The 45994-nt window shown below is 54.7% G+C and carries 38 protein-coding genes and 4 pseudogenes; 13 read left to right on the top strand and 29 right to left on the bottom strand.

Annotated features, from left to right (window positions below; genetic code table 11):
* Positions 1 to 185: 185 nt before the first annotated feature.
* From DW082_RS11910 to DW082_RS11870, 9 genes and pseudogenes are all read right to left on the bottom strand, one after another.
* On the bottom strand, positions 186 to 407 hold the full coding sequence (locus DW082_RS11910) for a hypothetical protein (protein ID WP_004356138.1): 222 nt from the start codon (positions 405 to 407) through the stop codon (positions 186 to 188).
* 122 nt (positions 408 to 529) lie between these two features.
* Positions 530 to 838, bottom strand: a complete 309-nt coding sequence (locus tag DW082_RS11905; protein ID WP_002560966.1) for a hypothetical protein — start codon at positions 836 to 838, stop codon at positions 530 to 532.
* 53 nt (positions 839 to 891) lie between these two features.
* A pseudogene (locus DW082_RS11900) lies at positions 892 to 1136 on the bottom strand (DUF6956 domain-containing protein).
* Complete coding sequence (locus DW082_RS11895) at positions 1133 to 1363, bottom strand: DUF3873 domain-containing protein (RefSeq protein WP_002560964.1); 231 nt, start codon at positions 1361 to 1363, stop codon at positions 1133 to 1135. The pseudogene DW082_RS11900 and the gene DW082_RS11895 overlap by 4 nt, the downstream one beginning before the upstream one ends.
* Positions 1364 to 1382: 19 nt before the next feature.
* Positions 1383 to 1640 carry a hypothetical protein gene (locus DW082_RS11890; RefSeq protein ID WP_002560963.1) on the bottom strand — a complete coding sequence of 86 codons (258 nt, stop codon included), beginning with the start codon at positions 1638 to 1640 and terminating at the stop codon, positions 1383 to 1385.
* Positions 1641 to 1664: 24 nt separating this feature from the next.
* A complete protein-coding gene (locus tag DW082_RS11885; RefSeq protein ID WP_002560962.1) occupies positions 1665 to 2996 on the bottom strand; it encodes a PcfJ domain-containing protein in 1332 nt (443 codons plus the stop codon).
* Positions 2993 to 3409, bottom strand: a complete 417-nt coding sequence (locus tag DW082_RS11880) for a PcfK-like family protein (RefSeq protein ID WP_002560961.1) — start codon at positions 3407 to 3409, stop codon at positions 2993 to 2995. The genes DW082_RS11885 and DW082_RS11880 overlap by 4 nt, the downstream gene beginning before the upstream one ends.
* Before the next feature lie 13 nt (positions 3410 to 3422).
* Positions 3423 to 3644 (bottom strand): hypothetical protein, encoded by a 222-nt coding sequence (locus tag DW082_RS11875; protein ID WP_002560960.1) that lies wholly within the window; start codon positions 3642 to 3644, stop codon positions 3423 to 3425.
* A gap of 11 nt (positions 3645 to 3655) precedes the next feature.
* On the bottom strand, positions 3656 to 3871 hold the full coding sequence (locus DW082_RS11870; protein ID WP_002560959.1) for a hypothetical protein: 216 nt from the start codon (positions 3869 to 3871) through the stop codon (positions 3656 to 3658).
* A gap of 665 nt (positions 3872 to 4536) precedes the next feature.
* Between DW082_RS11870 and DW082_RS15535 the strand changes: the two are divergent.
* From DW082_RS15535 to DW082_RS11840, 4 genes and pseudogenes are all read left to right on the top strand, one after another.
* Positions 4537 to 4726: pseudogene (locus tag DW082_RS15535) on the top strand (hypothetical protein).
* 238 nt (positions 4727 to 4964) lie between these two features.
* A complete protein-coding gene (locus DW082_RS11850; protein ID WP_147387030.1) occupies positions 4965 to 5408 on the top strand; it encodes a hypothetical protein in 444 nt (147 codons plus the stop codon).
* 2 nt (positions 5409 to 5410) lie between these two features.
* On the top strand, positions 5411 to 5989 hold the full coding sequence (locus tag DW082_RS11845; protein ID WP_259335621.1) for a PepSY-associated TM helix domain-containing protein: 579 nt from the start codon (positions 5411 to 5413) through the stop codon (positions 5987 to 5989).
* Between the two features lie 54 nt (positions 5990 to 6043).
* Complete coding sequence (locus tag DW082_RS11840) at positions 6044 to 6250, top strand: hypothetical protein (protein WP_101573814.1); 207 nt, start codon at positions 6044 to 6046, stop codon at positions 6248 to 6250.
* 220 nt (positions 6251 to 6470) lie between these two features.
* On the opposite strand, the gene DW082_RS11835 is transcribed toward DW082_RS11840, so the two are convergent.
* From DW082_RS11835 to DW082_RS11795, 9 genes and pseudogenes are all read right to left on the bottom strand, one after another.
* On the bottom strand, positions 6471 to 7100 hold the full coding sequence (locus DW082_RS11835; RefSeq protein WP_101573812.1) for a TetR/AcrR family transcriptional regulator: 630 nt from the start codon (positions 7098 to 7100) through the stop codon (positions 6471 to 6473).
* A gap of 7 nt (positions 7101 to 7107) precedes the next feature.
* Positions 7108 to 11309 (bottom strand): annotated as a pseudogene (locus tag DW082_RS11830) (acyl-CoA dehydratase activase-related protein).
* Between the two features lie 240 nt (positions 11310 to 11549).
* Positions 11550 to 12971: an OmpA family protein gene (locus DW082_RS11825; protein ID WP_118458819.1), complete on the bottom strand. Its 1422-nt coding sequence runs from the start codon at positions 12969 to 12971 to the stop codon at positions 11550 to 11552.
* A 17-nt stretch (positions 12972 to 12988) separates the two neighbouring features.
* Complete coding sequence (locus tag DW082_RS11820) at positions 12989 to 13555, bottom strand: DUF3575 domain-containing protein (protein WP_055203614.1); 567 nt, start codon at positions 13553 to 13555, stop codon at positions 12989 to 12991.
* Positions 13556 to 13640: 85 nt separating this feature from the next.
* Entirely contained in the window at positions 13641 to 15905 is a 2265-nt protein-coding gene (locus DW082_RS11815) for a hypothetical protein (protein WP_118458817.1), read from the bottom strand.
* A gap of 37 nt (positions 15906 to 15942) precedes the next feature.
* Positions 15943 to 17916, bottom strand: coding sequence for a fimbrial protein (locus DW082_RS11810; RefSeq protein WP_101573802.1), 1974 nt, complete (start codon positions 17914 to 17916; stop codon positions 15943 to 15945).
* Positions 17917 to 17923: 7 nt separating this feature from the next.
* Positions 17924 to 19333 (bottom strand): fimbrial protein, encoded by a 1410-nt coding sequence (locus DW082_RS11805; RefSeq protein WP_118458815.1) that lies wholly within the window; start codon positions 19331 to 19333, stop codon positions 17924 to 17926.
* A 6-nt stretch (positions 19334 to 19339) separates the two neighbouring features.
* Positions 19340 to 20236: a FimB/Mfa2 family fimbrial subunit gene (locus tag DW082_RS11800; protein ID WP_055203374.1), complete on the bottom strand. Its 897-nt coding sequence runs from the start codon at positions 20234 to 20236 to the stop codon at positions 19340 to 19342.
* Positions 20237 to 20315: 79 nt separating this feature from the next.
* On the bottom strand, positions 20316 to 21545 hold the full coding sequence (locus tag DW082_RS11795) for a hypothetical protein (protein ID WP_118458814.1): 1230 nt from the start codon (positions 21543 to 21545) through the stop codon (positions 20316 to 20318).
* Positions 21546 to 22068: 523 nt separating this feature from the next.
* Between DW082_RS11795 and DW082_RS11790 the strand changes: the two genes are divergently transcribed.
* Both DW082_RS11790 and DW082_RS11780 read left to right on the top strand, forming a co-directional pair.
* Positions 22069 to 22671 carry an RNA polymerase sigma-70 factor gene (locus DW082_RS11790; RefSeq protein WP_118458812.1) on the top strand — a complete coding sequence of 201 codons (603 nt, stop codon included), beginning with the start codon at positions 22069 to 22071 and terminating at the stop codon, positions 22669 to 22671.
* 217 nt (positions 22672 to 22888) lie between these two features.
* Entirely contained in the window at positions 22889 to 23926 is a 1038-nt protein-coding gene (locus tag DW082_RS11780; protein ID WP_118458810.1) for a FecR family protein, read from the top strand.
* Positions 23927 to 24010: 84 nt separating this feature from the next.
* On the opposite strand, the gene DW082_RS11775 is transcribed toward DW082_RS11780, so the two are convergent.
* The gene (locus tag DW082_RS11775) at positions 24011 to 25927 is read right to left on the bottom strand and encodes a discoidin domain-containing protein (RefSeq protein ID WP_118458808.1); all 1917 of its coding nucleotides are present in this window, start codon (positions 25925 to 25927) and stop codon (positions 24011 to 24013) included.
* Between the two features lie 795 nt (positions 25928 to 26722).
* Here DW082_RS11775 and DW082_RS11770 point away from each other — a divergent pair.
* The 4 genes from DW082_RS11770 to DW082_RS11755 are packed head-to-tail and all read left to right on the top strand — an operon-like array spanning position 26723 to position 29844.
* Positions 26723 to 27793: a nitronate monooxygenase family protein gene (locus DW082_RS11770; RefSeq protein ID WP_118458825.1), complete on the top strand. Its 1071-nt coding sequence runs from the start codon at positions 26723 to 26725 to the stop codon at positions 27791 to 27793.
* Positions 27794 to 27836: 43 nt separating this feature from the next.
* The gene (locus DW082_RS11765; protein WP_118458806.1) at positions 27837 to 29030 is read left to right on the top strand and encodes a DEAD/DEAH box helicase; all 1194 of its coding nucleotides are present in this window, start codon (positions 27837 to 27839) and stop codon (positions 29028 to 29030) included.
* Between the two features lie 27 nt (positions 29031 to 29057).
* Positions 29058 to 29498 (top strand): cold-shock protein, encoded by a 441-nt coding sequence (locus DW082_RS11760; RefSeq protein WP_055203360.1) that lies wholly within the window; start codon positions 29058 to 29060, stop codon positions 29496 to 29498.
* 31 nt (positions 29499 to 29529) lie between these two features.
* A complete protein-coding gene (locus DW082_RS11755; protein ID WP_055203358.1) occupies positions 29530 to 29844 on the top strand; it encodes an RNA-binding protein in 315 nt (104 codons plus the stop codon).
* 150 nt (positions 29845 to 29994) lie between these two features.
* Here DW082_RS11755 and DW082_RS11750 read toward each other — a convergent pair whose 3' ends face one another.
* The 6 genes from DW082_RS11750 to DW082_RS11725 all read right to left on the bottom strand — a co-directional run bounded on the left by DW082_RS11750 (position 29995) and on the right by DW082_RS11725 (position 36515).
* Positions 29995 to 32565: an ATP-binding protein gene (locus DW082_RS11750; protein ID WP_259335620.1), complete on the bottom strand. Its 2571-nt coding sequence runs from the start codon at positions 32563 to 32565 to the stop codon at positions 29995 to 29997.
* Positions 32566 to 32830: 265 nt separating this feature from the next.
* The gene (locus tag DW082_RS11745) at positions 32831 to 33190 is read right to left on the bottom strand and encodes a hypothetical protein (RefSeq protein WP_118458802.1); all 360 of its coding nucleotides are present in this window, start codon (positions 33188 to 33190) and stop codon (positions 32831 to 32833) included.
* Positions 33177 to 34052, bottom strand: coding sequence for a sialate O-acetylesterase (locus DW082_RS11740; RefSeq protein WP_118458800.1), 876 nt, complete (start codon positions 34050 to 34052; stop codon positions 33177 to 33179). The genes DW082_RS11745 and DW082_RS11740 overlap by 14 nt, the downstream gene beginning before the upstream one ends.
* A complete protein-coding gene (locus DW082_RS11735; RefSeq protein ID WP_118458798.1) occupies positions 34052 to 34876 on the bottom strand; it encodes a hypothetical protein in 825 nt (274 codons plus the stop codon). The genes DW082_RS11740 and DW082_RS11735 overlap by 1 nt, the downstream gene beginning before the upstream one ends.
* A gap of 25 nt (positions 34877 to 34901) precedes the next feature.
* A complete protein-coding gene (locus DW082_RS11730) occupies positions 34902 to 35903 on the bottom strand; it encodes a hypothetical protein (protein ID WP_118458796.1) in 1002 nt (333 codons plus the stop codon).
* 225 nt (positions 35904 to 36128) lie between these two features.
* Positions 36129 to 36515, bottom strand: coding sequence for a hypothetical protein (locus tag DW082_RS11725; protein ID WP_101573779.1), 387 nt, complete (start codon positions 36513 to 36515; stop codon positions 36129 to 36131).
* A gap of 433 nt (positions 36516 to 36948) precedes the next feature.
* On the opposite strand from DW082_RS11725, the gene DW082_RS11720 reads away from it, so the two are divergent.
* Positions 36949 to 37602, top strand: a complete 654-nt coding sequence (locus tag DW082_RS11720; RefSeq protein WP_055203349.1) for a porin family protein — start codon at positions 36949 to 36951, stop codon at positions 37600 to 37602.
* Between the two features lie 153 nt (positions 37603 to 37755).
* On the opposite strand, the gene DW082_RS11715 is transcribed toward DW082_RS11720, so the two are convergent.
* The 3 genes from DW082_RS11715 to DW082_RS11705 form a co-directional block, all read right to left on the bottom strand.
* Positions 37756 to 38289: a GNAT family N-acetyltransferase gene (locus DW082_RS11715; RefSeq protein ID WP_101573777.1), complete on the bottom strand. Its 534-nt coding sequence runs from the start codon at positions 38287 to 38289 to the stop codon at positions 37756 to 37758.
* Position 38290: 1 nt separating this feature from the next.
* The gene (locus tag DW082_RS11710; RefSeq protein ID WP_118458794.1) at positions 38291 to 39220 is read right to left on the bottom strand and encodes a DMT family transporter; all 930 of its coding nucleotides are present in this window, start codon (positions 39218 to 39220) and stop codon (positions 38291 to 38293) included.
* Positions 39221 to 39316: 96 nt separating this feature from the next.
* Entirely contained in the window at positions 39317 to 39883 is a 567-nt protein-coding gene (locus DW082_RS11705; RefSeq protein WP_118458823.1) for a Crp/Fnr family transcriptional regulator, read from the bottom strand.
* 180 nt (positions 39884 to 40063) lie between these two features.
* On the opposite strand from DW082_RS11705, the gene DW082_RS11700 reads away from it, so the two are divergent.
* On the top strand, positions 40064 to 40879 hold the full coding sequence (locus DW082_RS11700) for a glycerophosphodiester phosphodiesterase (protein WP_118458792.1): 816 nt from the start codon (positions 40064 to 40066) through the stop codon (positions 40877 to 40879).
* Positions 40880 to 41096: 217 nt separating this feature from the next.
* Here DW082_RS11700 and carB read toward each other — a convergent pair whose 3' ends face one another.
* Positions 41097 to 44321 (bottom strand): carbamoyl-phosphate synthase (glutamine-hydrolyzing) large subunit, encoded by a 3225-nt coding sequence (carB, locus tag DW082_RS11695; protein WP_118458790.1) that lies wholly within the window; start codon positions 44319 to 44321, stop codon positions 41097 to 41099.
* Between the two features lie 304 nt (positions 44322 to 44625).
* Here carB and DW082_RS11690 point away from each other — a divergent pair.
* Positions 44626 to 45959, top strand: a pseudogene (locus tag DW082_RS11690) (sigma-54-dependent transcriptional regulator).
* The last annotated feature ends 35 nt before the right edge of the window (positions 45960 to 45994 follow it).

The raw sequence follows: 45994 nt of genomic DNA, 5'->3' as shown, positions 1-45994 counted from the left end.
AAAACTTAAAAGAACAAGGAATAGAAGAAAATGTATTTGTTCAAAAGTTTGTGAAATGATATATCGAAAGGAAGATATGTCTAAACTACTAACATTCTTACAAAAAACATTTCAAAATTAAAATACTTAATGATTATTTCGGAAAAATCCGATGAAGCCGCCAACTTCATTGGATTTTCCGCTTTTCATACATTCGGGATTGTTCCCGTGTCTATCACGCCACCGTCCCTGCAATGCTCAATGCTACCGGGCGTAAACCCCATGCTCCCAATTGCGATGTGGCTAATATAGTCCGCATACTCCTGACCTTGAAAATTCCTTCCCGTAAGGTTTCTGAAAATCATCTTTATGCTTATGCCGTCGTTGCTGTGCAAGATGATTTTTCCGTTCTGTCTGATTGCTTCCATGATTAAAACTTGTTTTTGTAAATTGTATCACAGATTGGAACTTGGGCTTTTTGCTACTTTTGTGCCGCCCACTGCTCACTGACAAAAGTAGCGGGCGGCGATTTTACCGCCCGTTCCTCTTCTTAAAAGCGTGTGTAAAGTCCCGTCACCATCGTGAACATTTCCTCCAGCATATCAAAATAGATACCCTCGTGTACGGCAATGTCCTTCGTCCTGCACTCGAATGTCTTTTTGCTGAATGTCCTGCGGTAGAAGCGCATATTGTAGAGATCTGCCCCCGCATCATAGATGATGTCAAGGCGGTTGGCACTTGTCTTGTTCCTTGCAAGGCTCATCCGTAAGCCGTTGCCCATATTGATGTAATCTCGGCTACCTGTCATGGCGGTAAAGCGTTTTCCACCTATCTGCTGTAATATCGTCTGTGCTATCATATTCGTTGTTTTTAGGGTTTTAAGTGCTGGCGGTGCGGACACCGCCAACTTGTTCAAAATTCTCGCATCTCGGCAATGGGTGTCTGCCGTTGCAGCCACTCCTTCACACACTCCATATTGTACTCGCTCGTGATGACTGCCGTATGGCTGTCGGTGGCGGTGAAACGTGTGCTTTCGTAATCATCTATCCACCTTTGAGGGTGTCCGTTCCCCACGCTTGGGCATCGTCAAAGATACCGTCCAATGCCGCGATAGGTTCGCTGAATTTGACTATCAGCGTTTGATAGGTCGTGTTCATCGGTTGCCCTCCTTTCCCTGCTTTGCGTTCAGCCACTTGTTCCTTGCGGTTCGGCACTCGTCCAATGTGGGTTTGACACAAGTGAACAGTTCTCCGTCCGTATGGCGGTAGTCGTACTGCACAAGTGTCCGCTTGCGTCTGCCGATACCCGATTGGAAACGCTCATATTTCTCCGTCCCTGCTTCCGTACAGGTGCTTACTCCGTTGATGGTCATTCGTGTTGCCATAATGTTGCTTTTTAGATGATTAAAAATGTACTGACAGAACTCTGTTCTTCATCACTATTTCGGGGTTGCTCGTGTAGCGTTGGTGCAGGTAGAAATGGTGAGAGCCGAAGCCGTAAAGGAAAAACTTGTCAAGTTCGTGCTTCTCGGCAAACTCCTTTACGCTCTTTCTTAATCCCTCCTCACTTGTTGAGAGAGTGAGGAGATTTACAAATTCAAGGAACAAGGTGGGGATTTTATCGTCCCACACACAAATCATGCTTTCGATTCTTACTTCCATATCAATGTTGTTTTAGGGTTTATGCTATGCCGCTTTCATCCGCTCACGGATAAGGTTGGCGTTCTTGTTCACAAGGTCTATGATGCGCTCGTGGTATTCGGTGTCTTGGTTGTACTTGCCGTGGCACTGCACCACCTTGAGTGTCCGCAAATCCACCTCTACGGTTTCAATTATCTCACCGCCAATCCTTGCCGAGAGTATGAGGGTGTCGGCTTTCTTGTAGTATTCACTGCCGAACACGCAGATGTTCTGTGCCTTGCCCTCGCTGTAATACTCGTCTATGCTTTCAAGTACCTTGACGATTATTTCCTCGTCAGTGATTACCAATCCGAAGAATTTGGATTTGTTGGCAATGAAATCCTCCGCATCTTTTTCCCTTTGCAGTTGCCGCTGTTGTTCACGCTCACGCCTTTCAATCTCCCAGCGGCGGCGTTGTTCGGCCCGTTCCTTCTCGTGTATGGCTTCAATCTTTCGAGTTGCGTTGTCGTGTGCCGCCATGAAATCTTCGGGGCAGATGTTCTTCGGGTTGCGGAGGTCTTGACCGAGTTTGTTGAGCATACGCAGATAGTCGCACCACATGGAGAAGTTGTCTATCCGATACTTGTGACGCTTGGCAATCAGATATGATGCCCAGCATTCATCGGCAGTACGGGCATTGAAAAGAAAGTGTTTCATGACCTCAATCTCATCGCCTTTCATAAGGGTTTCAATTCTTGGGTCTGAAAGCAAGGCTTTGAAAAGACGCACGGGGGAAATGCCGTGGAAATCGCCCTTGAAGCCGTTGCGTCTGAGTTGGGGTAATACCCTCATCTTAGGATATGCACAGCTTCTTGCCACAACATCATCGTATAGGCTGTTGTGCGGTCTTATCTCCATCGCGCTGCACAATGCCCATACATCGCAGTAATAGAATGTGAAGCCACGGAGCAACGCCATGTCCGTAACCTTACCGTCGGGTGAAATCCAACGCTGCACAACCTCGTGGCAATAGAAGTGCATCGGCTCGCCTTTCCTGCTCTCGCATCTGACCTGCGCCACACGGATTACCTGATAGCCTTTGCAGGTGGTTATCACGCTGAAATACTGCGTTTCCTTGTAGATACGTTTGCGTGTGTCCTGCACTTTGAGTTTGGCATAGCATTTGGGGCAGGTACAGCCTTCAAGGGTGTCGCACAGTACGCTGTTGCTGTACCACTCGTGACCGCAGTCGGAGCAGGTAATGTTCCCTTTCTTGGTGCGGTAGCCGATATGTTCAATACAGTGGCGGTATGCCCAATCTATTTGTGTCGCTGATATGGGGCGAAGGTTGGCTGAAAGTCTTGCCACCTTTTTCTGTATCTTGGTCTTCGGTTTCATAAGCCTAAATCAAATAATGAGGGTTGGGATTGGGTTACTTTTCTCGCTGGCGGTCTGTTGCGGTTTTGCAACTTGCGGAGTTCCTCCTCTTGGTATCTGCGAGCTGCGTTCTGACGTGCCTCCGCCTTTTCCTCTTCCGTGAGTTCCACAACATGGTTCACCACCACTTGGCAGTTCATAGGTTTGCCCACCTCTATCTCGTTTTCCTCATAGTAGTGGATGGCTTGCCCGAATATCTCTCCGTCCGTGAAGCCGCTGCAACCGCTTTTCTGCACATAGTTCAGAATGTGGGTCACGCACTCGTCTATGTTTTTGGCAGGGTTGCGGTACTTCTTCGCAAAGAGCGTATCTTCCTCCGCCCGCTGTTCCAGATACATTTGTATCGTTCTTTTGAAATGGTCTGTTCCTTTCATATCGCTGTCGTTTTTAGATTGTCTGTTTAAGTCTCTCTCTCCAATAGGTCGGCTCTACCTCGCTGAGAAGGAAGTCCATGAAGTCCCTCCGTGTGTCCTTGTTCAGTTCGTGGTACAATCTTCGGAAAGTTTCAAAATTACCGTTGATGTACGTTTCCACCATATACACGAAGATGTTGTCCACCTCGTAATATCTGCACTGCTGCGCTACCGTCTTGCTGTTTCTCTTTGCCATGTCGGTAAGGGTTAAAGGGTGAATAACCAAAGGATGAAGCCGAAGTAGGCAATGGTGGAAAGGATAGCCACGATTACACCTATCGCCACTCGGAACACTCCGTTTATAATCTCTCTGATGATGTCCCAAAGGATGCCGAACACCCCGAAGGCGGTGCGCATCATCAAGCCGCATATCGCCAACCCGATGTATTGCGCCACTTGTCTGAAATTTGCCGTTGCCGTCATATCTTCGCTGTTTTTGATTTTTTTGTTTTTTATGCGGATTCAAGAGCTGAGGGAGTTGAGTTTCAAACTATCTTATCTGCCTCTCGTTTATCCGACATTTTTTTTATGCGTCTTTCTGTCGCATCGGTCGTTTTCGTTTCGGGTGCTTGAAAAGGTAGGGATTAGGGAATGCAAGGTTTTCGGGGAAATACTACCCGAAGGGCTGGAGATTTCCGCAGAAAACAGGAGGCTTGACCTTGCTTTCCCGTCCAATCCCGGAATTACCTTTGCGCCCTGAACGAAAATGACTGACTGATGCGGCTCACTGAAAGGCGCAAAATGGAGGTAAACGAAACCAGAGGCAGATTGGGTAGAAAAAACTTCAGGGGAAAATCCGTAAAAAAGGAATCACCAAAAGGAAAAAGACATCACCGGAAGCGTGAAAAGGGCAAACCACAACAAAGGGAGTATGATTGTTTTCCGATCCGACGGGACTTGTCCAGCCGGGTGGCAACAATCATTCTTCCCGGATTGCCCGCTGTGTGTGGCCGCTTGTTTCATTTATGGGGCAGGCTGACACTCTCTGCATTCACTTTCCGCTTCCGGCACAAAAAACAGCTAAAAAAGAAAAATCATCTGGTAGCCCGTAAAAGCACCTCTTGGCATAGACGCAAAAGAAAGGGGCATTGCTTCATCAGTCTAAACATCGTTTAGGCGTGAGGCAATGCCCTTTTCTCTGGCTATGCGGTAGTCGGCACACGTTTGTTCTAAACTCGTTTTGGGCAATGGTGTTCCGACGAACAATACCGCTTTTACGGAAAAACTAATGAATGAGGTGATAAAAAATCCGGGAGTTTATATCAAAATCTCGGATAAAATAGCTACTTTTGCATACAAAGAGTTCTTTGAAGGTTACGCGACGCGCAGAAGGATAATGCAGTAGATAACTAACTAAATCGTAACCTATTACTATCAAGAGCAATTAACCTACGCTCATTTTCAATAAATTACACTCTTTTCGTAACTTCACGCTGCAATTTTACTGTTTTTGGCAGCCATGTATATGGCCGGTTGCGGTTCGGGATCGAATACGAAAACAGCCGAAGCCGTACCTATGACGGTAGACAGCCTGCTCGCCGTAGCCGGCGACAGGATAGGCGATAGCGTAGTCGTCGAAGGATTCTGCAAAACGATCTGTAAAAAATGCGGTCGCAAGTTGTTCCTGACCGGGGACGATTCGACGAAAACACTACGCATCGAGTCCGGGGAATCGATCGGTATGTTCGATGCCGGGGCGGTACATGCGATCGTTCGCGTCGAAGGCCGCATCATGGAGCAGCGCATCGACGAGGATTACCTACAGCAGTGGGCCGACCAGGCCGCCGAACGGTGCGAGAGCGCCGCTGCCGCCGAGCAAGAAACTGCCCAGGCCGATTTCGGTCGGTTACAAACGCGGCTCGACAAATACCGCGCGCGCATAGCCGAACGTAACAAGAAAGAGGGTAAAAACTACCTTTCCGTTTATTATATCGAAGCGGATAGGTACGAAATTCAGTAATTATGCCCGAACGCAAAATCATGTCCCGCATCCGGCGCTGGAGCCGTGCGGTGCACCGCGACTTGTCATTCTTTTTCGGGGGGATCGTGCTGATCTACGCGATATCGGGATTTACGCTCAACCATAAACACGACTTCAACGCCGAATACGCGATCCGCCAACACCGCTTCCGTACCGAAGGAACGTTCCCGAAAAGCGAACACGACTACACGAAGAATTACGTGTTGTCGATACTCGAGCCGCTGGGCGAGGCCACAGCATACACGAAGCACTATTTTCCGGATTCAACCCATATGAAAGCGTTTATCCGAGGCGGGTCGTCGCTGGTGGTCGACATGCGTACCGGCGAGGCCGTCTACGAATCGGTTAAAAAGCGTCCGCTGTTGAGCGTTATGAACCGTCTGCATTACAATCCGGGCCGCTGGTGGACCGTGTTTTCCGACGTGTTCGCCGGATCGCTCGTACTGATTACGCTAACGGGCCTCGTGATGGTGCATGGCGGCAAGGGCCTTTGGGGCCGGGGAGGAATCGAGCTGGTGGCAGGCATTCTGTTTCCGCTTTTGTTTATCGTTTTTTCATAGGTTTAGAGTGACGAGCATTCATTCGATAGGCGCCGATCCCCCATCGGAAATACGGTGTTTTCCGGCTCGAAACTTCCGGCCGATCCCGATACCAAATACAGGAAACGGGCTCTTCCAGAAATTACGTTCGATCCGCGGGGTGAGACGACCGTCAAACCCGTTGGGTGCATCATCGCCCGGATCGACGTCGTTATGCTGGACGCTCCCGTGGTACTGGGCAGGATGTACGTCAACCTGATCCCCGTACTCCCCATTCCTTGACCGCGAATCGCTGCGTCGAGACAATAGCGTTTTCAATCGAGGAATCGCAAAATGAACCGCAAACATGACGTATCTTCGCAAACTCGAAAGAACATGCTATCGAAGGGAACGGACTCTCGGTCCGCCTGTTCGCAGGAATACCGGTGACGAATCATCCGTCTGCATCTCCGCCGTTTGCCGCGCCGGGCGGATTGATCCGTTTCCGTCTGCATCGTCCGAACTATACGTCGCCGTTTTCGTCTTGCGGACACAGCAAACAGGCCATTTGCGACAGGACGTTGCGTTTCCATTCCCGTATGAAGACGGAGAACTGCTCTTTGTCTTCGAGCAGCAGCGTCGTCACCAGATTTTTCATCAGGAACGGGAAGGTCAGTTGCGAATAGAGCGTCAGAAAAACGATCCGGGACGGGACGGGACGGAGGATTCCTTCCCGCATCGCCGTTTTGAGCGCATTCTGGATATCGAGGATATACTTGTCGATCTTCAGTTCCCGGGCTGCTTCTATAAGATGATTCACGTCGCGTTGAATCTCCCCTATCATGAAATACGGCAGATCGGGATTGTTCAGAAACAGAGCGACGTATTCGTCGATAATTCGGTCGAGCCGTTCCATAAAAGGAATATCGCGTATCAGAATATCATGGATGCGCGGAATCACTTCCTGTAGGATGTCGCCGTAGATCGCCCGGAAGAGCCGCTCCTTGGTCCGGAAGTAGTAATGCAACGCCGGACGCGTAATGCCTACCGCCGCCGCGATGTCGCTCATGCTGGTATTGACGTACCCTTTTTCGATGAAAAGCCGGTGGGCGCACGCGATGACGTTCTGTTCGATATTTCCCGCAGGTTTCATAGCAAAGTTAGTTTTCAAGGTTATTGACAAAAAGTAAAAGCCGGTTCATAATATTCACGTCGCTAACGCTTCCGTCGAAGTCGAGCGACAGCAGGTTCATCTGCGGGTAAAGCCCGCGTATGCGTTTCTCCACGCCCTTCGAGACGATGTGATTGGCGATGCAGCCGAACGGTTGCAGGCTGACGACGTTCCGAACGCCGTGCCGGGCGAACATCGCCACCTCGCCGGGCAGCAGCCACCCCTCGCCGAACTGCGCGTTCAGCGATATGACCTCGGAAGCCGCTTCGGCACTCTCATACACGTTGCCGATCGGTTGAAAGTAGGGAAATTTCGAAGCGATGCCGTTGAAACGACCGATGAGCCGTTGCATACGCCCGGCTCCTTGCCGAAGCAGCCAGCCGGGAATCCGCGAGGAATCCAGTCCCGAACGATTTCGGATTTCGCGGTTGACGAACCCCTGCATGAAAAAATCGGTCAATATGGGCGATACCGCTTCGATCCGACGATCGGTCAGCCAATCGATCAATCCTTTTTGGGCGAAAGGATTGAATTTTAGGAATATCTCACCCACGATACCGACCTTCGGCCGTTCGATGGGACGGCATTTGCGGGAAAACGCTTCAACGGCGAAGCCCAGCGTTTCGGCAAAGGCATCCAGAATATTGCTTTCGGATTCGGATTCCAGAATCATTTTCGCGTCTTCCAGATACCAGTCGCGCAGCGAGGCCGCTTCGCCGGGCTCGGTTTCGCGCACGGCCGTAGCGTAATAGAGGCGCGCCAGGCAATCGGTGAACAGAACGGCTCCGATGGCACCGCGAAACACGCGCAGCCACGGAATACGGAACCCCGGCTGGGTCGTTTGCAGACCGCTGCCCGGCGATACGGATATAACCGGCACGTCGGCGAAACCGGCATTGACGAGCCCTTTGCGGATCAGGGCGATGTAGTTGCTGGCGCGGCATTGTCCGCCGGTCTGGGTGATGGCCACGGCCGTTTCGGTCGGGTCGTGCCGGCCCGACTGGAGCGCGTTCACGATGTCGCCCACGATCAGCGTCGCCGGATAACAGATTTCGTTGTTGGCATACCGCAATCCCGATTCTACCGAGGCTTGCGTACTCATGGGTAGGTTCTCGGCTTCGTATCCGGCACGTTTCAGCAGCGCCGGAATAAGCGGCGAAATAAACGGCGTAAAGAACGGAACGAGGATTTTCCGCTTGCGGTCCCGCTCGCCGAAATCGGGCGTCGTCACGAACGGCCGCGGCGCGGCCTGCGAAGCGTGCCCGAGTTTCAGGCTCTCGATCAGCGAGCGGATACGCAACTTCAGCGACCCGGTATTGCTCACGTCGTCGATTTTCAGCAGCGTGAGGCTTTTCCCGTGCCGTCCCAACAGGTCGCGCACTTCGTCGGTCAGCAGAGCGTCCGGGCCGCAGCCGAAAGAGGTCAGTTCGACGAACTGCACGTTCCGATCCTGCCGGCTCGCCCATGCGGCAGCCCGGAGAATGCGGTTGGCGTAGGCCCATTGCGCCACATAATGAGTGTCGGCGGTCGAAATATTTTCGCCGCGCACGATATCGTCCGTAATGACGTCGACGCCCATCCCCGCGACCATCTCCGCGATTTTATGCTGGATGAGCGGATCGGCATGGTAGGGCCGGCCGGCTACGAGAAGCGTCAGCCGGCCCGCATCGCGGCTGCGGCGCAGAATCCCGCCGTTAAGCTCCCTAAGCTGCCGAGCAAAAGCGCGCTGTTCGTCGAGCGCCCGCCGGAAAGCCGTCCGGATCTTCCGGCGCGCTACGCCCAGCGAAACGAGATAGTCGGAGCACTGGCGGTAGAGTCGCTTTTCGTTACGGAACGAAACGGTCGGCGAGTCGAGCGGGATCGAAAGATTGTCGACGCTCCGCACGACATCCGAATACCCGGCCACGATCGGACAACTGTAACTGTTGATCTCTTTGCCGTCCGGTTGTTCGTATACGACATAAGGCATCAGAATGCGGTCTACGCCCTTTTCGACGAGATCGCTGATATGGGCATGGACGAGTTTGGCCGGAAAACAGATGTTGTCGGACATCACGCGGCGCACGTTATGTTCGTAGGTTCGCATGTTCGAAGGGTCGGACAGCACGACGGAAATACCGCAGTCGCTGAGCAACGTATGCCAGAAAGGATACTCCTCGTAGGTATTCAGGCAACGGGGAATGCCGACGACCGGACACCCTTCCCGGAAACCGGAGCGGTCGAAAAGCAGGCGCAATTTCTCGGCATAAGCGTTTTCGCCCTGCACGTCGCAGGAACCTTTATTGGAAAAATGACGCTCGCACTTGTTTCCCGAATAGTAGGTGTTGCCGCCTGAGAAACGATAGCGCGTCACCATGCATCGGTTCTCGCAGCCACGGCATTGCAGCATGTCCGAAGTGCAGGAAGCCGTTTCGAGCAGTTGTCCGAGGGACACGCCGGACGACCGAAGCCTTCCGGCATAGAGCGCGCAGCCGAAAGCGCCCATCATCTCCGGACGGTCGCTGCGGAAAACCTCGCGCCCGGTCAGCCGTTCGAAAGCCCGCACCACGGCGTCGTTGCGCATCGTGCCGCCCTGCACGACGATCCGGCCGCCCATCTCGTCGGCCGAACGGAGCTTCAGCACTTTGTAAAGGCAGTTCTTTACGACCGAGTAAGAAAGCCCGGCGGCGATATCGGCCATCGAAGCTCCCTCGCGCAGCATCTGCTTCACGCGGGAGTTCATAAAAACGGTGCAGCGCGTCCCCAGGTCGCAGGGATGGGAGGCGGTGCACGCCTGCGCCGCGAACTCCCCGACCCCGGAGCCGAGGCTCCTGGCGAAGGTTTCGATGAACGAACCGCAGCCCGACGAACAAGCTTCGTTGATCTCCATGCGCGTTACGGCGCCGTGCTCGACGAAAATGGCCTTCATGTCTTGTCCGCCGATGTCGAGGATAAACGACACGTCGGGCGTTATCTCTTTGGCGGCAAGGTAATGCGCAATGGTCTCGATGACGCCCGCGTCGAGTCCGAGGCCGCTTTGATGAGATCCTCGCCGTAGCCCGTTACGCAACTGCCCTCCACGACCGGATCGGCGCCCGCCGTCCGGCAGGCAGCGAGCAACTCGCGCAATCCCTGCCCGACCGCAGCGATCGGGTTGCCGTTGTTGGGCGCATAGTGGGTGAAAAGCAGTTGCTGCCGGTCGTCGAACGCCGCGATCTTCGTCGTCGTGGAACCGGAGTCGATGCCGAGCGTTATCCCGACCCGGCCCGACGGAATCGGCACGGAGCGGAAAGTCCCGGTGTTCCGCTGCCGCCGCCAAGCGGTATGCGCTTCTTCATTTTCGAAGATGGCGGGAAGCGCCTTGTACGTGCGGTCGCCCCGCGTCGTATTCGCAGCGATGACAGCGAGCCATTCGTCCGTCGTGCGAAGCGAAGCATCGGTTCCGGAGAGCGCCGTACCCCATGCCGGCAACAGTTGGGCATCGGCGGGGCAGATCGTTTGCGTTCCGTCCAGATGCAGGTACTCCGCAAACGCCTTACGCAACGACGGGAGGAATGCCAGCGGCCCGCCGCAAAAAAGTACCGGAGCCTCGATGTCGCAGCCATGCGACAGCGTTACGACGGTCTGCACCGCCACGGCGTGGAAAATCGAAGCGGCGATCTCCTCCCGGCTCACGTTTTTGGCCAACAGGTTCTGGATGTCCGTTTTGGCGAAAACGCCGCACCGCGAGGCAATCGGATGAATGCGGACGGCCCGCTGCGCCAGACGGTCGAGTCCGGCGGGCGTCGTGTCGAGCAGGAGCGCCATCTGGTCGACAAAGGCCCCCGTACCGCCGGCGCAATTGCTGTTCATGCGCATGTCCGGCGTTTCGCCTTTCAGAAAAACGACTTTGGCGTCCTCGCCGCCGATGTCGATGAGGGTCGTCGCCTGCGGATGGTAACGCCGGACATAGGCCGTCGAAGCCACGACCTCCTGAACGAAAGGGATCTGCGTGCGCTCCGCGATGCCCAGCCCGACCGAACCGGTAATCGTCAAACCGAACAATTCGTCCCCGAACCGCTCGCCCAGCTCCGAAAAGACGACGGAAAGAGTTTCCCGAATACGGGCATTGTGACGAACATAGGTCGAAAAACAAATGTTGTCGTGGTCGTCCAATACGACGACCTTGAGCGTCGTGGAACCCACATCAAGACCTATTCTATTGTGTTTCATAACAAAACAATATTTCACCAACACTGTCTGACTATAATGTCAGACACAAATGTAAACAAAAATTCCGACATGGTTAATCGGGATGAAAATTATTTGCAATTTTTTTCAACGTCCGGTTGTCCGATCGGTCATTCCTAAAATTTATACCAACGGAAGACCAATACAAAAAAGATACCCGCCGCAAATGCAGCGGGTATCCCCCGTTTTCAGGCAATGCCAGAAACCTCCTTCGGTAAAACTCTAAAATTCGATTCTTTTGGCCTGCCCGATGTGTTCGAGATTGACCGATGCGTACGGATCGCCGGCGGCTTCGGCTTTCCGGAGAAATTTTTCGGCCGTGTCGTAATCCCCTTTCATCATGTAGCATACGCCTATGTAGTTGAATGCCGCAGGATTCTCCTGCTGACCTTCCAGTTCTTTCAAAGCGGCTTCGTAGTCTCCTTCGACCATGTGCCGCATAGCCCTGTTGATCCGCGTAACCCCGATGTTTTCAGGACTGTCCGGGTCAATCCACGTGGTGCGGCCGTGCTCGTCCGTAACCGCCGTAGCGACGGAAGCCGTCCGGTCGATGTCGTAGTAGACCTGCAAATATCCGGCATTCCGCAGGGCAGGATAAAAATTCTTCAGCATGTAGGCATACGGCTTTCCGTCGGCAAGCTGTTTCAATTTGGTCTTGCGCTCTTCCTGCTCGATGGTGTAGGCATCGATGATGTCGAGCACCTCCTGCCGGTACTCCATATCCGACTCGGCGACCATTTTACGCAAACCGTCCCAATCCTCGCGCCCGTTGTAAAGTTCGAACAGGCTCTCGTCGCGCGGCATGTCGAGGTTCTTCAGCAGGTAATCCCGGAACGACTCCGCACGCCTTTGCGCGAGCGCCGTGTTGCCGGCCAGCGTACCTTCCGGCGAAGCGTATCCGGCTATCATGATCCGTTTGAGCGACGCATTCGGATCTTCGTGGATAAGCTGGAACGCTTTCCCCACTGCGCCGAGCAACTCCTTGTTGCCGGGAATATCCATATCGATTACGTGCGACCCTACGGTAAACCGGATTACGGCCGTCCCTTTGTCGCGTTCGTTGAACAGGATGTCGTAACGGTTGGGATAATCCTCGACAGGATGCAGAAACGGATTCTCCAGGGAATATTTTTCGAGTTCGGTGAGCCGGTATTCGAGCGGCTCGCTGTTGTAAGCCGGCACGATCTCGTAATAGAGCAGCTTGTCCGCGGCGAGCGTCCGGGCCGGTTTCGTATCTTCGGAGCAACACCCGACCACGGTTTCGCCGAGCGACAGCGACACCGTATTCATCCAGGATTGATACGGAACGAGCGCTTTATAGCCGACCTTCGCAGGAGTATCCTTTCTTTTTAAGACATAGCCTTTGCCGCCGGTCGCTCTATTGCGGGTATCGTACAGGCTGCGCCGGTTGCCGGTTACGACGATCTGCTCGAGCGCCAGCCTGTCGGCCCCGTTGTAGAGCACGGGCGTCATCACGACCCGATAGTTCGGACGCAACTTTTCGATATTCACATCGAACGACACCTCCACCTCTTCGTTTACCTTACGCACCTTTGTATTCTCTACGGTCCATGTTCCCGGCGCCGCAGCCCAAAGGTCGGCTGCGAAAAACAGGGACAAGATTATAATTAGCGATCTTTTCATCAGACGTTCGGATTATATCAGTTAATTATGAATATCAGGTTAACGCCCAACTTGGTCGGGCCGAAATAGTTTTTGGTTCCGGATTCGAGCCGGGGACTACAGTCGCGGCACCCGTACTTGTCGTAGTCGAAACGGACGTATCCGACGCCGACGGTGGCCTCGATGCTCCACTTCCGCGCGAGCATCCACTGGTAACCGTAACTGAATCCGCCTCCGACGTACCAGCCGTCGTAACGGTGTTCCTTACCGTCCCGGGCCAGGCCGAACGGCAGTTTCACCTTCGAAATATTGTACTCTCCGCCGAGCAGGTGTACGCCGAAAAAGTGCCCGTTGAAACGTTCGCACAACCAGTAACGGAACTCGGGCTGCACCAGCCAGTGCTTGAACATTTTGCCGTCGTTCTTCTCGAACGGATTGTAATTACCCGATATATCGAGGGTCGTCGCCCGTCCCAGCCCCAGCTCGACGCCGAGGTTCGGCGTCGCCAGTACGTCGTAAACGACATTGTTCTTCACAGCGACTTTCTGAGCGCCGGTCGAAGCCGTCATCGCGGCAAAGGCGAGCAGAAGAATAACTTTTTTCATCATGACTTTTCTTTCGTTTATGGACCGGCCGCCCCCGCGGGCGGCCGGCTTTGTGAATACTGATAAACAGAGGTTGCGTTCGTCGTTACTCTGCGCGCAGCGTAATCGTGCTGGACGGTTCCCGCATGATCCTCTTCAACGTACGCGTAGCCCTGCGGTCGCTGCTTTCATGGATCTCGAACAGCATCAGGTGATCGAGACGCGTCCCGGGAATCATATACCACTGGCGCCATCCGTGTGCGAGCCCGCTGCCGATCTCTTCCGCTTCGATCTTACCCGTCTTGCCCTGGTTATTCGGATCGTGGTTGTCGTGCCTCAGCGCGAAAGCGCTCACCACGTACAATTCCTTGCCGTTACCCAGGTTCGTCGCATGGTTCGCCCGCTTGAATTGCCTGCGCAGGAACTCCGTGCTTACCAGGTAATACTCATAGGTCAACGTAGTGTACACGTTCGGATCGTCATGGTACAACTGTACCGTACGGGTCGTCGTAGCCTCTTCGAGATCGATCGCGGTCACCTTGAAGCTCACCGTCTGCAATCCCGGTTTGGCCGGAGTGTAATAGTAGTATCCGCCGCCGTCGTCGCTGAACCCGGTCATGTCCGACGGAGCCAGGCTCGGCGTGTAAAACAACACGAGATCCTGCCGCGCGAACGCGTCTTCGGACATATAGAAGGTTATCAGCGCCTCCTGACCGATGCCGTATCCCACGCAGTTTTGCAGATAAGCGGAATGGTGTCCGTTGATCGATACGAGCGTCAGCGCAGGCCCGACATACGCGGTTTTGAAGATCGGGTTCTCGATAGTCACCAATTCGCCGCCATGATCCCTCGAATTCTGGAAATCGACGGTCTGCTGTCCCGCTCCGGTCGCCATATAAATATAGCTGATGCTGCCGTCCGGGTTCGATTCGATCTGCAGGCTGTTCCGGCTCGCATTGGTCGGCTCCAAATTCCGGGCCGTAATTACGCATCGCAGCGGGAAATAGGCGGCCGGAATATCATCGGAGATGTCGAACGTAAGCGTTTTCGAATCGCCTCTGCTGACGCCGGAAGGCATCCCCACCGGGTCGAACGTAAACTTCTCGCATGAAATGACGGTCACGATCCTCGACAGGGCGCCGGCGGAAATACGGATTTCCGCCTTTTTGAAACCGTCGTCGACGACCCGGACGTCGGCGTACACCTTACCCGAACCCCGGTCGACGTACAGGTTGCTCAGTATCCCTTCCTCGTCGGACAGCACCAGCGGGTTGCGGATATCGCCGTTGGTCACGACGTTGCTCTTCTCATACTTGACGTCGAGTTCGAGCCGCTGCGTCGCGGAACCGTCCCCCGGATTGGTAAGGATATTGACGATCGGATTGACCGTCAGCCGGTCGGAACCGTCCGATATCTCGGGAGATTCTTTGATGATCTCCGCGTAAATGTTGTTGATCGGCGGCGCGTCGATCGCGCTTTCAACGCTTCCGGAACCGATATTTCCCGGGATATAGTCCATGATCCTTATCCTGAAATGGGTATTGCGAACGATCGGATAAAGATTGAGTTCGCTGTCGATCAACTCGATTTTGTAATACTTTTTATAATCGCCGCCGGCGTGAAGTATCACGAAAGTCTCGTCATTGTAGCCGTTGTCGCTCTCGAACATGTATTTAGGCTCGAGATCCAGCGTCGTCGGTTTATCGGCGCACATGCCCGCATCGGCCGGAACGGTGGCCCGGTCGGCCGACCACTCGAACGGTTCCGCAATGCCCGGACTGAACGGAGCGATCGTTCCGCGGGTCGCATAGTTATAAAGCGCGAACCCTTCGACGGTAAACTGCTCGCGTTGCCCCTGGGCCATCAGATCCAGCAGATTCTGGTCGATCTCTACGGTCACCTTGGCTTGGTTGCGCAGCAGCCTCACCTGCGGGGGAGCATTGAAATTATCGACGGTCTTGCGGTCCCACAGCACCCAGGTATCCGATTCGAGATCCGGCACGAGGGTTCTCTCGTCTTTGCCGAGCGAGCCCCGCTCGTCGAACGCGCTCCAGTCGTAATTGGCTATGAAATGCACGATACGCGTACTGCCCGACACCTTCGCCTTGAACGTACCGCCCTGCAGGTCGGATGCGACCGAGCGGCCGAGGAACCGGCCGTCGGCATCGAATTGCAGTAGACTGATATCGTTTACCGTACTCTCGGCCGATTTGGTACGAACGACCGTATAATCGGGAACCGAATAAGAAAATTCCAGATCGGCCTCCCCGCTTACCGGCATGGAAACCGGTTCCGTTTCGGACTTCATGCAGGAAGCGAGAACCGCGATCAGCAAAAACGGCAGCGACAATTTATAAAATCTTGTTTTCATCACTTTACCTTAATTATTTCATTTGTCGTTAAAAAGGCTACAACGGACGGTCTATATCCCTTACGCATCGCACTTCCGCACTGCTGGCACTCTCCCCGTCGGTACCCCCGGACGGATTGAGGATACGGAACGCCGCATTGCTCGCCGGATCGGCCGTCCAGTAGCGGTGTCTGTCGGTAATGTCCTTGATTTCGCATTTGCTCACATTTTGCAGGACATCGAGCAACAGCATCTCGGCATAGGTCGGCATGCGCCAGTTTTTATAGGTCACTCCGTCCGTATCGGTCTCGGAGTAGTTCTTGCACCGGCTCACGGCGGCCCAGAAATCGACCCGATCGGTCGAAGACGACACTCTCGACGCGAACATGAAGTTCGGAGAGATCATCCACCGGTTACTCGCGGAAGGATCGGTATAACCGTTCTTATCCAGAGCGGGATAGCCTACCTGGCAATAACCGTACGCCATTTCCTGGCGGCCGTCGTTCACCGGATTGTAAGGATGGGGACCGGTATACAGTTTTCCGGTCAGCTCCTGGTAATACCCGCGGATGTGGGCGTCTCCCCAACTGCCCCTGGTCGGAACGTCGGGCATCGGAATCGTTCGCAGGTCGGCCTGTTTGATATTGACCGTATACATGTTTCGGTTTTTGTTCCCGTCCACGTCCTGCGACAAGATATGGCCGATCCAGATCGGCGGATACTGCGTAACCCGGACGCTCTGGACGATGTGGTCGCCGTTCTCCACGTCGAACGTAATCACCCTCGGAACGAAATTGTCCGGAATCGGGCTGTAAATCGTAATCGCCCCGTTGTGCACGAACGGATCGCGCGTAACGCTCACCCCCGTCGAGGAAACCTCGGCGCCTTCGACGAAAACTTTCAGGTTCCGCACCTCCACATTGTCCGAAGAGGATTGGAATCCCGTAACATAGGTATCTATGTTGTTCATCACGATGTCCTGCTCGTCGATGTAGAGGTACATGATGTTTTTGATCCACACTTCGATGTTATTGGTCGTCCAGTCCACCACCTGATAATCAACGTTTTCCAACAGGACGGCTTCCGGAGCGCTGGCTCCCCCGTCGCCGTCGATATGCGCCTTAATATTGTAAATGTAGTTGCGGCGGAGTTTGTAAAGGTGAGCCGGGTCGCCCCCGTCGGCCGAAAGGCGGTAGTTCACGGGGATCTTGTAATAGCTGCTTTCCGTCGCGGACGCCTTCTTTATAGGCACGTTCAGGTAGATGAAAGTCTCATCGGCCACCGCGGCGTTCCAGTCGTTGGCATACGAATAAAGGATGATCTGGTTCGGCTCGCCCGACACCAGGTCGGCGCCCGTATAGGATGCGGTAGTCGCCAGCGCGGGCGTATGAACGTCCCCGGTTTCCAGCACCCTGGCGTCGGACGCGTAGTTGACCAGTTTTTTGGTCACCTGTCCCGCCGGCTGGTAATCGGCGCCGTAACTGAGGTTCACCCGGATCTTGGCAACGCCCCTTTTGAGCGACACGTCGATGTTCTTATTGGCTTTCGTACCGTCGTTGAGTACCGTCGCGATCGACTTACCGTCCATCAGCAGATCGGTCTGCACCGCATCGGGATTCAGAGCCTGAGCAACGACCGCCGCTTTCAGCTCCGCGAGGGACATCGCCCCTGCGGCGGCCGTACCCGCATTCGCCACGACATAAACCGAATACCCGGTATTTTCCGCGAATGCGCTCCGGTTCTTCGAAATGCCGTACCGGGTCATTCCGTCGACCGGCACGATGCGTTGGTAATGGGCGCAGGCGTCTTCTCCCTCTTTGTAGATAAATACGTCGAGGGTCGAAATCTTATTTTCGTTCAGCGCCTTCTCTCCGTCTTCGGTCGCCTTCGTCCCCCCCTCTACCGGCAGCAAGACCTGAAGCGTCAGGTTATTGCCGTCCGGGGCGGAGCCGTCCGGATCTTTCTGGCACGATGCGGCGAAGAGCAGGACGGCCAGCGAAAAGATCGATCGTATGATATGCTTTGAAATCATGACTCTATTATTGTATTTGTTTGATCAGAATGTCGGTTTCGGTTCCCGGGTATTTCCGGCCTTCGGCAAAGCTGCCTCCCGCGTTATCGGGATTGATCTTCGCTTTTTTACCGTCGATCGAGATATAGAACTGCGTCTCGCGTTCGACGTTCGGGGTAAAACTCTTGGCCGGCACGATCCGTACCGAGTAGGAATCGGCCCGGGTTATCCCCTGCGAAACGTAGCCGCCTTCGGACAGCAGCTTGAAATCGTGCCCGTTGGTCAGGTTGGCCGCCCATACCGCTCCGTCGGGAGCCGTGAGCTTAAAATCGTAGGTAGCCGGGGCGGACTGCGAAACCTGTCCGTAATTCGCTCCGTAATCCACTCCCGAAAAGGCGAACGCGAGTTCGTCGTAAGTAATCGAAGAAAGCTCCGTGTCCCATTTCAGGACGTCCACGCGCAGGAACAACAGGTCGTTCGGCGCTCCGACAACCGCTTTGACCCGGTAAATCCGGTTGCGTTCCAAGTCGTAAAATCCCGCGGTATTCTTCAGATCGCCGCGATAAGTTACCGGGGCCCCGTTGACTTTCACATTCACCAACAGGTACGGGGTAGACGCGTCGTCCGGCGCGGCTCCCGACGGATCTTCTTCGCCGGAAATATTCTGATAACTGTAAAACGACTTTTCGGCGTCGGACGGTTTCAGCGCCGCATAGTCCGCATCGTCCGGAACCACATCGAGGTATCCCGTCGCAGCGGGCGTATAGGTCTCCGTCCGGCGAATATCGCCTCCCGGCATCGCCTTGCTCTGATACTGGACGTTGCTGCGAACGACCTGGTTACGGAATTCGATCGAGGTCAGTTCCACGAGGTCGTCCGTCAATTCCGCCGACTTGAAAACATGCATGTCGACGCGTCCGACGAGTCTCTCCATTTCGACCGAAGCGTTGACGGCAGTTCCCGACATCGTCGTCGCCGTTTTGCCGATCATTGCGATGTCATCCGCCGAGAAAGACGAGGAAACTATTTCCAACGCATCGAGCGTCGATTTGGGCGTATTCTCGTCGATGGTCACCGCCTGTCCGTTCGCCGTAAAGTTTTTTCCGGCATAGTTGGCGACGGCATAGATCGCTTTCTTGTCTTTGGTCACCCTGACCGACCGGACATAGCTGTTCGCAGCCGATTCCGGCGTAAAATCCGTTACCAACTCGGAAAATTCCAGATCGCCGTTGTCATGGTTGAATATGTACACGGCCAGACTGGTAAATTCGTCTTCGCCGGCGAGGGCGAGATCGCCGTTTCCGTTGCGGGTAAGAAGGGACAATGCCAGGCTGGCGTCCATTCCCGCCGGATCGTCCCCGGCAGTCTTGCTGCACGACAGCATCTGCACGGAGACGGCGAACAACAGAATGATTCTGGCTATCTTATACTTTTGCATGGATTCCTATTTTTGTATCGGATCGATGTCCTCTTCCTCCCAGGGAGCGACTTCTACCGAAGTATTGTTAAACCGGAAGCGTATGGCTATTTCCGCCTCGTCCTTGTCTTCGACGGAGATAGCGTGCTCGTTCATAAAATCCGCCAGTTCGACGGTTTTATAGCAAATCTCGCCGCCGCTGTTCGACAGTTTTAGCCGTATGTCGTTATCGTTCAAAAAACGAAAGGCGTTTACGCGTGCAACATAGTCCCCCGTTTCCGCATCGTATGCGAGCTGAGCGCGGTAAACGCTTTTCAGAGCCGAGGCGCTCGCTCCGTCGAAACCCATCTGCGGATGCAGGTTCACGATATCCACCTCGATCGGCGCCGTTGCGCGGGTGGCGGGCGCCGCCGCCCCCGTAACATGCACGTGCAGCGGAATGTGTGCCTGATCGAACAGCAATTCTTCGTCCCTGAACTGACTTTGCACGACCGTTATCTTTTTGGTCGCGAAGTACACCCGGTCGTTTTCATGGTGTATAATGGGATCTCCCGCATAGTACGCGGCCGATCCCAGCACGGCCTTCGACAGTTGCTCGGCATCGTGTATTTCCGTCCCGTCGGTCAGGTTCGTCCATGCCACCAGGGAGTAATTTCCATCGGGCAGATTCAGGTTCACACCCTTGTGTGCCTGTAAGTCGGCGCCGCTTTGGGTGCGCCTCGCGACCAGGTTTCCGTCGCTGTCGTAGACGAACAGGGTCACGTTGTCCGATTTTTCGAGGAAGCGGCATTGTCCCGGAACGTCGCCGTAATAGTAAAACGATATCCGCGTACGCTCGCAGTCCAATCCGGAGCCGTCGTCGCGGATACACCCCGATAGTGCAAAAACCCAAAACAGGACAATTATGTAATTGTATCCTTTCATTTCACTCAGTCGATTAGCTGTATCTTTTTCGTAAAAAGGGGGGAGGCCCGTCCTCCCCCCGCATTCAGTTAAAGGATTACTACAACTGCTGGAACTCGGGATCGATGTTCTCTTCCTGCCAGTCGGCGATAGTAATGGTAAGGGTGATGTTATACGCGACCGGATTGAGATCGGTGTGCATGAACTGAGGTTTGATCTCGATGTTCACGTTGTAGATCTTACCCGCTTCGAACGTTACGTTCCCCGAGGCGGTCGTATAATTCACCACGTTGGCAAACTTGGACAGCGGCAGCAATCTCGGATTGTAGGCGTCTTCGTCGGCGCTCGTAATACTGGTCGCCGCTACGTTGGCCAGGCTGAAGTGCAGATACGGAGTCTGTCCGGGGAAGAAGTTGAACGCGAAACACTTCTTGGCGTCGGGATCGGTCGGATCGTTGAATTCGTCCAGGTCGTAAGCCGCATACACGCCGGAGCTCCACTGATTATAGCTTGCATAGGTCGCTTCGTCCGTTTGGGCGGCGTCCGAGCCGAAAAGCCATTTACCCTCGGTCGCTCTTTCGAAAGCGGTCGTATTGGTCATCAGCGACGCAGCCACGGCCGCTCCGTTGTATTGCTTGTAGAAGTTGTTGAAGTAAACTCCCAGCAGATCGCCGGTCAGACCTTCCCACTCTACGAGAGCCGATTTTCCGTTGGAAGTGTTGGTCACCGTTTCGCTTCCGCTCTCGACGAAGGATACCTTTTTAACCTGGATACGGGCCATCACCGGTTCGATCTTAACGGTGCCGGTAAACGTATACACGTTCTCGTCGTTCACATTCTCTACGTTCACGTCGAATGCCGACAGCGCCCCTGTCCCGGCAAAAAGCACCTTGGAACCTTGTTGCTGGCTGTAAGCGGCCGCAACGGTCACTTTGTCGCCCACCCCGCCGGTAACGTAAGTTTCCAATCCTTTTTTATAATTGCCGTAAACGGCCAGGTCGGAGGCTTCGGTTCCCACATTCGGAATGAGGAGTCCCACATCGGTCAGCTTGTCCCAATCCGAATCGGCTGTCAGGTCTTTGTCGACCTCTACTTTTTTCAAAATCGTACCCGCCGAGTTCGTTACGAAAATGGCGATGTTGTCTACGTCGGCCGTCTTCGAAAGCGGATCCACCGGGCCGGCCGCTTTCGTCTGGACGCCGCCCATGGAGATTACGACGTGCTTCTCTCCGGCGGGAGCGGACGGGCCGCCCGGGTCGGTGTCTTTGGAACACGAGGCAAGTATGCCTAAACTCAAAAACGCTGCAAAAAAATAATTGAATGTTTTCATGATAAAAAGTAAATTAATTAGAGTTTCACACAATCGGTTATTTCGGTCGAAAATCAAACATCGCAATCACGGTCGTCGAATCGGCAGTTCCGACATATGTCCGGATGTTTCAAGTTCGGTTTCATGTCCGATCAATTTTTCATACACTCATAATACAACCATTCGAGGGCAATATATAGATACGTTTACGCCTTTTTATCAACCAATTACGCAACAAAACCGATTCTCAAACTCCGATTCCGAAACAATTTTCCGAGACCGTTTTCGCCGTTTCGAAATGCGAAAACGACAAGGCCGCGATCTACCGTTTATCATGTCCGCCGAAACGCATATCGCAACTCCCGTCCGGCAGAACGGTCGGACGGGAACGGCTCGGATACGCAGAAAAAGAAACCGGAATACAGCGGGATCGCAACCCCGCCGTTTTACGGCCGGACGCGGGGAAGCATGACCGCACGAATTTCAAAATGTTAATTATTATTACCATATTTGCGGAATAAATATAAAATCACCTATCGCAGGAATGAATAAAGATTTAACCCGGAACGCCTCTGATAATAAAGATCGGGAATCGACCGAACGAACATCCCGCGAAAACGGGCCCGTTACGGTGGAACTGCTCGAAGCGCTCCGCGACGGGGATCACGAGGCCTACAAGACCGTATACCTGCATTACCGGGGCCCGATCGAGAACTTTCTATATAAATTGCTACGCTCCCGCGAAGAAGCCGAGGAAATCGCGCAGCACGTATTTATGACCCTGTGGGAGAGGCGGGCCGAGTTGGATCCTTCCAAAAATATCCGTACCCTACTCTATACGATCGCACGGAATGCGGTGGTCAATTTGTTCAAACGCCAGCGGGTTTTCGAGAAATACCAGAAAATGCAGGACTCCGGCGAACAGGATCTTCTGACAGGCGAAGACCTGTTGATCGCGCAGGAAAAAGAACTACTCATAGAGCTGGCCGTCAAGAACATGCCTCCGATGCGCCGGAAAATATTCGAAATGAGCCGACAGCAGAACCTCTCGCACGAAGAGATCGCGCAGCACCTCGACACGTCCAAACACAATGTCGCGAACCACCTGTCGCAAGCCCTGAAAAAAATCAAGCGCACGCTCAAATAGTCAATTCCCGCCGCAACCGGCCGGGATCGCCCCGTGCATCGCAAAAACCAGAACAACGCGCCGTTCTGACGAATCCGATTCTACTTTTGTATAAAACAGCTCTTTGATTGTATTATAATCATAACGGTCGTACGCTCCGTCCGGCATACCCGTTCCGCAATACGATTTCAAAAAATAATTCAAATAGATACTCCAGCATATCCGAACGACTGTATTTATGAACACCGACCCGCAAAAAACGATCCAGGAGATCATCGACCTGTACCTCGACGAAGAGCATCCCGACGAACATATCCAGGAGCAGTTCCGCGCCTGGCTTGCCGGCGACGGCCACCGGAAAGAGAAATACGAGGCCCTGGAAAAAGCGTTCGAAAGAGAAGTCCGGTTCGATCCGGCCCCGAGCCGCAAAATACTGGACTCGTACCGGGAAATGACCGGCGCGGCGCGAGGCGCCGGCGTAGAACGCTCCCGGTCGCGAAAAAGAACGGCCCTGCGCATCGCCGCGGCGGTAGTTCCGGCACTGATCGCCGCCGCGACGATCTTATACCTGCTGAATCAACGCCTCAGCGAACATTTCGACGTGACCGTCCTGTCCGACGTGACCGAATCGACGGAGCGCGGAACGCAAAAACACATCATTCTGCCCGACGGTTCGCAGGCATGGATAAACAGCGGCAGCAGCATCGGATACTGCGACGATTTTGGATCGAAACGCACGGTTTACCTCGACGGAGAGGCGTATTTCATCGTGAAGGCCTCCGTACAGCAGCCGTTCACGGTGAAAACGGAAAACATGACCGCCGTGGCGACGGAAGCCCAATTCAACGTCAAGGCCTACTGCGACAGCGCGGCCTGCGAGATCGTCGTAGCGGAAGGTTCCCTCGACGCCTTCTGCGGCGGGCAAACCTATCGCCTGGCAGACAATACGCACATCCGGATGGACAACCGGTCGCAGCGCGTCACCGTGCACCGGATCGTCGACGGCGAACTGCCGCAATGGATGTCGCAGTTGCGATTCGAAGACACGCCGCTCGAACACGTGCTTTATATCATCTCCGGATTTTTCGGCGTGAAAATCGACCTGGCGGCCGAACTAGAACTGGAAGGGAACTTCACGGCCGCCTTCGAAGAAGGCCCGACGCTGGACAACGTGCTGCTTACGTTGCAAAATACCGTACCGGACTTCAATTACCGGATCGACGGGAACACGGTGCGCATCATGGAAAAACAGGTACGGGACGGAATGTCGAAATAACATAAGACGTATAAAATTTACACGCTTTTGACATACGACCGGTTCGGGAGACCGCTTCCGGCCGTTTTCCGCAGGAGCACGGAATCACCACCACACCTGTTCGCCGTTTTCAAGGGTGAAAATACGCTCTTCTTTCCCCCGGGTATGGTCCCTCAACAGCAAAAGCGCATGGGACGGTATGTTGTCGTAATACAAATTCATGTTCTCCGCCTTTTTTTTACCGAGCGATTCCCAGCCGGATTCATCTTTCCAATAGAACAGTTCATAAACATCGCCGATGCGGATGTTGTTGTCGTCGCTGCGAAAAGCATACTCTACGCTGCCGATCGAAACCGGTTCGCCGAAATCCATCCCGGCCCAACTGTTATTGGGATCGGTAGAGTCAAAGAACGTGAAAGGATCGCCGTCGAACACGGCCTCCCTGGTTCGTCGGGGATCGTCGAGGTAGGAGCCCGGCGTTCCGATAATCGTTCCTCTCAGGGAACGATTCGAACCGGGGGGGTGGAACAGCAGTTCGGCCATGTTGTTAAATCCGGCAAGAGAAGAAAAATAACGCCAATACCGGTATTTCGGAGTTTCCGCAGGAATCCGCACCTCGCCGGCCGACTGAGCCTCCGTAAATTCGTGAATCGTAACGACATCGCTGAAATCCGGCCGATTGGCAGCCTGTATTTTACCGGATATCAACCTTTTGGTCACTGTCGTCATCGCGTGGTAATACGGATATTTCCGCAGCAATTTAAACGATTCGCGGTTTACGGTATCGGGAATCAGCAGGTCTACCTTGCCGTAGGCGTCAACCGTAAAAGGGTACGACAGCGGCGTGATTTTCTCCCCGTCGGAGCAATACACCGGAAGATAGGCGATGTCGCGTCCGATAGCTTCGAAAACCGCTTCCGATCCGCCGACATCTCCGAATCCGACCGGGACCCAATTCCGATTGTCAAAAACCGCCACATAAGCGTACTTATTCCTCTTTTTTAGTGCGGGATCGATCCTGATCCGGACGTCTTGCGTAGACACATATTCGGCGGTAACATCTTTTATCGTCACGGTACTGAGAGACGAAGGAACCGCTTCCCCGCTATTGTTCAACCGGATAAAAACCGGATTGAGCGCATAGCATTGGCGGTAGACTTTAGCCATCATCTCTCCGGGACGGTGAGGCGTTCCCGGATCCGTGTCCAACGGAACGAACTCTTCGAAACGCCCGTTATTGGAGACCTGAATGACATTCCAGGAATGTCCCTGGGCCTGAGTCGGCCACTGAGGGGTAAAATCGACAGCCACGGGAATGCCTTTGCTTTGCAAAACCGCCTTAACGACAATCCCTTTATCCGTGCAATTGGACAAATGCATCTTCAGAAAAGTAGACATCCGGAGGATCGGCAGTCCCGTATACGCATAGGGCAACGTCGTTTTCAAATGGGAGTTCAGTCCCTGATTTATATTCAGCGCCGCCCAATGCGGAGAATGACAGGTAAATCTTCCGGCTCTCAGATCGGTCAGGTCGTACAGCCGATCGGCCAATTCACTGCATTCGTCTTTCCAGTTATCCGCCTGAAAAGCCGGCGCGGCTTTGTAAGGAAGAATATATTCGCAAAAATCGTCAAACGTAAGATGAGCGGCCCAGGGCGCATTCGCCCAAGTTTCAAAAGCGTTTTCGATGTTTCGAATCAGATAGTCCGCTTTGAGTATCCGGATGTCCGATTGGCTGGAAGACGGTTTTACGGGGAACCGCTTGGAAACCGCCTCCATAGCCTTCACTTTGAATCCGGCCCAATCCTGATCATCGGCTTCTTTCAGATTCGTTTTTGCGAGTTCGAGCAAAGAAGTATCCAGAGGAGTCGCCAGAATCGAATCGACCTGATCGCAAAACGCATTGACGATCGCCGGATCGAGCGAATAATGCCCCGGCATGTTTTTAATCAGAAACTCGGCCGCACGGAGCTTCAGACTGTCCTCGCTTTTTCGACTGTAATGAGCCAACACCTTTTCCATTTCTCCGCGGTTAGGCCCCGCGCATCGGAGAGCCCATTCCAAAGTGGGTCTGTCTTTCGAACACGAGCAAACGGAGAGTAAAAAAAGAAGAGATAAAGATAAATAACGCATAATTTAAAAGTTAACAATTTTCCACCTGATCTGTTTGAATACGCTAAAGCATCGAACGTCGTTCAAAAAAAATAATAAAATCAGACGAGAATCTACGCTGGCGTTTCGAGCGGAATCGTCCGATTACGACAACCGATAAAATAACTTTGTCAGCCGTTCCCATCCATATCGCTATACATTCTGCCTATATCCTATTTTTTTGAAAGTATCGACGACTCGTTGCATCCGTATATTATATAATTTCAGACGATATATTCCAGCCAAAAATAACAAATAAAAGCATTCGAAAACAAAACAGAACGAAATTTTCGAACGGGATCACAAAGCCGCAGCGGCCCAAAGCCGTTCTCGCCGCCGGAGAGGAACGCGACGCCCCGTTTCCGGCGCCGCCGGAATGCCGCGGATACCCGGCGACGGACCGCATTCGAAATAAAATGCGTGAAATCCCGTTATCTATGCAGAAATTAGCATAAATGAAAAAATAATATTACCTTTGTCGAGTAAACAACGCGAGTTCATTCTGATCTTTATCTTCTTTGCATTTTCCCGGACAGTTCCGTCCGGCTTCTTTCATCGTTGAAATCGACCTTTATAAGCTTTCTTTGTTTCGGCAATCAACTGCCCGAGTAGGTTTGTTACCAGGACTGAAGACGGCATATGTCAAATTTCAACGGTATTACGGAAATGAAATCATTTTTCATCGGCAAGTACGAAATCAAACTGCCCATCGTACAAGGCGGTATGGGCGTGGGCGTATCGCTCAACGGATTGGCTTCGGCCGTCGCGAACGAAGGGGGCGTCGGAGTCATATCGGCAGCCGGGCTGGGGCTGCTCTATCCCGGCTATAAAGGAAGCTATTCCGAGAAGTGCATATACGGGCTGCGGCAGGAGATCCGCAAAGCCCGCGAAAAGACTTACGGAGTGATCGGGATCAACATCATGGTCGCGCTCTCCAATTTTCCCGACATGGTACGCACGGCCGTCTCGGAAAATGCGGACGTGATCTTCGCAGGGGCCGGTCTTCCGCTCGATCTGCCGGGTTATCTGACCGAGGGGAGCCGGACGCAGCTCGTTCCGATCGTCTCTTCTTCCCGGGCGGCGCGGCTGATTTGCGAAAAATGGTCGGCCAATTACGGGTATCTCCCGGACGCGATCGTCGTGGAAGGGCCGAAAGCCGGAGGGCACCTGGGTTTCAAAAAGGAGCAGATCGAAGACGAGCACTACTCGCTGGAGCATCTGATCCCGGAAGTGGTCGAAGTGGCCCGGAGCTATGCCGGCCAAAAAAACATTCCGGTCATCGCGGCGGGCGGAATAGCGACCGGTGAAGACATCGCGCGGTTTATGGCGTTGGGGGCATCGGCGGTACAGATGGGCTCCATCTTCGTTCCGACCGAAGAGTGCGACGCGTCGGTCGAATTCAAAAAAGTGTATCTGAACGCCCATCGCGAAGACATACGCATCATTCAGAGCCCGGTAGGGATGCCCGGACGCGCTTTCGACGGGGAGTTCATCCGGAATGTGGCCGAGGGGAAGGAGAAACCCCGCTCCTGCCCGTTCCATTGCATCAAAACGTGCGACTATACCAAAAGTCCGTATTGTATCATCAAAGCGCTCTACAATGCAGCCAAAGGCAATATGAAAAAAGGCTATGCCTTTGCCGGCGGCAACGCTTATCTTTCCGACAAGATCAGGAGCGTCAGGGAAGTAGTCGAAAAGCTGAAAACGGACTTCTTCCTTTCCAAAGCCGCCTTTTGAGCGGCATCAACTTTTAAAAACGTCCGCGAATGCGGAATTTAGTATGACATTCAACGAACTGAACATTGCAGAACCGATCTTGAAAGCGGTCTGCGAAAAAGGATATAACGAGCCGACCCCTATTCAGGAACAGGCCATCCCGGTTGTCCTCCGGGGAAAAGATATTTTCGGAATCGCCCAGACGGGTACGGGAAAAACGGCGGCATTCGCCATTCCCATCCTGCAAATGCTGTCGGAAGACAGCGCCCGGGACGAACGATCTTCGGTAATCGAGCCCGGCGCGAGCCGCCGCGACCGGCGAGGAAGATCGCACGGGAAAAAAGAGTGCCGCGCAATCAGATCGCTGATTCTGACTCCTACGCGCGAGCTTGCCCTGCAGATCGGCGATTGCTTCACCGATTACGGCAAATACACAGGTCTGAAACACACGGCGATATTCGGCGGCGTGAAGCAGAATCCACAAACGGAAAAACTGCGGCAGGGCGTGGATATCCTGATCGCCACCCCCGGACGGTTGCTCGACCTGACCGCACAGGGAGAGGTGAAGTTAGACGCCCTGACGCATTTCGTACTGGACGAGGCGGACAGGATGCTCGACATGGGATTCATCGCCGATATCAGGCGGCTGCTGAAAGTGCTGCCGGCGAAACGTCAAACGCTCTTTTTCTCGGCTACGATGCCCAAGGATATCGTCGCGTTGTCGGGGTCTATCCTGCACGATCCGGTACGGGTGGAAGTGACTCCCGTTTCCTCGACGGTCGATACGGTCGACCAATGCGTCTATTTCGTCGAGAAACCCGAGAAAAAAGGCCTGCTGATATCGGTGCTGAAAAAAGAGTCCGACCAATCGGTACTGGTATTTTCGCGGACGAAACACGGCGCGGACAACATCTCGCGCACCCTGAAGAAAGCCGGCATCCAGAGCGAAGCGATCCACGGAAACAAATCCCAAGGACAGCGACAACGGGCCCTGAGCGACTTCAAATCGGGAAAAATCAAAGTCATGGTGGCCACCGACATCGCTGCGCGGGGCATCGACATCCATGAACTCAACCTGGTAATCAACTACGATCTGCCCGACGTAGCCGAAACCTACGTACACCGCATCGGGCGCACCGGCCGCGCAGGACATACGGGAAGAGCCCTTACGTTTTGCACCAGCGACGAGCAGGTAATGGTAAAAGACATTCAGAAACTGACCGGCAGAAAACTGGCGACAGTGCGTCACACCGCTTAATCGTTTTATTAACTTTAAAATATATTAATGGCAGGATCACAATCATTTGGGAAAAGAGAAAACGAAAAGAAAAAGCAGGCCAAACGCCTCGAAAAGCAGAAACGCAAGGAAGAACGCCAGGCGACCGGCACCAGTTCGTTCGACGACATGATCGCTTATGTGGACGAGAACGGCAATTTCACCGACGTACCGCCCGAAGAACGCAAGAAAGAAGCGGTCAAGCTGGAAGACATCGTCATTGCCGTTCCCAAGAAAGACGACTCCGAACCGGAAATACAAAGAGGCCGGGTCGAGCATTTCAACGAAGGGAAGGGATACGGCTTTATCAAGGATCTCACGTCCGGCGAGAAGTATTTCTTCCATGTTTCGTCTGCGCCCGCGGGCATCTCGGAAGGCAACACCGTTACTTTCGAGACGGAGCGGAGCGCACGGGGCATGAATGCGATAAACATCACATTGACAAAATAACGATACGATTCACTCACAAAAACAGAAAAAAATGAATATTTACGTTTCACACCTGAACTTCGCTACGAAAGACGACAGTTTACTGAATTTATTCGCGGAATACGGAGAAGTATCTTCCGCCAGCATCATCATGGATCGCGAAACCGGTCGCTCGCGCGGGTTCGGTTTTGTCGAAATGCCCAATGACGCCGAAGGCCGGAAGGCCATCGAAGCGTTGAACGACACGGAGTTCGAAGGCAAAGTCATCGGTGTGAACATCGCCCGGCCGAAAACCGAAAGAAGCAACGACGGCTATAATCGCGGCGGAGGTTACAACCGCGGCGGAGGCGGATACGGCAGACGATAAGCGGCTGTAGGCATACGCGCATCGCACGACTCCTCGACCGGGCTTCGGCGATCATACGGATCGGAATCGGGTTTTCCCCGGTTCCGATTTTATTTGCAGAAAACCGTAGCGTTTTCCGAGGGGGACGAAAAGCTTCCCCGTGCAAATCCGTTATAAAAACGCTTTGCCGACGGGACGGAGAGGCAGTGTAAACCAGAAGGTGGAACCTTCGTCCGGCACGGACTCGACGCCGATCCGCCCGCCCAACTTCGAAACGATCGTTTCGCAGATCGAAAGCCCGAGACCCGTCCCCTGGGCAAACGCGTCGAGTTTGACGAAGCGACCGAACACGTCCCGCTGCTTCTCCGGCGGAATTCCGCATCCGGTATCCGAAACATAGAAATACAATTCCCCGTCGTTCCGATCCCGGTAACCGAAACGGATGTTTCCTTCGGCCGTGAATTTGATCGCATTGGTCATGAAATTGGTCACGACCTGCATCAACCGGTTCGGGTCGGTGCGGATCCGGTAATCGCTCTCCGGCTCTTCGAACCGCACATCCACCGGATGACCGTCCGGAATCCGCAGCCGGATGCTCTGTTCGATCCCGGAAAACATTTCCCGCAGATCAACGTCCGACTCGGTGAATTCGAGCGTTCCGGCCTCGATCTTAGACAGGTCGAGGATATCGCCGATCAACTGGAGCAACAGTTCGTTGTTGTTTTCGATGATCGAAATATACCCCCGTTTCTCCTCTTCGTTCTCCGTATTGGCCAGCACGCTCGAGAAACCGACAATCGCATTCAGCGGCGTCCGAATTTCGTGGCTCATATTGGCCAGGAAAGCCGATTTCAAGCGATTCGACTCTTCGGCTTTCTCTTTGGCCTCGCGCAGATCCTGTTCGAGTCGTTTCTGCACGTCGATCTGTAGCGAAGCGCCGACCAGTTGCACCGGGCTCCCCGAAGCGTCGCGCTCGCGGATGACGGCGAAACTCTTCGCCCACTGGTAGCCGCCCTGCACGTAGATCACCCGGTACTCCTGTTGCAGGATGTCGTTCCGGCCGGCCAGCAAGTCGGCGTAAGCGGCGCGCATCCGCTCCCGGTCGTCGGGATGGATCATCGCATAGTACTGTTCGTCCGAGACGATCAAGTGCTCGCCGGAATGATCCTCCATCCCGGACGTATAAGAGAGATCGCAGTCGACCAGCCCTCCCCCGACGTCCCACGTCCAGGGAGTCAATCCGGTCGCCTGCAGCACCAGTTTATACTTTTCATTCAGCTCCTCCTGCTCGGCGCGGTGCCGTTCCATCCGCGCCAGGGCCAGGTGCTCTTCGGTACGGTCGATACAAAATACGTCCTTAATCCCCGCTTCGCTGCTGCTGAACACCAGCTTGTCGTAATAGCGCAGCCCCTTCGCACCGTCTACGACGAACGAATGAACCGTCTGTTCGGTCTCCGCCAGACAGGAGAGTTTGTCGCGGCAGGACAACGCTTCGCTCAGCCGTTTGCCCAGGATCTGCCGGCGTGTACATCCGAATACCTGCTCAAAGGCGGGATTCACATCAAGAAACTCGAAATCGGAACCGGACGATCCGCCGGCGATCCGCTTGCGCAGATAGATCACCGGCATATTGTCGACCAGCTTCCTGTATTGCGAGAGCAGTTGGAACTCGCGGTTCTGCTGCCGCTGCCGCTGCATGAACCAGCACAACGCCGATACCAGCAACAAAAGCAGCGCTCCCAGAACGACCAAGTGAAATTTGTATTTCTGGAAAAAGCCCGGAGGAACCTGCGTATATACGGCGTCTTTCGGAAACAGGGCCGGATCGACCCCTTGGTGTACGAGGTGGTGATAGTCGAGGTAAGCTGCCGGAGCGCCGCCGTCTCGCCAGGAGATGTCGCGGGCCGGCTTTCCTTCGAGAATTTCCCGGATAACGGCGCTGGCCACCCGACTGAACTCGATCGCCGGAATGTAATATCCGCCCGCGAAGCTACCCTCCTCGTGATCCCGGTCGGTCAGCGTAAAAATCGGCGTGTGGGCCAGCCCGAAGATCACCCGCTGCACGTGATCGTCCAGGTATTCATGCCGGTTCTGGGTAACGAACCAGGAGTAGTAGATAATCCCTTTTTTATCGTCGAAACCCGAAAGCGTATCGAGCAACTGTCCGGTCGTCAATTCCGGCGTGCTGAGCGATTCGAACGCCAGATCCGGGAAATATTTCTTTACCGTCTGCCGCACCTCTTCCCGGATGCGGAGGCTGATGTAGCGATGATCCGAAATCAGGGCCACGGTATTCATTCCGGGCTGCAACTGCCGCATCATCTCGATCGTTTCCCGGATAAAAGAGGGCTGTTTGAGGATGGTCAGGTTATATCCTTCGGCAATCTCCGAAGCCGGCACCGCCGTACGGCTGTCGAGGTTTACGCCGAGCAAATCCTCGATCGAAGCAGGCATCGAATCGCGCGAATAGCAGATCACCGTCGGCACTTCCTTCCACTCCCTGTCGAACAGGGGACGGCAAACGAGCCAGCCGGGATCGCCGATATAGATGACCGCCCGGGGCGGAACGGGATATTTGGCGAGCAGCATCTCCCGTTTGGCTCGGGCGTCCTCGGGCGTCTTCATCATCGGGACGAGCAGCTCCTCGGTATCGACGCGCACCCCTTGTTGTCTGACCTCCTCCACCAACGACCGGTACAGGACATCCGACCATGCTTCGCCGAACGAAGCAGAATTCAGCAACAGAACGTAATTGCCGTTATCGGATCGCTGTCCATAAACCGATGGAAACCAACCGATGAGAAAAAATAAAATACACAGCCGCTTCTTCATAATTGCAGACCGCAAGGACCCGGGTATCCGTTTACCAAATTCCAACGGTTAAAAGTAATAAAAATTGCCACACCTAAAATTTCTCAGGTATAAAAGCGGCCAGAAACAGAAATATAGCTTGAAAACCCGACTCACCGGGTCCGTATCCCACGAACCGGAATCGTCGGTGCGCCTCCTACAAATCGTCGTCGGTCGGCAGCGGCCATTCGTCGGTGCGGAAAGGCGCCGCGGGTAGCCCCGCGCTGTTGACCAGGTTCGCTTCCCGCGTAAAGTTAGCCCATCCGTAACGCACGGCGACCGGAGACGGCACCGCCTCCGAACGGACGGTCACGCCGACCCCGTCCGGATTGACCGTAGCCGTAGCCGGGTGGAAACGCCGGTCTTCGCCGGCGACCGAAAAACCGGAAAGCGGCTTGCCGTCTCCCGAAGAAAGTCCGTCCGCGGTCTCACGGAAAGTCAGCACGGCCGCACCGTCCCGGTATTCCACCCCGTCGAGCAGCGGACTGCTACGCACGATATCTTTAAAGCCGTACACGTCGTGCAAGCAGATTCGCCAGGCGGGCGCCCACCTCCTTTTTATAAGGCGGGTGAATATTGAGCGAATCGCCCAGATGAAAGGCTACCACCATACCGGTATTCTCCCTGCGGTCGAGCAGGCGGCGCTGCACGTCCCGTAAATGCGGCCAGGCGGATTCGATCTCCGAACCCGACTCCCGGCCGTCGTAGCCGGCCAGTTGGACGAAATAAAATTTCAGGTCGGGATCGCCCCACCGCTCGCGCCAGGAATCGACCAGCATCGGGAAAAGATGTCCGTACTGCCGGGCCTTGGATGCGCTGGATTCGCCCTGATACCACAGAATTCCGCTGATTCCGTACGGGATCAGCGGCGCGACCATGCCGTTGAACAGATCTCCCGGCGTATGCCGCTGCCCCGCCACATCCCAGCACCACGGGAAACGCTCCTCCACCGGCAGGCCGTTTTCGAGCTGATGGATCGACTGTACGAAGCGGTCGTGGATCGGTTTGGTAACCGGATCTTCGACCAACTCGGAACGCGGCATCCAACTCTCGATGGCCGTCCCGCCGAAATAAGCGCCGATGACGCCGACCGGCACGCCCAGACGCTCTTTCAGTTCCTGCGCGAATGCGTAGGAGACCGCCGACCAGCGCGGCACGCCTTCCGAGTCCGCCTTCTGCCACCGTCCTCCGGCCGTAAACACCGGCTCCTGCGACGACCACTGGAATGGGACGAACAGGCGGATATCCGGATCGCTAACCATCGGCACATTGCTCTCCCACACTTTCATCTCCATGTTGGACTGTCCAGAAGCGAACCACACCTCGCCCACAGCCACGTCGCGGAGCGTCGCGGTATCCTTTCCCGAAACGACCCGCATCACCAGCCGGTGTCGGCCGCGAGCGGCCTGAGCAGTATCTTCCAGTCGCCTGCGCTGTCGGCCCGCGTCTTGTAACTTTTTCCCGCGAAAGTCAGCCTGACCGACGCGCCGGCGGCGGCCCGGCCCCAGACCGGAACGCGGCGTCCGCGTTGCAGCACCATCCCGTCGCTGAAAACCATCGGCAACCGCAGGTTCCCCGCCAGGTTCTCGGGCACGGGACGATCCAGGCTGTAATCCGTGAACGTCACCGCATCGCACGCCGCATAGAGCCCGGTAACGCCCAGGCCGAAAGCCGGCATATGGTTTTCGATTCCGATTTTGAGCAACACCGTTCCGTCGGCGTTGTCGGTAACGACGATCTTCCACGGCCGCCAGTCCTCCCGGTCGACGACCGGAGCCCGGACGATGGAAAGATTATACTCCCGCTCCGGCTGCAAAACGGGAAAATGAGCCTCCTGCCACATGCGGAAATTACCGTACTGCCAGCGAAGCGTCTGGAGAGCCGTATAACCCGCCGCGGGAGTGATCCGCAGTAAATGGTAGTCATCTTTGTTTTCAATGTGCAGCGCAACGCCGAACCCGGCGCCGGCACAGACGTCCGACAACCTGAAGTTCACGCTCAGGTTAAACCATTCGCAATCCCAGAGGCCGCTGCGGTCGACCAGCAGGCAAGGTTGTTCCCCCGCTTCCGGAACGATCCCGGAGGCTCCGGTTTGCCACTTTCCGGAGAGGGTCTCCCAACGGGGAGCCTCGCCGTACGCTGCCGCACCACACAGCGACAGCACGGCCGCCAGCACGAATCCGTAACAAGTATTTTTCATCATTTCACTCGTATTCGTTAAAATCAGGTCATTCGACGGCCCGGACGCTCAGGTTCCGCACCATCAGCCCCGCATCGAAAGTTCCGGGAACTTCCCATCCGAAATTCATCCCCATCAGTTCCAGATCGTCGAGGTCGGTATGCAGAAACTGTCCTTTGTCCTTCATCGCGGCAACGCCCTGCCGGATCAGCGGCAACAGGTCGAGCCGGGCACGATGCCACTTCAAATCGTGGAAAGAAACGTCCCCCCAGATCGTGCGGGGCGGAATGGCGTAAATATAAGTCGCCGTGCCGATATCCCACTGCACGTACTCCGTGGAGTCGAGCCGCGGGTAACGGTAATCGAACGACGGGACGCCGACCCACAGCGAGAGTTGGTAATCCGGCGAATCGGGATTCACGTTGCGCATAAAAAAATAGAACGGCGACTGGGCCGTATGCAGGCTCTCGTTGAATTCGGCATCGGTCATCTTTTTGTCGCAATGGACGATCCGCAGCTCCATCGTGAAATCGAGACGGCTGATCCGGCCGACGTTCGGACGGTTCTCGAAATCCTGCTGGATCAGCAGGTGCGGCCACGCGTCGCTGCCGGTACGCGGGGCTTCGTATTCGGTACTCGTCGTAATGTCGAGCAGCAGCGTACCGTCGGCAAAGCGGGTGACCTTCTTGCCGGGATTGGCGTACGTAACGCCGTCCCGCCCTTCGACCGGAACGGTTCCGCCCAGATCGTACTTGCTGGCCCACTGGGCCATTTGCCAGACAGGATCGGCGTCGCCCCGTCCGAAACGGATCGTATCCGTATTGGTCTTTTCGAACCCGCCGTTCTGCTGCACGATTTCGGGCCACAGCGGCGATACGGCCAGCCCCTTTTCGAACTTCGGATCGCCGAGAACTTCCACCCCGGCCGGTTGTTTTTTCCCGCTGCGGCTTTCGCGGCCGGCCGCGTCGCATTTCGGACTTCCGCCGAAACAAAGCGTGATCCCGGCCAGCGTCAGTATCCCGACCGCGACAGCACCTTTTCGTATTCTCATAACTTCCGTATTTTCAGATTCGGATCGTTCGCCGGCAGTCTCCCCGGACGAATTTTGTAAAGATAGCGATTGAAACGGAATCTACCAATCCGGCCGGAATAAAAAACAGACACGCCACCTCCGGATACGACAGGACAGCCTTCCTCCGGCACGCATCGATCGATAAACGCACCGGCAGAAGGCTGCCCCGTAGCCGCGCCGAAGCACGGATCGTTTCGTCCGCCGTTATTTAGGATCGACCGTAAACGTTTTGGAAAAAGCGACTTTGCCGTCGTTCTGGTAATTCAGCGTAACGGTGAAGCCTACCGGCTTGGTAATATCGCCGAAATCAATACTTTCCATAGATTTTTCGATCTGTTTTACCATCAGATCGAACATCTCCCGGGCTTCCGATTCGGTCAAAATCTTCGTTCCGACCTGATTGCACATGCTCTCCAATTCGCTGTTGATCAGCGTGACGGTCAGCGCGTCGAGATCGCCGGCTTCGGTAATGGCCGCGCGCATGACATAGGCGTGAACGGCATCATCGTTCTTATCGTCCTTACAACCGGAAAAAAGCATCGCAACGCTCAGGCAGGCCAATACGGCCGTAAACAATTTCGTTTTCATCATCTTTGAAATAATATTTAGTAATTCATTAAAAGCGTCCTCCACTCTTTTTATCCGGACGTTCCCACGGGAAAAATACCGGTCCGGCGGCGCGATACGAATCGTTTACGGAAACGGCAACCGGAATCCGCCGAAAGAAACTGCAAAAGTAATTAAATATTTTCCCATTCCAAATATTCAGACGCATACCCTCGTCGCTCCCCGGGAAAACGCCTATCCAAAGAATCCCACCGAACGCAAAACCCGTACCGCCGGTTACGCTAATTTACATGGACAACGAGGTTTATTTTTGGAATTTCCACGAATAACCTTTTAATTTGTATCGTAATGAACTTCTCCGGACAGAAAACACAAGGCACTGCGATAGTTCGCCGGCCCTGACAGACATTATTAAACTGCTATTTACAAACTTTACAAACCACTCAAACACAACTTTATGAAAAAAATTGTCTTTTTGCTCGTAGCGGCGATCGCTGCCGGCGCCGTTTCGGCTCAGAAACCTTTCACGTTCGGACCCAAAGTCGGAATAAACGTTACGGACCTGCATCCCGACGGTCTCGACGACATCAATCACCTCTCCGGCACGAAACCCGCGCTGGTGATCGGCGCTTTCGCCGAATACCGGGCGGCCAAATGGTTCGCCGTTTCGCTGGATGTTTTGTATTCGCGCCAGGGTTCCAGCGCCGAAATCACCCAAGGCGCGCTCGGCTCCGAACACAAACTCAAATTCAACAACCGGCTGAACTACCTGAATATTCCGATCCTGGCCAACTTCTACGTCACCAACGGACTGGCGCTGAAAGCGGGTATCCAGCCGGGCTTCCTGCTCAGCGGCAAATACAGGGCAAAAGTCGACGGCGGCTCCTGGAATACCGAAGACACGAAGCATTATTTCAAATCGACCGACTTCTCGATCCCGGTAGGCATCTCCTACACGTTCGAACAAGGTCTGGTCATCGATGCCCGTTACAATATCCCGGTCACCGACATCGCGACGGATGAATTCAAGGAAGACTTTAGCGGCGGCAACGAGGAACTGAACAAAATGACCAACCGCGTATTCTCGCTGACCGTAGGCTGGAAATTCTAAGCGATTCGCCGATAACCCTAAAAACGTCCTCTGCCGGAGGACGTTTTTTTATGCCCGCAACCGAAAAGAACGGCTTTCTGCGACCCGGACAGCGAAAAAAGAAACGAGCCCGGATAACGTAGGGCTATCTGGCCCGGTCGGCGAATCGGAGGATCAGCGCGCCAGCGGGTCGCGGTACACATCTTTTTTAATCCGTTCGATAAATTCGGGCAACCGTTCGGGCGTATCGTTTCCCATGATCCACAGCGGAGCGGCATCGCCGAAATTTTCGTAGGACGGCTGCACGTAGCTCCGATCGACGATCCGGTAGCCGTTGCGCCGGTAAAAAGCGACGCGCCGGGCGGTCAGCTCGTCCTCGGCCGGCTCCACTTCGAGCAGCCGGATTCCGGGCAGCGAGGTCTCCACGTGCTCGAGCACCTGCTGTCCAATTTTACGGTTCCGCATATGCGGCGCCACGGCCAGGTGTTCGAGGTAGTAAAACTCGCCCATATCCCAGTAGACGAACAGGCCGCAAAGCTCGCCGTCCGACTCGATCATATTGAAATGCATCGCAGGCGTCGCGCCGATCATCCGCCGGAGCTGCCCGACGGTACGCCGCTCACTGCTGCAGAACGCCTCTTCGTAGAGGGGAACCAAGTGTTCCAGACGGCTGTCCTGTCCGTCGGTTATCCGAATCAGTTTTATCATATCACCTCGCTTTATAAAAATTCGACAAAAAGTCCGGAATCAGCCGCCGGACGGAGAACCGCCCCGGCCGGCCGCCGAGAATCACTGTCACGACCGCTGCCACGATCAGCGCGACGCCGGCGAACTGTTCCGCGACGAAACGTTCGCCGAGGAAAAAAATCCCGAGCGCGACGGCGGTCAACGGTTCGAGACAACCGAGAATCGCGGTCGTCGTCGAACCGATCCGCTGTACGGCCAACACCAACGTCAAATCGGATACCAAAGTGGGAATCAGAGCCAACAAAATCAGGTGGACGGCAGCCGACCAGTCCGGAATGGATTCGGGAATTTCCCCTTTTACGAACAGGTTCCCGGCGAAAATTATCGTTGCCGAAAGCAGGATGAAAAACACCATTTTGAGTCCCTTCATATGCTGCACGCACGATTTGTTGACGCCGACGATGTAAACGGCGTACGTAGCTACGGTCGCGAGCGCCAGTGTCAGCCCCTTCATCCCGACCGCGGCATCCGTTCCGCCCGAAAGCAGCCACACGCCGGCGACGGCCGCAAGCGCGGCGACCATCACGGACACCGAAATCCGGTCTTTGAAAAACAACGCCATGATCGCGGCGACCAGCAGCGGATACAGGAAATGGATCGTCGTGGCGACCCCGCTCGGAATATACAGGTAAGCGATCGTCAGCAGCAGCGACGTGAAAGCGTACAGCGCCCCCAGTCCGAACAGCACGCCGAATTCCCGGAGCGTAACGCGCAGGTCCGCCCGCCGGAGCAGCAGATAGGCTCCGACCACCGCGGACGACAGCGCAAAGCGGTAAAACATCACCGAATCGACCCCCATGCCGCCGCGGATCACAGGAAGTGCGAACAGCGGAATCATCCCGAACGTCGCCGACGAGATCATCGCCAGCAGAATGCCTTGGAATTGTTTCATTCGAATTACAGGTTTAACGGATTACAGGCCGCAAAGATCCGTAGAAAATCTTCGTTTCCCGTTAACAAATGTTAAAAAACGAACCTTTTCGCGCAATTATTGTACGCCGGAACGGACCCGGCTCAGGGAGACCTGAGAAATGCCGAGGTACGACGCGATATCCCGCAACGGAGCTTTTTGCAGAATTTCCGGCTCGCGTTCGACCAGCAGCCGGTAACGTTCGGCCGCCGTCAGGAAATAACGCTCGACGAACAGCCGTTCCATCCGCAGGATGATGCGGTCGGACATCCGCCGGCCCCAGTTGGCCAGTTCGACCTCCTTCTCGAAAAGCCCGTCGAGCGTCTCGTTCGAAATTTTCAGCAGGTCGCACTCTTCGAGCAGTTCGACGTTCTCGTATCCGGACGAACGAAACAGGTAGGCGTTCATCGACAACAGCGACATGCCGGCGGTCGCAAACCAGATCGTCGCATCCTTCCCGTCCCGATACAGGAAACCGCGGGCGAATCCCCGCACGATGAAATAGCTGTACTTTTCGACCACGCCGTCGCGGATCAACAGGTGTCCCTTCGGCAGCGTGACGCGCTCGGTATGCCGCAGAAACAACTGCAACGCACCGTCCGAAACCGGGTACGCTTCCCGCATTTTTTTGATGAATTCTTCCATATCCCTGCCGTTCGGCACAAAGATAGCGATTCGTTCCCGATCCCCGGAGCTACCGGCGATTTTCATTCTCCGGCAAACGAAAAAAGACGGCCTGACTTGTTTTTCACGGCATTGCATATTATTAATTTCTATTCTATCTTTGCTCTTGTAAACCATATATTAATTATCAAAACGACTCCTATGCTTCGCAGATTTTCGAATACCCGTTCCGTTTTTTTCGGTCGAGCAGGACTGATATTTTTCATGGCCTTCTTATGTTCGTCTTATTCCGGGAAGCAAACGGTACTTATCCATTCCCACAACGATTACCAGAAAAATATTCCTTTTTACCGCGCTTATTCCCAGCAGGTGCATACTATCGAGGCGGATATTTATGCGGCTCCTGCTTCCGATGGCTTGCTGGTGGCGCACGATCCTCACGAACTCGATTCGGCGCTTTCGCTCGATGAAATGTATCTCGAACCGCTGATCTTTTTATTCGGGCAAAACGAAGGACGTCCCTGGCGAGGTTCGGAGCAGGTGCTCACGCTGATGATCGACCTGAAAACTCCGCTGCACCCGACCATTGACCGGCTGATCGCCAAGTTGAAAAGACATCCCGAAGTGTTCGATCCTTCGGTAAATCCGTACGCTGTGAGGATCGTGATCTCGGGCAGTCGGCCCGACCCTGAAGCTTTCGGGGAGTATCCCCGCTTTATTTCTTTCGACGGATTCATCGACGTGGACTATACGCCGCAGCAGCTCGAACGGGTGGCTTTCATCAGCGAGCCGTTTTTCCGCTACTCGAAATGGAAAGGGGGTGCAGACACGCTCTCCGCCGAAGACCGGCAGGTAATCGAAAGTCTGGTGGCGAAGTCCCACAAAACGGGGAAACCTATCCGGTTTTGGGGGTCTCCGGACACCGTCAACGCCTGGGAAACGTTCCGCGAACTCGGCATCGACATCATCAACACCGACCGTCCGGAAGCCTGCACCCTTTATTTCCAGGAGCATTGACCGGTCGCTTTTCCTTTTCGGAAGAATGATCCGCCGGGATAACCGAACGTGCGTTGCATCCGCATAGCGACTGTAATTTAGAACAAAACTATTGCCTATTCGTTACCTCATCACAAAAAGAAAAGCGCAACAAGTCGGTAATTGACTTGTTGCACCATTCTAAAGGAAATCCCCGCATTCCCCCGTTTAAACGTCTCGGTACGGAAACGGGGAAGGATTACAACTTATATTCCTGCCAGCTCTTGATCTGAATATCCTTCTCCTTCATTTCGCAGAAAGCTTCGATGAAGGCGCTCGCGAGACGGGCGTTGGTAATCAACGGAATGTTGTGGTCGATCGCGCCGCGGCGGATCTTGTAGCCGTTGGTCAGCTCGCGGTGCGAGTGGTTCTTCGGGATGTTGATGACCAGGTCGAATTTATGCGCGGAAATCATGTGGATCACGTTGTCCGCCTTCCCTTCGTCCGGCCAACTCACACATACGGCCTTCACGCCGTGCTCGGCGAGGAATTTCTCCGTTCCGCCGGTCGCATAGATCTCGTAGCCGTTGTCCTGCAGCATCTTGCAGGCGTCCAGCAAGTCCACCTTCGAACGGGTGTCGCCCGAGGAAACCATCACGGCCTTTTTCGGAATACTGTACCCGACCGAAATCATCGACGTCAGCAGCGCTTCGCTGAAATCGTCGCCGATGCAACCCACTTCGCCGGTCGACGACATATCCACGCCGAGCACCGGGTCGGCATTGTGCAACCGCGAGAACGAGAACTGCGACGCCTTCACGCCGATCCAGTCGATATCGAAATTCGTGTTGTCCGGTTTTTCATACGAAGTGTCGAGCATGATCCGCGTCGCGGTCTCGATGAAGTTGCGTTTCAGCACCTTCGACACGAACGGGAAGCTGCGCGACGCGCGCAGGTTACATTCGATCACCTTCACGTCGTTGTTCTTCGCAAGGAACTGGATATTGAACGGGCCGCTGATGTTCAGCTCTTTGGCGATCTTGCGACCGATTTTCTTGATGCGGCGGGCGGTTTCGAAGTAGATCTTCTGCGCCGGGAATACCAGCGTGGCGTCCCCCGAGTGGACGCCGGCGAATTCGACATGTTCCGAAATCGCGTATTCGACCACTTCGCCGTTGTGCGCCACGGCGTCGAATTCGATCTCCTTGGCGTTCTGCAAAAACTGCGACACGACCACCGGATACTCTTTCGACACTTTGGCCGCCAGTTTCAGGAACGTCTCCAGTTCCTCGGCGTTGTAGCAGACGTTCATCGCCGCGCCCGAAAGCACATACGACGGACGCACCAGCACCGGATAGCCTACCTTGCCGACGAAGTCGTACACTTCATCCATGTGCGAAAGCTCTTTCCAGGCCGGCTGGTCGATGCCCAACTGGTCGAGCATACTCGAGAACTTGTGGCGGTTTTCAGCGCGGTCGATCGACAGCGGAGACGTGCCGAGCACCGGAATATCCTGGCGGTGCAGCCGGATCGCGAGGTTGTTCGGGATCTGTCCGCCCACCGAAACGATCACGCCTTTAGGCATCTCCAGGTCGAGTACGTCCAGCACCCGTTCGAACGACAGTTCGTCGAAATAGAGCCGGTCGCACATATCGTAGTCGGTCGAAACGGTCTCGGGGTTATAGTTGATCATGATCGACTTGTAACCCAGCTTGCGGGCCGTCTGCACGGCATTCACCGAGCACCAGTCGAACTCGACCGAACTGCCGATCCGGTAAGCGCCCGAACCGAGCACGACGACCGATTTTTCATTCTTGAAATAAGGAACCTGGTGCTCCGTCCCGTCGTAAGTCACATAGAGGTAGTTGGTCAGCTCGGGATTTTCCGAAGCGACCGTATTGATCCTTTTGACCGACGGCAGCACATTGTTCTTCTTGCGGACGGCGCGGACGCGCAGCGACTCCTTCTCGATGTTGCCGTCCGGGTCTTCGACGAAGCGGGCGATCTGGAAGTCCGAAAAACCGAGCCGCTTGGCTTCTTGCAGTACGGCCGCGGGCACGTCTTCGATCTTATCGTATTTGCTCAGCACGAGCGAATAGTCGTGGATATTTTTCAGTTTGCCGAGGAACCAGGGGTCGATCTTGGTCAGGTTGTAGATCCGGTCGATCGAATAACCTTCTTCGAACGCCTTGGCGATCGCGAAGATACGCAGGTCGGTCGGATGCGACAGTTCTTCTTCAAGGTTACCGAATTCCAGGTCGCGGTTGCCGACGAATCCGTGCATCCCCTGCCCGATCATCCGCAGTCCTTTCTGGATGATCTCCTCGAACGATTGGCCGATCGACATGATCTCGCCGACGGACTTCATGCTCGATCCGATCTGGCGCGAAACGCCGGCGAACTTGCTCAGGTCCCAACGCGGGATTTTGCAGATCAGGTAGTCGAGCGACGGGGCCACGTAAGCCGAATTCGGCGTTCCCATCTCGCCGATCTGGTCGAGCGTATAGCCCAGGGCCAGTTTGGCCGCCACGAACGCCAGCGGATAGCCCGTAGCCTTCGACGCCAGCGCCGACGAACGGCTCAGCCGGGCGTTCACCTCGATCACGCGGTAGTCGTCCGTCTCGGAGTTGAACGCGTACTGGATATTGCATTCGCCGACGATCCCGATGTGGCGGATCACCTTTTTGGAAAGTTCCTGCAACAAGGCCAGTTCCTGGTCGTCCAGCGAACAGGTCGGGGCCACCACAATGCTCTCGCCGGTGTGGATTCCCAGCGGATCGAAGTTCTCCATACTGGCCACCGTGAAGCAGTGGTCGTTCTTATCGCGGATCACTTCGAATTCGATCTCCTTCCATCCCTTCAGCGACTCCTCGACCAGTATTTGCTTCGAATAGGCGAACGAGCTTTCGCACAGCGTCCTGAACTCATCGAGGTTGCTGCATATGCCGCTGCCCAGGCCGCCCAGCGCATAGGCCGAACGTACCATCACCGGGAACCCGATCCGGTTGGCCGCCTCGATGGCCACCTCCATGCTTTCGACAGCCTGGCTGACCGGGGTCTTGACTTCGATCTGGTTCAGTTTCTTTACGAACAAGTCGCGGTCTTCGGTCGTCATGATCGCTTCTACCGACGTTCCGAGCACCTGCACGCCGTATTTCTCCAACGTGCCGCTGAGGAATAATTCCGTTCCGCAGTTCAGCGCCGTCTGTCCGCCGAATGCCAGTAAAATGCCGTCGGGACGCTCTTTTTTGATAATCTCCTCGACAAAATAAGGAGTTACGGGCAGGAAATAAACCCGATCGGCGACTCCGTCCGAAGTCTGGATCGTAGCGATGTTCGGGTTGATCAACACCGTTGAAATTCCTTCGGCTTTCAGCGCCTTCAACGCCTGCGAACCGGAGTAATCGAATTCTCCCGCCTGTCCGATTTTCAATGCTCCCGAGCCGAGCACAATGACTTTTTTGATTTCTTTGTTTACTGACATAGGTTAAAGATGTTTAAAGTCGACCTAAAAATTTCGTAAATGTACGGCGTTTTTTCGAATTATTAAGTCTGTGACGGCCACTTTTTTCGGCGGTCCGGCAACCGAAATCCGGAGGATCGCAGCCCGAGCGCCGGACATACCGGAGCCTCCGGAATCGCCCCGCCGGATTTCATTTCATCATATAACACTACATATCAACGTATTAATAAAAACGAACGACTCTAAATGCGCGCCAACGGATTCCGGCCGGAAAATAGTTCCTCCTTTTTTTTACCTTTGCGAAAAAATAAATCCGATCCGGCATATGGACAAGGTACTTATCATCGACGACGAACGGCAGTTGCGCGGCCTGCTGGCGCGCATCATCGGCCTGGAAGGATACGAAGTGATTCAGGCCGAAAACTGTGCGGCGGGACTCCGCCAACTGGAACGCACGCGCCCCGGGGTCGTGTTGTGCGACGTCAAACTGCCGGACGGCAACGGAGTCGACCTGGTCGGCCGGATCAAGGCGATCGCGCCCGATGCCGAAGTGATCCTGCTGACCGCCTACGGCAACATTCCGGACGGCGTGCAGGCGATCAAGAACGGCGCGTTCGACTACATCACCAAAGGCGACGACAATCCGAAGATCATCCCGTTGCTGAGCCGCGCGATGGAAAAAGCCAAAGCGCAACGGAAATCCGCCGCCGGACGGCAGCCGGAAACAGCTCCGTCGTTCGAGGCGGTCATCGGCTCGTCGAAAGCGATGCGAGACGCCGTTGAATTGGCCCGCAAGGTCGCGGCCACAGACACCTCGGTACTGCTCACCGGCGAAACGGGCACCGGCAAAGAGGTTTTCGCACAGGCCATCCACCGGGAAGGCGGCCGCAGCGGGAAAGCGTTCGTGGCGGTCAACTGCTCGGCATTCGCCAAAGATCTGCTCGAAAGCGAACTGTTCGGCCACCGGGCCGGAGCCTTCACCGGCGCCGCCAAAGACAAAAAAGGACTGTTCGAGGAGGCCGACGGCGGCACGATCTTCCTCGACGAAATCGGCGAGATGCCGATAGATCTGCAAGCCAAATTGTTACGAGTACTCGAAAGCGGCGAATTCCTGAAAATCGGGGAGACCAAACCGCGAAAGGTCGATATGCGCGTAATCGCCGCGACGAACCGCGACCTGCCCGAAGAGATCCGGACGGGCAATTTCCGCGAAGACCTCTACTACCGGCTGTCGGTTTTCCAGATCCGGCTGCCGTCGCTTCAGGAGCGGCCCTCCGACATCGACGAGTACGTCCGCCATTTTGCCGGTATTTTCGCCGGAAAAATGGGAAAAAGATCGACGCCGTCGATCCCGGTTATCTCGACCTGCTGAAACGGCACGCCTGGCGCGGTAACGTGCGCGAACTGCGGAACGTCGTCGAGCGCAGCATGATTATGGCCGAAGGCACGACGCTGCGCGTGGGGGATCTGCCGATCGAATTCCAACGTGAAAACGGCTCCGACGGGAACGACGCTCCGCCAACCTCGCTCGACGCGATCGAAAAACAGCACATCGCCAAAATACTCAGCTACACCGGCGGCAACAAAACCGAAACGGCCCGCCTGCTGGGAATCGGCGTTACAACGCTCTACCGCAAAATCGACGAATACGGATTGTAAATACCTGAAAATATCCTCCGCCGTTCGATCCGGAT

It is taken from the genome of Alistipes sp. AF48-12, assembly GCF_003477565.1.
GTDB lineage: Bacteria > Bacteroidota > Bacteroidia > Bacteroidales > Rikenellaceae > Alistipes_A > Alistipes_A hominis.
The sequence above is the reverse complement of the archived record's forward strand: the minus strand, read 5'-3'. Positions and strand labels throughout refer to the sequence as shown.

Excerpts from the sequence above, each read along its gene's own strand:
- carB (WP_118458790.1), bottom strand. The coding sequence starts at position 44,321 with ATGTCAGTAAACAAAGAAATCAAAAAAGTCATTGTGCTCGGCTCGGGA.
- DW082_RS11805 (WP_118458815.1), bottom strand. The coding sequence starts at position 19,333 with ATGCAAAAGTATAAGATAGCCAGAATCATTCTGTTGTTCGCCGTCTCC.
- DW082_RS11835 (WP_101573812.1), bottom strand. The coding sequence starts at position 7,100 with ATGAAACCTGCGGGAAATATCGAACAGAACGTCATCGCGTGCGCCCAC.
- DW082_RS11720 (WP_055203349.1), top strand. The coding sequence starts at position 36,949 with ATGAAAAAAATTGTCTTTTTGCTCGTAGCGGCGATCGCTGCCGGCGCC.
- DW082_RS11910 (WP_004356138.1), bottom strand. The coding sequence starts at position 407 with ATGGAAGCAATCAGACAGAACGGAAAAATCATCTTGCACAGCAACGAC.
- DW082_RS11735 (WP_118458798.1), bottom strand. The coding sequence starts at position 34,876 with ATGATGAAAAATACTTGTTACGGATTCGTGCTGGCGGCCGTGCTGTCG.
- DW082_RS11850 (WP_147387030.1), top strand. The coding sequence starts at position 4,965 with ATGACGGTAGACAGCCTGCTCGCCGTAGCCGGCGACAGGATAGGCGAT.
- DW082_RS11760 (WP_055203360.1), top strand. The coding sequence starts at position 29,058 with ATGGCAGGATCACAATCATTTGGGAAAAGAGAAAACGAAAAGAAAAAG.
- DW082_RS11885 (WP_002560962.1), bottom strand. The coding sequence starts at position 2,996 with ATGAAACCGAAGACCAAGATACAGAAAAAGGTGGCAAGACTTTCAGCC.
- DW082_RS11880 (WP_002560961.1), bottom strand. The coding sequence starts at position 3,409 with ATGAAAGGAACAGACCATTTCAAAAGAACGATACAAATGTATCTGGAA.
- DW082_RS11700 (WP_118458792.1), top strand. The coding sequence starts at position 40,064 with ATGCTTCGCAGATTTTCGAATACCCGTTCCGTTTTTTTCGGTCGAGCA.
- DW082_RS11810 (WP_101573802.1), bottom strand. The coding sequence starts at position 17,916 with ATGATTTCAAAGCATATCATACGATCGATCTTTTCGCTGGCCGTCCTG.
- DW082_RS11875 (WP_002560960.1), bottom strand. The coding sequence starts at position 3,644 with ATGGCAAAGAGAAACAGCAAGACGGTAGCGCAGCAGTGCAGATATTAC.
- DW082_RS11870 (WP_002560959.1), bottom strand. The coding sequence starts at position 3,871 with ATGACGGCAACGGCAAATTTCAGACAAGTGGCGCAATACATCGGGTTG.
- DW082_RS11800 (WP_055203374.1), bottom strand. The coding sequence starts at position 20,236 with ATGAAAGGATACAATTACATAATTGTCCTGTTTTGGGTTTTTGCACTA.
- DW082_RS11790 (WP_118458812.1), top strand. The coding sequence starts at position 22,069 with ATGAATAAAGATTTAACCCGGAACGCCTCTGATAATAAAGATCGGGAA.
- DW082_RS11765 (WP_118458806.1), top strand. The coding sequence starts at position 27,837 with ATGACATTCAACGAACTGAACATTGCAGAACCGATCTTGAAAGCGGTC.
- DW082_RS11845 (WP_259335621.1), top strand. The coding sequence starts at position 5,411 with ATGCCCGAACGCAAAATCATGTCCCGCATCCGGCGCTGGAGCCGTGCG.
- DW082_RS11895 (WP_002560964.1), bottom strand. The coding sequence starts at position 1,363 with ATGGCAACACGAATGACCATCAACGGAGTAAGCACCTGTACGGAAGCA.
- DW082_RS11825 (WP_118458819.1), bottom strand. The coding sequence starts at position 12,971 with ATGAAAAGATCGCTAATTATAATCTTGTCCCTGTTTTTCGCAGCCGAC.
- DW082_RS11905 (WP_002560966.1), bottom strand. The coding sequence starts at position 838 with ATGATAGCACAGACGATATTACAGCAGATAGGTGGAAAACGCTTTACC.
- DW082_RS11740 (WP_118458800.1), bottom strand. The coding sequence starts at position 34,052 with ATGCGGGTCGTTTCGGGAAAGGATACCGCGACGCTCCGCGACGTGGCT.
- DW082_RS11705 (WP_118458823.1), bottom strand. The coding sequence starts at position 39,883 with ATGGAAGAATTCATCAAAAAAATGCGGGAAGCGTACCCGGTTTCGGAC.
- DW082_RS11815 (WP_118458817.1), bottom strand. The coding sequence starts at position 15,905 with ATGAAAACAAGATTTTATAAATTGTCGCTGCCGTTTTTGCTGATCGCG.
- DW082_RS11730 (WP_118458796.1), bottom strand. The coding sequence starts at position 35,903 with ATGAGAATACGAAAAGGTGCTGTCGCGGTCGGGATACTGACGCTGGCC.
- DW082_RS11725 (WP_101573779.1), bottom strand. The coding sequence starts at position 36,515 with ATGATGAAAACGAAATTGTTTACGGCCGTATTGGCCTGCCTGAGCGTT.
- DW082_RS11775 (WP_118458808.1), bottom strand. The coding sequence starts at position 25,927 with ATGGAAAAGGTGTTGGCTCATTACAGTCGAAAAAGCGAGGACAGTCTG.
- DW082_RS11715 (WP_101573777.1), bottom strand. The coding sequence starts at position 38,289 with ATGATAAAACTGATTCGGATAACCGACGGACAGGACAGCCGTCTGGAA.
- DW082_RS11710 (WP_118458794.1), bottom strand. The coding sequence starts at position 39,220 with ATGAAACAATTCCAAGGCATTCTGCTGGCGATGATCTCGTCGGCGACG.
- DW082_RS11795 (WP_118458814.1), bottom strand. The coding sequence starts at position 21,545 with ATGAAAACATTCAATTATTTTTTTGCAGCGTTTTTGAGTTTAGGCATA.
- DW082_RS11890 (WP_002560963.1), bottom strand. The coding sequence starts at position 1,640 with ATGGAAGTAAGAATCGAAAGCATGATTTGTGTGTGGGACGATAAAATC.
- DW082_RS11780 (WP_118458810.1), top strand. The coding sequence starts at position 22,889 with ATGAACACCGACCCGCAAAAAACGATCCAGGAGATCATCGACCTGTAC.
- DW082_RS11770 (WP_118458825.1), top strand. The coding sequence starts at position 26,723 with ATGAAATCATTTTTCATCGGCAAGTACGAAATCAAACTGCCCATCGTA.
- DW082_RS11820 (WP_055203614.1), bottom strand. The coding sequence starts at position 13,555 with ATGAAAAAAGTTATTCTTCTGCTCGCCTTTGCCGCGATGACGGCTTCG.
- DW082_RS11755 (WP_055203358.1), top strand. The coding sequence starts at position 29,530 with ATGAATATTTACGTTTCACACCTGAACTTCGCTACGAAAGACGACAGT.